Source organism: Flavobacterium panici (assembly GCF_903819335.1).
In the GTDB taxonomy this organism is placed as follows: Bacteria; Bacteroidota; Bacteroidia; order Flavobacteriales; family Flavobacteriaceae; genus Flavobacterium; species Flavobacterium panici.
The window spans coordinates 1-57,671 of record NZ_CAIJDE010000027.1 but is presented as its reverse complement, the minus strand read 5'-3'; the positions used below and the strand labels follow the sequence as shown (position 1 = coordinate 57,671).

At 34.0% G+C, this 57,671-nt stretch carries 44 protein-coding genes and 2 riboswitches (1 of these 46 running past the window's edge); of the genes, 40 read left to right on the top strand and 4 right to left on the bottom strand.

Annotated elements, in window-relative coordinates:
- The 6 genes from FLAPXU55_RS02545 to FLAPXU55_RS02520 form a co-directional block, all read left to right on the top strand.
- Positions 1–262 carry the end of a pyruvate dehydrogenase complex E1 component subunit beta gene (locus FLAPXU55_RS02545; protein WP_053470073.1) on the top strand. The gene continues 716 nt to the left of window position 1, outside the view, so only the last 262 of its 978 coding nucleotides appear in the window; the start codon falls outside the window, past its left edge; its stop codon occupies positions 260–262.
- Between the two features lie 69 nt (positions 263–331).
- Positions 332–2,833: a DUF5686 and carboxypeptidase-like regulatory domain-containing protein gene (locus FLAPXU55_RS02540; protein WP_180856435.1), complete on the top strand. Its 2,502-nt coding sequence runs from the start codon at positions 332–334 to the stop codon at positions 2,831–2,833.
- Positions 2,834–2,884: 51 nt separating this feature from the next.
- Positions 2,885–3,937, top strand: coding sequence for an acyltransferase (locus tag FLAPXU55_RS02535; RefSeq protein WP_180856434.1), 1,053 nt, complete (start codon positions 2,885–2,887; stop codon positions 3,935–3,937).
- A gap of 12 nt (positions 3,938–3,949) precedes the next feature.
- Positions 3,950–4,549, top strand: coding sequence for a DNA-3-methyladenine glycosylase family protein (locus tag FLAPXU55_RS02530; RefSeq protein ID WP_180856433.1), 600 nt, complete (start codon positions 3,950–3,952; stop codon positions 4,547–4,549).
- 132 nt (positions 4,550–4,681) lie between these two features.
- Positions 4,682–5,212: an inorganic diphosphatase gene (locus FLAPXU55_RS02525; RefSeq protein WP_053470077.1), complete on the top strand. Its 531-nt coding sequence runs from the start codon at positions 4,682–4,684 to the stop codon at positions 5,210–5,212.
- A gap of 113 nt (positions 5,213–5,325) precedes the next feature.
- On the top strand, positions 5,326–7,878 hold the full coding sequence (locus tag FLAPXU55_RS02520) for a sodium-translocating pyrophosphatase (protein WP_180856432.1): 2,553 nt from the start codon (positions 5,326–5,328) through the stop codon (positions 7,876–7,878).
- 484 nt (positions 7,879–8,362) lie between these two features.
- On the opposite strand, the gene FLAPXU55_RS02515 is transcribed toward FLAPXU55_RS02520, so the two are convergent.
- Entirely contained in the window at positions 8,363–8,977 is a 615-nt protein-coding gene (locus FLAPXU55_RS02515) for a deoxynucleoside kinase (protein ID WP_053470079.1), read from the bottom strand.
- Positions 8,977–9,780, bottom strand: coding sequence for a hypothetical protein (locus tag FLAPXU55_RS02510; protein WP_180856431.1), 804 nt, complete (start codon positions 9,778–9,780; stop codon positions 8,977–8,979). Before FLAPXU55_RS02510 ends, FLAPXU55_RS02515 begins: the two co-directional genes overlap by 1 nt.
- A gap of 234 nt (positions 9,781–10,014) precedes the next feature.
- Here FLAPXU55_RS02510 and FLAPXU55_RS02505 point away from each other — a divergent pair, with 234 nt between their 5' ends.
- The 3 genes from FLAPXU55_RS02505 (at position 10,015) to FLAPXU55_RS02495 (ending at position 16,024) form a co-directional block, all read left to right on the top strand.
- Complete coding sequence (locus FLAPXU55_RS02505; RefSeq protein WP_180856430.1) at positions 10,015–10,899, top strand: GLPGLI family protein; 885 nt, start codon at positions 10,015–10,017, stop codon at positions 10,897–10,899.
- Between the two features lie 97 nt (positions 10,900–10,996).
- Positions 10,997–13,684, top strand: a complete 2,688-nt coding sequence (locus FLAPXU55_RS02500; RefSeq protein ID WP_180856429.1) for a carboxypeptidase-like regulatory domain-containing protein — start codon at positions 10,997–10,999, stop codon at positions 13,682–13,684.
- An 87-nt stretch (positions 13,685–13,771) separates the two neighbouring features.
- Positions 13,772–16,024 carry a hypothetical protein gene (locus FLAPXU55_RS02495; RefSeq protein ID WP_180856428.1) on the top strand — a complete coding sequence of 751 codons (2,253 nt, stop codon included), beginning with the start codon at positions 13,772–13,774 and terminating at the stop codon, positions 16,022–16,024.
- Positions 16,025–16,103: 79 nt separating this feature from the next.
- Here the strand turns inward: FLAPXU55_RS02495 and metK are convergent, their stop codons facing one another.
- Positions 16,104–17,354, bottom strand: a complete 1,251-nt coding sequence (metK, locus tag FLAPXU55_RS02490) for a methionine adenosyltransferase (protein WP_180856427.1) — start codon at positions 17,352–17,354, stop codon at positions 16,104–16,106.
- Between the two features lie 532 nt (positions 17,355–17,886).
- Between metK and FLAPXU55_RS02485 the strand changes: the two genes are divergently transcribed.
- From FLAPXU55_RS02485 to FLAPXU55_RS02435, 11 genes are all read left to right on the top strand, one after another.
- A complete protein-coding gene (locus tag FLAPXU55_RS02485) occupies positions 17,887–20,733 on the top strand; it encodes a TonB-dependent receptor plug domain-containing protein (protein WP_180856426.1) in 2,847 nt (948 codons plus the stop codon).
- A 598-nt stretch (positions 20,734–21,331) separates the two neighbouring features.
- Positions 21,332–21,520, top strand: a complete 189-nt coding sequence (locus FLAPXU55_RS02480; protein WP_180856425.1) for a hypothetical protein — start codon at positions 21,332–21,334, stop codon at positions 21,518–21,520.
- A gap of 91 nt (positions 21,521–21,611) precedes the next feature.
- Positions 21,612–22,916: an O-acetylhomoserine aminocarboxypropyltransferase/cysteine synthase family protein gene (locus FLAPXU55_RS02475; protein WP_180856424.1), complete on the top strand. Its 1,305-nt coding sequence runs from the start codon at positions 21,612–21,614 to the stop codon at positions 22,914–22,916.
- Between the two features lie 234 nt (positions 22,917–23,150).
- A complete protein-coding gene (locus tag FLAPXU55_RS02470) occupies positions 23,151–24,239 on the top strand; it encodes a homoserine dehydrogenase family protein (protein ID WP_180856423.1) in 1,089 nt (362 codons plus the stop codon).
- Positions 24,240–24,783: 544 nt separating this feature from the next.
- On the top strand, positions 24,784–24,984 hold the full coding sequence (locus FLAPXU55_RS02465; RefSeq protein WP_053470090.1) for a hypothetical protein: 201 nt from the start codon (positions 24,784–24,786) through the stop codon (positions 24,982–24,984).
- Between the two features lie 189 nt (positions 24,985–25,173).
- Positions 25,174–25,282, top strand: a riboswitch (SAM riboswitch).
- 78 nt (positions 25,283–25,360) lie between these two features.
- Positions 25,361–26,344, top strand: coding sequence for an alpha/beta fold hydrolase (locus FLAPXU55_RS02460; protein WP_235991982.1), 984 nt, complete (start codon positions 25,361–25,363; stop codon positions 26,342–26,344).
- 1 nt (position 26,345) lies between these two features.
- Complete coding sequence (thrA, locus tag FLAPXU55_RS02455) at positions 26,346–28,760, top strand: bifunctional aspartate kinase/homoserine dehydrogenase I (RefSeq protein WP_180856421.1); 2,415 nt, start codon at positions 26,346–26,348, stop codon at positions 28,758–28,760.
- A 74-nt stretch (positions 28,761–28,834) separates the two neighbouring features.
- Positions 28,835–29,263: an OsmC family protein gene (locus FLAPXU55_RS02450; protein ID WP_053470093.1), complete on the top strand. Its 429-nt coding sequence runs from the start codon at positions 28,835–28,837 to the stop codon at positions 29,261–29,263.
- Between the two features lie 132 nt (positions 29,264–29,395).
- Positions 29,396–30,568 carry a trans-sulfuration enzyme family protein gene (locus FLAPXU55_RS02445; protein WP_180856420.1) on the top strand — a complete coding sequence of 391 codons (1,173 nt, stop codon included), beginning with the start codon at positions 29,396–29,398 and terminating at the stop codon, positions 30,566–30,568.
- A gap of 173 nt (positions 30,569–30,741) precedes the next feature.
- The gene (locus tag FLAPXU55_RS02440) at positions 30,742–31,242 is read left to right on the top strand and encodes an RDD family protein (protein ID WP_180856419.1); all 501 of its coding nucleotides are present in this window, start codon (positions 30,742–30,744) and stop codon (positions 31,240–31,242) included.
- 134 nt (positions 31,243–31,376) lie between these two features.
- Positions 31,377–31,787 carry an RrF2 family transcriptional regulator gene (locus FLAPXU55_RS02435; RefSeq protein ID WP_012023576.1) on the top strand — a complete coding sequence of 137 codons (411 nt, stop codon included), beginning with the start codon at positions 31,377–31,379 and terminating at the stop codon, positions 31,785–31,787.
- 118 nt (positions 31,788–31,905) lie between these two features.
- On the opposite strand, the gene FLAPXU55_RS02430 is transcribed toward FLAPXU55_RS02435, so the two are convergent.
- Positions 31,906–32,688, bottom strand: coding sequence for a sulfite exporter TauE/SafE family protein (locus tag FLAPXU55_RS02430; protein ID WP_053470096.1), 783 nt, complete (start codon positions 32,686–32,688; stop codon positions 31,906–31,908).
- 299 nt (positions 32,689–32,987) lie between these two features.
- On the opposite strand from FLAPXU55_RS02430, the gene FLAPXU55_RS02425 reads away from it, so the two are divergent.
- The 20 genes from FLAPXU55_RS02425 to FLAPXU55_RS02330 all read left to right on the top strand — a co-directional run bounded on the left by FLAPXU55_RS02425 (position 32,988) and on the right by FLAPXU55_RS02330 (position 57,394).
- Positions 32,988–33,875, top strand: coding sequence for a sulfite exporter TauE/SafE family protein (locus FLAPXU55_RS02425; protein WP_180856418.1), 888 nt, complete (start codon positions 32,988–32,990; stop codon positions 33,873–33,875).
- Between the two features lie 25 nt (positions 33,876–33,900).
- The gene (locus FLAPXU55_RS02420; protein WP_180856417.1) at positions 33,901–34,611 is read left to right on the top strand and encodes a phosphoadenylyl-sulfate reductase; all 711 of its coding nucleotides are present in this window, start codon (positions 33,901–33,903) and stop codon (positions 34,609–34,611) included.
- A gap of 201 nt (positions 34,612–34,812) precedes the next feature.
- Entirely contained in the window at positions 34,813–35,712 is a 900-nt protein-coding gene (cysD, locus tag FLAPXU55_RS02415; protein WP_035645595.1) for a sulfate adenylyltransferase subunit CysD, read from the top strand.
- 153 nt (positions 35,713–35,865) lie between these two features.
- Positions 35,866–37,110: a sulfate adenylyltransferase subunit 1 gene (locus FLAPXU55_RS02410; RefSeq protein WP_180856416.1), complete on the top strand. Its 1,245-nt coding sequence runs from the start codon at positions 35,866–35,868 to the stop codon at positions 37,108–37,110.
- A gap of 166 nt (positions 37,111–37,276) precedes the next feature.
- On the top strand, positions 37,277–39,367 hold the full coding sequence (locus FLAPXU55_RS02405; protein ID WP_180856415.1) for a HEPN domain-containing protein: 2,091 nt from the start codon (positions 37,277–37,279) through the stop codon (positions 39,365–39,367).
- On the top strand, positions 39,360–40,133 hold the full coding sequence (cobA, locus tag FLAPXU55_RS02400) for a uroporphyrinogen-III C-methyltransferase (RefSeq protein WP_180856414.1): 774 nt from the start codon (positions 39,360–39,362) through the stop codon (positions 40,131–40,133). The genes FLAPXU55_RS02405 and cobA overlap by 8 nt, the downstream gene beginning before the upstream one ends.
- 290 nt (positions 40,134–40,423) lie before the next feature.
- Complete coding sequence (locus tag FLAPXU55_RS02395) at positions 40,424–41,005, top strand: precorrin-2 dehydrogenase/sirohydrochlorin ferrochelatase family protein (RefSeq protein ID WP_180856413.1); 582 nt, start codon at positions 40,424–40,426, stop codon at positions 41,003–41,005.
- A 166-nt stretch (positions 41,006–41,171) separates the two neighbouring features.
- Positions 41,172–42,224, top strand: a complete 1,053-nt coding sequence (locus tag FLAPXU55_RS02390) for an NAD(P)/FAD-dependent oxidoreductase (RefSeq protein WP_180856412.1) — start codon at positions 41,172–41,174, stop codon at positions 42,222–42,224.
- Between the two features lie 146 nt (positions 42,225–42,370).
- Positions 42,371–42,598 (top strand): hypothetical protein, encoded by a 228-nt coding sequence (locus FLAPXU55_RS02385; RefSeq protein ID WP_053470103.1) that lies wholly within the window; start codon positions 42,371–42,373, stop codon positions 42,596–42,598.
- Positions 42,589–42,882, top strand: coding sequence for a type II toxin-antitoxin system RelE/ParE family toxin (locus tag FLAPXU55_RS02380; RefSeq protein ID WP_180856411.1), 294 nt, complete (start codon positions 42,589–42,591; stop codon positions 42,880–42,882). Before FLAPXU55_RS02385 ends, FLAPXU55_RS02380 begins: the two co-directional genes overlap by 10 nt.
- A gap of 327 nt (positions 42,883–43,209) precedes the next feature.
- Positions 43,210–43,326: riboswitch (SAM riboswitch) on the top strand.
- A gap of 329 nt (positions 43,327–43,655) precedes the next feature.
- Positions 43,656–44,660 carry a homocysteine S-methyltransferase family protein gene (locus FLAPXU55_RS02375; protein WP_180856410.1) on the top strand — a complete coding sequence of 335 codons (1,005 nt, stop codon included), beginning with the start codon at positions 43,656–43,658 and terminating at the stop codon, positions 44,658–44,660.
- A gap of 142 nt (positions 44,661–44,802) precedes the next feature.
- Positions 44,803–45,225: a hypothetical protein gene (locus tag FLAPXU55_RS02370; RefSeq protein WP_180856409.1), complete on the top strand. Its 423-nt coding sequence runs from the start codon at positions 44,803–44,805 to the stop codon at positions 45,223–45,225.
- A 38-nt stretch (positions 45,226–45,263) separates the two neighbouring features.
- Complete coding sequence (locus FLAPXU55_RS02365; RefSeq protein WP_180856408.1) at positions 45,264–45,584, top strand: YbbC/YhhH family protein; 321 nt, start codon at positions 45,264–45,266, stop codon at positions 45,582–45,584.
- Between the two features lie 254 nt (positions 45,585–45,838).
- Entirely contained in the window at positions 45,839–48,514 is a 2,676-nt protein-coding gene (gene metH, locus FLAPXU55_RS02360; protein ID WP_180856407.1) for a methionine synthase, read from the top strand.
- Positions 48,515–48,684: 170 nt separating this feature from the next.
- On the top strand, positions 48,685–49,641 hold the full coding sequence (gene metF, locus FLAPXU55_RS02355; RefSeq protein WP_180856406.1) for a methylenetetrahydrofolate reductase [NAD(P)H]: 957 nt from the start codon (positions 48,685–48,687) through the stop codon (positions 49,639–49,641).
- A 218-nt stretch (positions 49,642–49,859) separates the two neighbouring features.
- Positions 49,860–50,513 carry a class I SAM-dependent methyltransferase gene (locus FLAPXU55_RS02350; RefSeq protein WP_180856405.1) on the top strand — a complete coding sequence of 218 codons (654 nt, stop codon included), beginning with the start codon at positions 49,860–49,862 and terminating at the stop codon, positions 50,511–50,513.
- Between the two features lie 163 nt (positions 50,514–50,676).
- The gene (locus FLAPXU55_RS02345; RefSeq protein WP_180856404.1) at positions 50,677–51,900 is read left to right on the top strand and encodes a dicarboxylate/amino acid:cation symporter; all 1,224 of its coding nucleotides are present in this window, start codon (positions 50,677–50,679) and stop codon (positions 51,898–51,900) included.
- 116 nt (positions 51,901–52,016) lie between these two features.
- Entirely contained in the window at positions 52,017–53,411 is a 1,395-nt protein-coding gene (locus tag FLAPXU55_RS02340) for a pyridoxal phosphate-dependent decarboxylase family protein (protein WP_180856403.1), read from the top strand.
- 298 nt (positions 53,412–53,709) lie between these two features.
- Positions 53,710–56,076, top strand: a complete 2,367-nt coding sequence (locus tag FLAPXU55_RS02335) for a TonB-dependent receptor (RefSeq protein WP_180856402.1) — start codon at positions 53,710–53,712, stop codon at positions 56,074–56,076.
- A 76-nt stretch (positions 56,077–56,152) separates the two neighbouring features.
- Positions 56,153–57,394: a DUF4374 domain-containing protein gene (locus FLAPXU55_RS02330; RefSeq protein WP_180856401.1), complete on the top strand. Its 1,242-nt coding sequence runs from the start codon at positions 56,153–56,155 to the stop codon at positions 57,392–57,394.
- The last annotated feature ends 277 nt before the right edge of the window (positions 57,395–57,671 follow it).

Genomic DNA, 57,671 nt, shown 5'->3' with positions numbered 1-57,671 from the left:
TCCTATGGATAAAGATGCTATTCTTAAATCTGTTAAAAAAACAAACCGTTTAGTAATTCTTGAAGAAGCCTGGCCATTTGCAAGTATTTCTTCTGAGATCACTTATATCGTTCAGGAGCAAGCTTTTGATTTCCTTGATGCGCCAATTCAACGTATTACAACTGCAGATACTCCTGCGCCTTACTCTCCAGTATTATTAAAAGACTGGTTGCCAAATGCAGGTGATGTAGTAAAAGCAGTTAAAAAAGTGTTATACAAATAGTACACATTTAGAATACTCATAAAACTTCATCATTCATGTTAATTGATGAAGTTTTTTTTTGCCCAGACAATGAAAAGAATAATTTTACTCAGCCTATTTTTTGTATTCGCATTTGCGGCTATTGCTACTGCACAAACGAAAGTGAGTGGAATTGTTTTGGACAAGTCTAATCAGCCGATACCTTTTGCAAATGTTGTTTTTAAAGGTTCAAACACCGGAATCGTTTCTAACGAAGATGGCCGTTTTTATCTCGAATCTCCAAATACTTATACCGCTTTATTGGTTAGTTCTGCCGGATTTTCAGATAGGGAAGTTCCTTTAGAAAAAGCAGTCAATTACGATTTTAAAATTGTTTTGAGCGAACCTCAGGCATTAAATGAAGTGGTAATTTATACCGGAAAAACATCAAAAAAGAACAATCCGGCACTTGATATTTTGAGAAAAATATGGGAAAGAAAACGTAAAAACGGACTTTACCAATTCAATCAATATCAAATGCAGAAGTACGAAAAAGTCGAGTTCGATATGAACACGATTGATAGTGCTTTCATGAAAAACAAACTCTTTAAAGGAATGGAGTTTGTGTTTAATCACGTTGATACTTCAGATGTTACCGGAAAAACGTATCTACCTATTTTTATCAACGAATCTGTTTATGACGTTTACGGAGATAATAAATTAAAGAAAGTAAAAGAGAATATTACAGGAAATAAAATGTCTGGTTTCAACGGAAACCAGCAGATTTTAGCTTTCGTAAAAGACCTTTATTCAGATTATAATATTTACGATAATCACCTTAAATTTTTTGACAAAAGTTTTACAAGTCCGCTTTCAAGAACCGGAATTGATGTTTACAATTATGTATTGAAAGACAGTGCTTTTATTGATAAAAAATGGTGTTTTAATATTGTTTTTTATCCGAGGCGTAAAAACGAATTGACTTTTAAAGGAGATTTTTGGGTAAACGATACCACTTTTGCGATCAAGAAAATTAATATGGGCGTTACTAAAAGTGCCAATATTAACTGGGTAAAAGATATTTATATCGAACAGGAATTCGAAGTAGATAACGATTCTGTTTTTCTATTGACCCGCGATTATATGATGTCTGATTTTGCTTTGAATAAAAAAGAAAAATCAAAGGGAGTTTATGGAAAACGAACAACTTTATTTCGAAACCATAAATTCAATATTCAAAAACCGGAAAAATTCTATAAAGAAGAAGTCAATTTCATTGACAATGCGGTCTACGACCGACCGCCGGAATTTTGGGAAGAAAATCGTTTTGAGAAATTAAATAAAGACGAAGCAGGGATTTATAAAATGCTTGATACTTTGCAAACGGTCAAGCGATTTAAGCAATTGTATAATCTCGTCTCCATTTTGGGAAGTGGTTACGTCGAATTTAAAAACTTCGATTACGGGCCTATTTTCTCTACATTTGGATATAATGAAGTCGAAGGTTTGAGGCTAAGAGTAGGAGGTAGAACTTATTTCGGACCGAACGATCCTTGGCGTATACAAGCTTATACAGCTTACGGATTTGATGACAGTAAATTCAAATACGGAGTTTCTGGAAAATGGATGGTCGACAAGAAAAAACGTGTTATTATTTCTGGAGGAAACAGGCGTGATATCGAACAAATTGGAGCCAGTTTAACCACAACAAATGATATTCTAGGTCGAAGTTTTGCCTCTTCTGCTTTGTTTACAACCGGAAGCAACGGAAAATTGACCAACATTAATTTGAGTAACATTTCGGTAGAAATGGAACCGAAAAAGAATTTTGTTGTTCAGGCAGGGTTTTCTTATCGAACATTAGAATCGGCATCAAAAACATTTAGTTTAGATTATTATACGACATTACCAACCGCAGCAGACCCTATGGGAGTTGTAAAAAGTGATGTAAAACAATCAGAAGCCAATATTCAGTTTGAATATATGCCAAACCGTAAAACTATTGGTTACGGAGTAGAAAGAGATTTAGTAGACAGTCCGTTTAGTCATTTCTTTGTTAACTTTAGTTATGGTTTAAAAGGAGTTTTTGACAGTGATTTTGCCTACGAAAAAATACAGGTATTCTATAAACAGCCAATTATTATTGGACCTTTAGGAAGATCTAACATTATTATAGAAACAGGAAAAACATTCGGAACAATTCCTTTAGGATTAATGAGCGTAATTCCGGGTAACCAGACTTATTTTACCATTGAAAATACGTTTAGTAACTTGAATTTCTATGAATTCGTTACCGATCAGTATACAACATTACAATGGAATCATGATTTTGGAGGAAGATTATTCGCTAGAGTTCCATTTATGCGAAAACTGAACTGGAGAGAATTTATAGGAGTAAGAGCAGTTCATGGAACAATTTCTAAAGCAAATCGTGAAATAAATGCTTCTGGACTTCCTTATAATGCACCAGAAAATGTATATTGGGAATATAATGCAGGAATAGGAAATATCTTCAAAGTTTTCCGTCTTGATTTTTCATGGAGAGGAAATTATTTAGATATGCCTGATGCCCATAAATTTGCTATAAAAGGATCTTTCGGATTTTATTTCTAACCATCATTTAGATTCTTCGCTTTCATAATTATAATTAACAAATAATATTTTATGAGTGAAAACCAAGTGGGTAATAAAATGAGCTGGGCAACTAATCTAAGAGTTGCCGCAACGATTAGTGTAATTCTAGTACATGTAACAGCGGAGATTTTATATCAATATGGTTATATCTCAAATTTTGTTTGGTGGACAGGGAATGTTTATGATAGTTTTGTGCGGTTTTGTGTGCCTGTATTTGTGATGTTAACAGGAGTATTAATGTTAAGCAGAACATACGAATTAAGCGAATTCCTTAAAAAAAGATTTTCACGAATAGTTTTACCTTTCTTATTTTGGAGTTTTGTTTATGCAATGTTTGCATTAAACGATAATATTTCTGGAGGTCATGAAATGTCTATTGGGGAAATTATTGAATGGGTATTCCATCTGTTACTAAATGGCAGTTCCTATCATCTCTGGTATATTTATATGATTATTGGAATATATTTATTTGTGCCAATCATAAGTAAATGGATTCAAAATGCTACAGAAAAAGAGATTTTATATTTTATATTGATATGGATATTCACTCTGTTTATTAATCAGCCAGCTTTATGTATATTCCGAATTAATGTTGATTTAACCTATTTTTCGGGGTTTATAGGGTATTTGGTTTTAGGATATTATTTGTCAATTAAATCTTTCTCGTTTCCTAAAAGAACAATTATTGGGACTGCAGTATTTTTGGTGTTAATTGGAGTAAGTATTACAATATTTGGGACTTATTTTTTATCCCGCGACAGCAATAGTTTTGAAGAGTATTTTTATAATTATAATTCTTTAAATATTTTGATGGTTTCAGTTGGTCTTTTTCTTTTTTTTAAGAATCTGGAAATCACTAATTCTGTAGTAATACAAATTACTAATTTTATCAGTAAATATAGTTATGGAATTTATTTGGTCCATGTTTTGATTTTACGATTGATGTGGGCAGTTAAAATAGATTATGATTTTATAAATCCTGTATTTGCAATTCCCTTAGTAACTTTAATTTGTCTGTTGATTTCTACTGTGATTATATATACTATTAATAAATTACCTTATGGTAAATATATATCAGGATAAAAAGTTTCCATCATGCAAGAAGCTATCGATTTTCTAACCAATAAAAACCCAGTATTTCGGGAAATAATCGAAAAATATGGGCTTCCGCCAATACCAAAGCGTCCGCAGGGTTTTGAAACTTTGGTGTTATTAATTCTTGAGCAGCAGGTTTCTGTAGATTCGGCGAAAGCCACATTCTTAAAAATAAAATCCTATACAACCTGTAATCCTGAAACAATGGCGATTTTGCCAGATGAAGAATATAGAAGTCTTGGCGTAAGCCGTCAAAAAACAAAATACATCAAGATCTTGTCCGAAGCCATTTTAAACAAAGAACTCGATGTAGAAAGTCTGGCCTCAAAATCGGCAAAACAAGTTCGCGAAGAATTGATCAAATTAAAAGGTATCGGAAACTGGACAATTGACATCTATTTAATGTTCTGTCTTCAGGAACCGGATTTAATTCCGCTGGGCGATATTGCAGTCATAAATACAATCAAAGAATTGCTTGATATTCACGACAAACAAGAGATGGAAATCCATGCAGAACAATGGAGTCCGTACCGATCATATGCCACATATTTGCTATGGCATTATTACCTAAGTAAGCGAAATAGGAAAATTATATATTAACTGTCTGTTATATAAAAAGAAAAGTATATTAATTAATGTATAAATACAGAGATTAATATACTTTTTTCATTGTAAAAAAGGATTGTTTAGTTACTTTTGCAGTCGAAATTATAGATATAATAAAAAACGAAAATGACCGCAGACAAACTAACAACTTTCGATGTATTAATCGAAATACCAAGAGGAAGCAGAAATAAATATGAGTACGATTTTGAAATCAAAAGAATGCGTTTCGACAGAATGTTATTCTCTTCAATGATGTACCCTGCAGATTACGGATTTATTCCTGAAACTTTAGCACTTGACGGTGACCCTCTTGATGTATTGGTTTTAGTAAACGAACCAACTTTTCCCGGATGTGTTATGGAAGTAAAACCAATTGGTGTTTTCCACATGGCAGATGATAAAGGACCAGACGAAAAAATTATTTGTGTACCAGTTTCAGATCCAATCTGGAATTCATTAAATGACCTTTCAGATATTAATGGACACTTATTAAAAGAAATCGAGCATTTCTTCCAGGTTTACAAAGATCTTGAAAACAAACAAGTAGATGTAGAAGGATGGGGAGACGTAAACGAAGCATTTGCAATTATTGCTGAATGTACAAAGCGTTTTAACGATATTGAAAACAAACCAGAGGGATTATTTAGTATTAAATAATTTATACCCTATTTTATTATAAAAAAAGCAATACTGCCGTCAGGAGTATTGCTTTTTTGTTTAAATTCGTTTCAGTTAGATTGTTGACTATTAACCAAAACCATTAATATATTATGAATGCATTTATGATTTACCTGCCAATTGTCATGGCAGTTTTAGGATTACTTTTCATGGGAATAAAAAGGACTTGGGTTTTAAAACAAGACGCGGGAGACGGTAAAATGAAAGAGATTTCAGATTACATCTACGAAGGGGCCTTAGCCTTCTTAAAAGCCGAATATAAACTATTAACCATCTTTGTTATTATTGCAAGTTTAGCTTTGGCAGGAATTACTTTTATTCCGGGTGTAAAAACACATTTATTGATCGTAATTGCATTTATTTTTGGCGCATTATTTTCAGCTTATGCAGGTAATATAGGTATGAAAATCGCAACCAAAACAAACGTTAGAACAACACAGGCGGCACGTACAAGTTTACCACAGGCACTAAAAGTATCTTTTGGAGGCGGAACCGTAATGGGATTGGGTGTTGCAGGTCTTGCAGTTCTGGGTTTAACAGCTTTTTTTATAATTTTCTTTAATTTATTTTCTGACGGAGTTTGGAAAGACACCGAAACAATGACAGTTGTTTTAGAAACTTTAGCAGGATTTTCTCTTGGTGCAGAATCTATCGCATTATTTGCCAGAGTGGGTGGCGGAATCTACACAAAAGCGGCCGACGTTGGTGCCGATTTAGTAGGTAAAGTAGAAGCCGGAATTCCGGAAGATGATCCAAGAAACCCTGCAACAATTGCAGATAACGTTGGAGATAATGTGGGTGACGTTGCCGGTATGGGAGCCGATTTATTCGGATCTTATGTAGCAACAGTTCTTGCAGCAATGGTACTAGGAAACTATGTTATAAAAGATATGGGCGGAAGTATCAATGACGCTTTTGGCGGAATTGGTCCAATTTTACTTCCAATGGCAATTGCCGGTTTCGGAATTTTATTCTCCATTATCGGAACAACATTAGTAAAAATTTCAGATGACAATGCGAAAGAAGCACAAGTTCAAAAAGCATTAAATATAGGAAACTGGGTTTCTATTGCTTTAACGGCCGTAGCTTGTTTCTTTTTAGTACAATATATGCTTCCTGAAACTATGCAGATGACTTTCTTTGGAGAAGGATCAAAAGACATTTCATCATTGCGTGTTTTCTATGCAACATTAGTTGGATTAGTTGTTGGCGGAGCTATTTCATCAGTAACAGAATATTATACAGGATTAGGAACAAAACCAGTTTTGGCAATTGTTCAAAAATCATCTACAGGAGCGGGAACAAACGTAATTGCTGGTTTAGCAACGGGAATGATTTCGACTTTCCCAACCGTATTATTGTTTGCCGGTGCGATCTGGATTTCATATGCTTTGGCAGGATTTTACGGAGTTGCTTTAGCAGCTTCAGCCATGATGGCAACAACTGCGATGCAATTAGCAATTGATGCTTTCGGGCCAATTTCTGATAACGCTGGAGGAATTGCCGAAATGAGCGAATTACCAAAAGAAGTTCGTACAAGAACTGACATTTTAGATTCTGTTGGAAACACAACTGCAGCAACCGGAAAAGGTTTTGCAATTGCTTCTGCAGCTTTAACTTCATTAGCTTTATTTGCAGCATACGTAACGTTTACAGGAATTGACGGAATCAATATCTTCAAAGCGCCAGTTTTAGCAATGTTATTTGTCGGCGGAATGATTCCGGTGGTTTTCTCTGCTTTAGCGATGAATTCTGTTGGAAAAGCAGCGATGGATATGGTTTATGAAGTACGCCGTCAGTTTAAGGAAATTCCTGGAATTATGGAAGGAACCGGAAAACCGGAATATGGAAAATGTGTTGAAATTTCTACAAAAGCCGCTTTACGCGAAATGATGCTTCCGGGAATTTTAACGATTGGTTTCCCAATTGCAATTGTACTTTTAGGAAAATTAGTTTACTCAGATAACAATCAGTTAATTGCTGAAATGTTAGGAGGATATATGGCGGGAGTTACGGTTTCTGGAGTGCTTTGGGCAGTTTTCCAAAACAATGCCGGAGGTGCTTGGGACAATGCTAAAAAATCTTTTGAAGCCGGAGTTATGATCAACGGTGAAATGACTTATAAAGGTTCTGATGCACACAAAGCAGCCGTAACCGGAGATACAGTTGGAGATCCGTTTAAAGATACATCCGGACCATCAATGAACATCTTAATTAAATTAACTTGTTTAATTGGATTAGTTGTTGCACCAATTTTAGGTGATGGACATTCTGAATCAAACATTGCAGGAAAAGCTTCTTGTTGTGCAAAAATCGAAATGCATGCCGGAGGAGTTTCTAAATGCGGAGATTTATCAGGAATGACAAAAGAAGAATGTATTAAAATGTGCAAAGAAAAAGGCTGTACTGAAGAAGAAACAGCAAAATGTTTAGCACATTTTGATAAAACCGGAAAATATCAAAAAACAGATTGTTTCGATACAAGTAAATATGAGAAAAAATCTGTTCGCGTTGATCTAAGAAATGACAATGGTAAAACTACCGGAACTGTAACCAAAACTGAAAACGGTAAAACAACCACAGAAGTTTACGAAGGAACAGAAGAAGAAGTTGAAGCAAAAATTAGCGCAGCAACTGCAAAATAAAAAATAGCTTTGTCAAAGTTTCATAAAACGAAAATGCCTCTAAATAATTTTAGAGGCATTTTTTTTATTTAATGAATTTTTGAATCGAGTAAGAAACTTGATCCTTTGGTATAGTCCCTACGGGACAAATGTTAGGTGGTGCGATAATATTCTACCGATATGTAATCTCTACGAGATATATCATTAGGAATAAAATATTTGATAAATGGATAAAGAATAGACAATCATATTCCTTATAAGAATTAAATATTTGGTAAAAGAATAAAGAACGAAAAATCATACTCCTTTAGGAGTTAAATATCGGTAGAAAAAATAAAAAGCAGTTGGAATAATGTCCCGTAGGGACTATACATTACGATTCAATCTAAAAAATATTAAATAATAATCCTGGCTTTAAATTTTTGAAAAGTCTCATAAAACAAAAATGCCTCTAAAATATTTAGAGGCATTTTTTTATTTCGTGCAAATCGGTGAAATTCGTGTTCTAGAACAATCCATTCAATTCAGCATCAATTCTATTAATGATGTTTCCTAAATCTTCCGGATTATCAACAAAATTAATATTATCAACATCAATAATCAATAATTTTCCTTTCGTGTAAGTCTGAATCCATGCCTCATATCTTTCGTTCAAACGGCTTAAATAATCGATAGAAATAGAGTTTTCGTATTCGCGTCCGCGTTTGTGAATTTGGCCCACAAGATTAGGAATAGAACTTCTTAAATAAATCAATAAATCCGGCGCTTTTACCAACGATTCCATTAATTCAAATAAAGACGTGTAATTTTCAAAATCACGGCTTGTCATCAATCCCATTGCATATAAATTGGGAGCAAAAATATGAGCATCTTCATAAATCGTTCTGTCCTGAATGATTTTTTTACCGCTTTCGCGAATTTGCAAAACCTGACGAAAACGACTATTCAGGAAATAGATTTGTAAGTTAAACGACCAGCGTTCCATTTGATGGTAAAAATCGTCTAAGTACGGATTATCAACCACATCTTCATAATGAGGCTCCCATTTAAAATGTTTGGCTAATAATTTAGTTAATGTAGTTTTTCCTGCGCCTATATTTCCTGCTATTGCTATGTGCATTACGGTGTTACGATTTTATAATTTACAATTTCTTTAGTTGTAAAAATAGATAAAATTTGGTCTTTGTAATAGAATTTGTCAAACGTTTTTTCTAAAACTTCAATTTCAGAAATTGTGTTAGTATTTTCTCTCAAATACAACAAGTTAGCTTTGCTGAAAATGAGTTTTTGAGAAGAAATTATTTCCATTTTATCAAAATCAGAAACATTGCCCAAACTTGAAATTTTTCCAAATATATCACATGAAAACCAATTGTTTTTTCTATCAATCCAATAAAAAGTATTAAAGTCGGTTTGGTAATATTTTATGCCTTCGGTTAACGGAATTGATACTGTTTTGTATTCATTTTTTAAATAATCAAAAAGACAAATCTGTTGATTCAACGTATTAAAAATCCAAAGCTGATTTTGCGTTGACATTCCAATTGCGCTGACAACAATAGGATTTGTATTTTGCGAAAAATTAATTTCGGTCATTTTATTCAGCTGATTATCCAATAAAACAACGACGTTGAAATCTTCATAAAACAAAACAATTTTAAGCGGATTCTGAATATCAACTTTCGTAATATTTCCTAACGAAACATTCTTGTATTCAAAGATTTCACTTCCTTTTATTTTGCTAAAAACATTATTTTTTATTTGATAAGAATATCCAAAAGAATCATAACCAATAAATTCATCAGCATCAATTTTGAATTTTGAAATTAGAGAAGCATTTACTTTTTGGCTTTGCCCAAAAAAAGTCGAAAACGAACACGCAATAAACAGCACTAATAAAATTTGGCGTATTGTTTTACTCATAATAGTATAATTTCAAAAGCCAAAGTACAAAAACTACGTTAAAGAATATCTTAAAATTAGAGTTTTGGCTGTTTTTTGAATTTAAACCTTTGTAAATTAGAGTAGTCTTACAAAGATTAGATTTTGTCGATACCATTCTGGCATTGATATATTTAATTTTCAGTATTTTAAAATTAGTAATAAATTTGAATTGTAAGTTTTACAAGACTTCACAACCTTATTAAATAAAACCACATGAAAAAACTATCTTATTTACTCTTAATATTTGCTTTTACACAAGTACATGCACAAAAAGATTTTCAGGGAATGGCCGTTTACGAGTCTAAAACCCAGGCTCCTAAATTTGAAGGAATGCGTGCCGGAAATAGAGACATTACGCCAGAAATGCAAAAAAGTATGGAAGAGCGTATGAAACAAATGCTGGAGAAAACTTTCATATTGAATTTTGATAAAACAGCTTCTATCTATAAAGAAGAAGAAAAACTGGAAGCTCCGGGACAACAAGGCGGTTTTCGAGTTATGATGAGCTCGATGATGGGCGGCGGCGGAACTTTTTACAAAGATGTAAAAGCTAAATCGTATACCGTTGATAAAGAATTTATGGGAAAAGAATTCCTCGTTGTTGACTCTCTGCCAAAATTAAACTGGAAACTGGAACAGGAAACCAAACAAATTGGCGGTTATAATTGTTTTAAAGCAACGGCTGTAAAAGAAGCCAGCAAAACCGATTTTAGAAACTTCAGACCTAAAAATAATGATAAAAAGGATGAAGCCAAAAAAACATCGGGAGAGACAAAAACCAATTTTGAAGACAATTTTGAAATCCCAAAAGAAATTACAGTTACCGCTTGGTATACACCGGAAATTCCGGTTAATCAGGGACCAGAAAATTATTGGGGATTACCGGGTTTGATTTTAGAAGTAAATGATGGAAAAACAGTTATTTTATGTTCTAAAATTGTTTTGAATGCCAAAGAAAAAGTCGAAATAAAACCAGCTAAAAAAGGTAAAGTAGTTTCTCAAAAAGAGTACGACGAAACGGTGATTAAAAAAATGGAAGAATTTAGAGAAATGAGCCGTGGACGTACGTCCGGGGCTGCAATGCCAATGGGAAGATAAAATTTGTAAAACTCCAAATTTCAAATCCCAAATCCCAAATTCCAAAATTGCTTCGCCCGTTCGCTTTCGCTCGGGTTCAACTTCCAATATTCTGATAATGAATAAGACACTTTTTTTATTTGCCTTACTTTTTACTTCTATATGCTTTTCTCAAAGTGTTCGTTTCGATGGATTTATTCAGGATGAACAAAAAAATCCGTTGGAGATGGCCAATATTATGGCGGTTAATAATGCTACAAAAGCAATGGATTCGTACGGAATTACCAATGATAAAGGTAAATTTCAACTTACTTTAAAACCAAACGCTTCATACACGGTTAAAGTAAGTTATCTGGGAATGAAATCGAAAGAAATAGCCATTTCTACCAAAACGGAAAATATCGTTCAAAATATTATTATGGACGGCGCGGGAATAGAACTCGAAGGAGTTGAAATCGTTCGTGAAATGCCGGTTTCTATAAAAGGCGACACTATTGTTTACAATGCCGATTCGTTTAAATCTGGAACAGAAAAAAAGCTTGAAGATGTCCTGAAAAAACTTCCGGGCGTTGAGGTAAATGCCGATGGTGAGATTGAGGTTGAAGGAAAAAAAGTAAGTAAATTAATGGTGGAAGGAAAAGACTTTTTTGACGGAGATACCAAACTGGGCGTTAAAAATATTCCTGCAGATGCGATTGATAAAGTTCAGGTTTTACGAAATTACAACGAAGTAAGCGCTTTAAAAGGTCTTGAAAACGATCAGGAAAATGTGGCGATGAATATTAAACTGAAAGAAGGGAAAAAGAACTTTTGGTTTGGAGATATGACTGCCGGAATTGGTGTTGCAGAACTCGACAGCCGTTATATTATAAATCCAAAACTGTTTTATTACAGTCCGAAATACAGTATAAATTTAATTACCAATTTTAATAATATTGGAGAACTGCCTCTTACGGCGCAGGATTATTTTAAGTTTACGGGTGGATTTAAAAACATGATGAAAAAAGGCGGAAGTTCTTTTAATGTTTCATCAAATGATTTAGGAATTTCGGTTTTAAGAAACAATCGGGCAAAAGAAATTGAAACCAAATTTGGCGCAACAAATTTCTCGTATTCTCCAACAAAAACATGGAATATAAGCGGTTTCGGAATTCTTTCGACTTCAAAAACCGATTTAGAAACCAAATCACAGACTACGATTTTAGATTCTGGAGATCAGCAGAAAAGAGACGAATTAACGGATCAAAAAAACAATTTAGGATTGTTTAAACTGAGTTCAACTTATAAGCCAAACGATAAATTTCAGTTTGATTATGATATCCTGACCAAATTATCAAAACAGGAAGAAGATACCGATTTAATTCGTGAACAAATTGTAAATAAGATTCCTGACTCAGAAACTATTTTTACAAATAAGAAACAAGATCCAACTTCGGTTAATCAAAATTTGAGTTTGTATTATACACAAAGTGAAAAGAATATTTTTGCTTTTGAAATGCAGCATTTGTATCAGGACGAAAATCCATTTTATAATGCCAATCTGCGAACACTTCCTTTCAATTTGTCAGGATATATTCCGGGTCAGGATCGGAACGATTTAAATCAGGATCGTTTTGTGAAAACCAATAAATTAGACGCAAAACTAGATTACTATTATATGGTAACACCAAAAAGTAATTTCAATGTTACAGTGGGAAACACCTATTCATATCAAAATTTCAACTCTCATATTTTTCAAATGCTGGATAACGGAGACAGAAATGATTTGAATAATTCAGAAAATAATAATGATGTAGATTACCGTTTTAATGATGCTTTTTTAGGATTCCATTATAAAATTCTAACAGGAAAATTTACTTTGACACCTGGAGTTAGTCTGCATTCTTACCAAATGACAAACGGACAATTGGGTTCAAATTATTCTCAAAGTTTCACTAAAATACTGCCGGACTTTTTTGCCTTATACCAAATTAAAAAATCAGAAACGTTGACATATAATTTCTCTTTGACAAATGATTTTACTGATATTAATCAATTAGCGGCAGGTTATGTTTTATCAGATTACAGTAGTTTATTTCGTGGAGATCGTACTTTAGAAAACGCGACTTCACAAGTTCATACACTTCGTTATTTCAAATACAACATGTTCAATTTCGAGAATATTTTTGCGAATGCAACGTATACAAGAAAAGTGGATGCGATTAAAACAGAAGCTAATTTTGATGGAATTAATCAATCTTCGGTTCCCTATAATTCAAACTTAGCCGATGAAACTTTCTCAGGAATGGGAGCTTACGGACGTTCGTTTTTAAAGAATTACAAAGCCTCAGTAAATGCAAGTTTGAACTGGTCAAAATTCAATAATATTCAAAATGATGATTTGAGAACCACAGAAAGTTTTGTGCAGAGTTATACGATTAGAGCTTCAACTAATTATAAAAACCTGCCGAATATCGAATTTGGGTACAATCTTTTGGTGAATAAATACAGCGGTTCTACATTTTATACTGATAAACCATTTGCAAAATTAGATTACTATTTCCTGGATAGTTTTTCTTTTGTTTCCGAGTATGAATTTTACCATTATTATAATGGAGATAAAACGGTCGACAACGAATATGATTTTTTAAGTGCCAGTTTAATTTATCAAAAGAAAAACAGCAAATGGGAGTATAAAGTTTCGGCAACCAATTTACTAAACACCAGATATCTTAATGATGATAACTTTACGCAGTTCTCTACAAGAGTTTCTCAATACACGGTTCAACCGCGCTACATTATCTTTTCAATGAAATATAATTTATAATAGATTGACTTAATTTAAAATTTAGGAGTTTATTTTAGTAAGAATAGAATATCTTTACATGAATATTAACAGCCAAATTTTTATATTATGCGCAATTCTATTTGGAGTTTATTGCTATTTACTTCGGGAATTTTTATGTCTTTTTCTCAAACAAAAGGTATCGAAAAAGGGACTTATTTATCTGCCGCCAAAGGTCAGAAAATCAAACTGAATTTATTAGACGATAATAAATACGAATTAGTTTTTTATACGGGAGGTTATGAAATTAAAGGCGACTCGTTAGTTTTTAGTAGAAATCCAACTGCAGAAAACAGATTTGATCTGTCGTTTGTAACTGATAAAAAAGCAAAAAACATCAAGATTAAATTTTTAGATCCATCGTATTATTCTTTTTATATAGGAACTCAAAACGGTACAGAGGAAATTCAATACCAAAGAATTTCAGATATAAAAACGAAACTGGATCCTGAATGGGCAAAAACAGATTTAGAATTTGAAATCGAAAAATCAGATTTTTTATATTTAGTTTATGAAGAATATGACGGAAATAGCCATTTAGAAAAATATGCTGTACCAAAAGATGCTGCTGAAATAACGATTAATTACGAACTGGAAGTTTTAGGCGATTTAAAACTTGCCGGATTTTATGACAAGAAAACAAATGAATTAAAAATCTCTGAAAAAGGAGGAAAAAATCCATTGGTATTTTTAAATGAAAAAGAGCCACAGCCTGTAAAAAAATCAAAAGTTACACCTCTTGAAAATCAAACCGTTTCAAAATGGACTTATCCGGGTAAAGTTGATTATTTAAATGAAGATTTTGGAACCGGAGTTGCTGTTGATACGGCTGCTGCAGCTGTGGTTGATTATGCAGTTGATCCTAATGTTGTAAAATTTGATTTCAAACTAAAAATCGAAAACAACCTTAAAAAAGCAATTGAATCTACTAAAGGAGCAAGTACCAATAAGTATTTGGTTGTTTTAGCAAATGACAAAAATAAATTGGCAAAACAAAGTTTCGATGCTTTTGTAAAAGATCAGGAAACACAAACGGGATATAATATGTATGAAGCATATAATCCGCAATATGATGTTTTTAATTATTATCTGGCTGGAGCCGATGATAAAAAGTGGCTGAAAAACAATAAAATTACAAACGATCCGAGTGTAGTTGTTTTAAACGGAAATGGAGATGTATTAGCCGTTGCAAAATCTGATTTATCAGACAAATCATATCACTTTAATTACTATGGGGATCTTTACAGAAAACTTTTGCGTGCAGATGTTTTTGTAACGATTGATAAAATCTTTAAAAACAAAAAGGCAGCCGACGCAGATTTGATCAGAGCTTTTAATAGAGCTTCAGTTTTAGAATCTTCGTATGATTATGATTCAGATTATGTTGTCACAGAAGATAACCCAACTGAATTTGCGATAACAAAAACAGCTGTAGATAAAAAAGAGATTGCTCAAACCTGGAAAAAACTGATTGAAGCACATCAAAAAGATGCAAAACCAAACTTGTATTTAGTTGAAACAATTGTAAAAGAAATCAAAAACCAAGGGTTTACAAAACAGCTTTTTAATGAAGACAGGATCTTAAACGATACAGATTATTTAGCGATAGATTATCTTTTAAAACATTCTGACGCAATTGAAGCTGAACGTACAGCATTCAATAGTAAAGAAGGAGAAATACATACTTTAGGAAATGTAGTTTCTGAAATTTCTTCTGCATTACAGCAAAATACTTATATTTCTCAGGAAGGAACTTCGGGAGAAGTAAATAAAGAGAAAAATATTTCGATTTATAAAAAGATCATTGCTTTAGGAAAAGGAAATTTTGAATCGTACCGAAATTATTTTGATTATTTAAGCCAAATTGAAGATAAAGACGGTTCAAATACGAATTTCCTAAAAGACTTTAGCAGTTATTTTGACTCTAACTTAGCTTCAGAAAAAGGAAGTCCGATTGAAAAATTAGATGTCATATATTCTTCGTTAGATGCAACTTCAAGTTATTCTTATGACGGATGGAATGCTTTTAAAGATTATCATTCAAATCTTTGTAATTCTACGGCATGGACTGTGGTTTTAAAACCTCAGAATGCTTCATTTATAAAAAGTGCTATTGTTTGGTCAGAATACAGTTTAGTTGTAACAAAAAACAATCCGTATTATTTAGATACTTTGGCGCAGTTATATTATAAAGACGGTCAAAAAGAAAAAGCAATTGCAACACAGACTTTGGCAGTAAAATATTTAACTCCGGAAGTTGAAGAAGTAACCGCAAGCGATATAAAAGAAACGCTTTCAAAAATGCAAAACGGAACGTATTAAAGTTCTGTTTTCATATCAAATAAAAAAAGGCTGTCTAAATTTAGACAGCCTTTTTTAGTATGTAAATGTTTCAGATTGATTACAATCCAAAAGCAGCTTTTACTTTGTCAACAAAATCAAGTTTCTCCCATGTAAACAATTCAACAGTAACCGTTTTTTCGTTTCCGCCTGGAGCAGAGAAAGTTTTAGTAACCGTTTCTGGTTTACGTCCCATGTGTCCGTAAGCAGCAGTTTCACTATAAATTGGATTTCTTAATTTCAAACGCTGTTCGATAAAGTAAGGACGCATATCAAAAATAGCTTCTACTTTTTTAGCGATTTCACCGTTAGTTAAGTTTACTTTAGAAGTTCCGTAAGTTTCAATGAAAATTCCCATTGGTTCAGCAACTCCAATAGCGTAAGAAACCTGAACTAAGATTTCGTCAGCAACACCCGCAGCAACTAAGTTTTTAGCAATATGACGAGTTGCATAAGCAGCACTTCTGTCAACTTTACTCGGATCTTTTCCAGAGAATGCACCACCACCGTGAGCACCTTTTCCACCGTAAGTATCAACAATGATTTTTCTTCCTGTTAAACCAGTATCTCCGTGAGGTCCTCCAATAACGAATTTTCCTGTTGGGTTAATATGGTAGTTGATTTTATCGTTGAATAAATGCGCGTGAGTTGGGTTTTTAGCGATAATTCTAGGAATAAGAATTTCGATAATATCTTTTTTGATTTTAGCAAGCATTACAGCTTCTTCATCAAAATCATCATGCTGCGTTGAAATAACAATCGCGTCGATACGAGTTGGTTTGTTATCGTCGCTGTATTCTAAAGTTACCTGAGATTTAGCATCTGGACGTAAATACGTGATTTCTTTATTTTCACGTCTTAAAATCGCTAACTCTTGTAATAATTTATGAGATAAATCAAGAGCTAGAGGCATATAGTTTTCAGTTTCATTTGTAGCGTACCCAAACATCATTCCCTGATCACCTGCACCTTGCTCTTCTGGCTTAGCTCTGTCAACACCTTGATTAATGTCTGCAGACTGCTCGTGAATTGCTGAAAGAATTCCACAAGAATTTGCTTCAAACATATATTCACTTTTAGTATATCCAATTTTACGGATTACCTCACGTGCAATTTGTTGTACATCAAGATAAGTATTTGATTTTACTTCACCTGCTAAAATAACCTGACCTGTAGTAACTAATGTCTCGCAAGCTACTTTTGAGTCAGCATCAAATGCCAGAAAGTTATCAATTAAAGCATCCGAAATTTGATCTGCAACTTTGTCTGGATGCCCTTCACTAACAGATTCTGACGTAAATAAATAAGCCATAATAATTTATTAAATTAACATTAAGCGAGGAAAAGTAATTGCTGAAAGTGCTAAAGGAGAATTCCTGCTTTAGCATTTTTTACTACCAAAAACTTAGTTTCGGCATCCATAACGAATCATTTCATTATGAAGAGGTTGCAATCAGTTCAAATTTTTCCTCTGTATTCGCGTGCAAAGGTATAAAACCATTTTGATTTGCAAATTAAAGTTCAACTTTTTTTATTTTTTATAGCAGAAATTTAACAGTAACATACTAATTTGATAGGGTAATAGAAAATATTTTTGTTTTTGTTTGGTCAGTTAAAAAATAGTTTGCACATTTGCCTCGTTAAAATAACAGAACAAAATGAAATTTACAATTTGCAATATGATGTCTTGTAAGATGCCGGAGCTTTCCGCAGAGAATCTATTGTAGTTTATTTTCAACAACATATATAGAACCTCTGCCAGCCGCAGAGGTTTTTTTTGTTCCAAAATTAAACTTGTAAGAATTTTTTTTAAGCCAAAAACACAAATTAATCAGTAAAAAGAAATGAAAAAAAATGTACTAATCGTTTTAGGTCTTTTGACATTTTCAGGCCTGTATGCTCAGGATAATAAGACTGAGCAGGATACTTTAAAGAATAATGAACTGTCAGAAGTTACCGTAATTGGAACTCGTAATAAAAATAGAGTAAAAACAGATGTACCGGTTCCGGTTGATGTTTTTAATATTTCTGAAATAACAAAAGGAGCGCCGCAAACCAGCGTAACGCAGATTTTAAATTATGTTGCACCGTCATTTACAAGTAACGCAACATCAACTGCCGATGCAACAGACCACGTTGATCCGGCACAATTAAGAGGTTTAGGCCCAGATCAGGTTTTAATTTTAGTAAACGGAAAACGAAGACACACCAGTGCCTTAGTAAACATAAATGGATCACCGGGAAGAGGATCTGTAGGGACAGATTTAAATGCGATTCCATCTTTTGCCATTGAAAGAATCGAAGTTTTAAGAGATGGAGCCGCGGCACAATACGGTTCTGATGCTATTGCCGGAGTAATCAATATTGTATTGAAAAAGAACGCTAAATATCTTTCGGGAGGCATTCAATATGGAACTAATTTATCATCTGGATCTAACAATTTTAAAGGCGGAGCCGATGGTCAAACCGTTCAAGTCGATTTAAACTACGGAACATCATTAGGTAAACCGGGAAGTTTCTTGAATGTTACCGGAACAGCCGTAACAAGACAAGCTACAAGCCGTGCAGGAATTAGAAACAATGGAATTTTTAATGCCTATAATGCTGTAGAAAACAGAGCGGCTCAAAACGGAGTTCAGATTAATTCGCTTTTCAGTAATATCAATAGTACTCCAAATTCGGCACAAATTATAAGTTCGATACAACAATACGCACCGCAGGTAAGTTATTTTACGCCGGCACAGCAAACTGCAATTTCATCTGCAACAACAATTACGCAATTACAGACCGCACTTAATTTTGATGTTACCAATAATGAGTTAGCCTACAGAGGACAAGAAAGAGCAGACTATAATATGAGTGTTGGTCAGTCAGAACTGGCTTCTGGACAAGCGTATTATAATGCAAAATATCCGTTAACAGAAACAACTTCATTATATTCTTTTGGTGGAGTATCGTATAGAGATGGTAAATCGTATGCTTTTAACAGACTTCCAAACGGTTCTGGAACTTTCACGCAAGTGTATGAAAACGGATTTTTACCGGAAATTGAATCAGGAATTTTAGATGCTTCTGCAGCACTTGGAGTAAATACACAATTATTTGGATTTGATACTGATTTGAGTTCAAACCTTGGAACTAACTCTTTTAAATATGATGTAAACAATACCATCAATGCAACTTTGGGTGTAAATTCTCCTTCTAGTTTTGATGCCGGAAAAGTTTCCTTTTTGCAAAGTACAACCAATTTAGATTTCAGCAGAAAATTTGATTTTCTTGCAGGTTTAAACATTGCATTTGGTGGAGAATTCCGATATGAAAACTATCAAATCAAACAAGGAGAACAAGCTTCATACGGATTATATGATGTAAACGGAGCTTTAGTTTCGGGAGTTTTACCAACTACTTCACCTTTAATCGTAACTGATTTCTTTGGAAACAAACGTGGAGCCGGAGCGCAGGGATTTTCAGGATTTCAGCCTTCAGATGCTAAAGAAAGAGACAGACGAAGCGGTGCAGCTTATATTGATTTAGAATTAAATGCAACCGAAAATTGGCTTTTAAACGGGGCGGCGCGTTATGAAAACTATTCAGATTTTGGGAGTACAGTTACTTTTAAACTGGCTTCTCTTTTAAAACTAAACGATAATATCAACTGGAGAATTTCTGGACAAACAGGTTTTAGAGCGCCATCCTTACAACAAAAATACTTTGAAGCAAGTTCAACTCAGTTCATTAATGGATCTCCATATCAGGTTGGTTATTTTACAAATGATTCGCAGGCAGCAAAAAGTATTGGTGTAGAAAATTTAAAACCAGAGAAATCAAAAAGCATCAGCACAGGATTTACTTTTAAAATTCCGGAAGCCAATATCACAATCGCAACCGATGCTTATTTTACAAGAATCAACGACAGAATTGTCTTGTCTGGACAATACGCAAGACCAACAGATGCGCAGATAAATGCCGCTACATCGCAAACACAAAAAGATGCCTTGACATTGTTTCAACAAGCATTTGATTTGAAAGGTGTAGAAAGAGCTTCGTTCTGGACAAACGGAATCGACTCTGAAACGAAAGGAATTGATGTCGTAATTTCTCAAAAATATGATGTAATTCAGGATTTTGTAATCAGAAATGATTTTGCTTTAAGTTATAATGAAACTAAAAGAGTAGGAGATTTACACATTCCACAGTCTATTGTTAATGCAGGAGGAGATCCTTATATATATTCCTTTTTTCCGGAGTCAAGCCGAGTGTATTTAGAAGAAGCAATTCCGAAATTAAAAGCGAACTTAACTACAACTTTCAGTATTAAAAAACTAGATATTTATTTAAGAAACAGTTATTTCGGAAAAGTAACAGATCCGGGAGCAACAGATGTTAATTTAGATGGATTTGCTTCTGTATACGAACATCCGGAATACAGCGCAAAACTGGTTACCGATTTATCTTTCGGATATCAAATCAACGAACATTTTAGAGCAACTGTTGGTTTTAATAATATAGGAGACGTTTATCCGGACAGAAATAATCCGTCAACTCCGGCTTTCACCAATACAACTCCAACTTTATCTCCTGCGCCAAGTACTGACTTGACAAATGCAAATCAGTTTGCGTATTCAAGAGCTGTATCGCAATTTGGATTAAACGGAAGATTTGGATTTGCTCGTTTGAGCTTTAAGTTTTAAAAAGAATAGGCCACAGATTTTACGGATTAAACGGATTGGCACTGATTTTTTTTGAATCAATGTGATTTTTTGTCCTGATGGTTATCGGGATTGAACTTAAATTATAAAAAGATAGGCCACAGATTTTGGGATTAAACGAATTAGCACTGATTTTTAAAATCAATGTAATCTTTTTAATCTGTGGCTAACCTTTTTCAACCCATGTAAATGGTTTTTATATTACATTAAATAAAAATGAAACCCGTGTCAATCCGTTTAATCCGTATAATCTGTGGTCAATTTTTAAAAAGAAAGCCAGCATTTAAGGGACTTACAAAAATTTAACGTTAAATATCAAAATTTTATTTGGCAGTTAAATAAATAAATATTACATTTACTCTATCTAATTAGTCGAGTTTAAAAAAGAATTAAATTTTAAATTAAAATGAAAACAATAGCAAGAAATAATATGATGTGTTGTAGTATGATGCAAATGTGCATCCAACCTTGCTGTTGCCAAAAGTAAAAAGATAAAATCTTTGTTATAGTTAAACTATAAGCCCTTTTGGTCGCCATCCGAAAGGGCTTTTTTCATTTCTACACTTTAAATTTTAAAATCATGAAAACATTAAATTCAATCGCCATAGAGTATTTATTGAGAAACGATTCTCAAATAAACAATAATAGATCAGAAGAGATCACAAAAGAAGTTATCAGAATAAAAACGGAGCAAGATAGAAAAAGTCAAAAATCATTGTTGTTTCAAATGTATGATCTTGAAATAGAAGGAGAACTTCCTTTTGCATAAATCAATTGACAATTTCAATTTCAAAAATCAATTTCAAAGTCAAATACCACTTTATATATAGTATTAACAATATTTAAAAAACTAAGAAATCATGAGTACACAAAAATTTGCAACAAACGCATTACACGCAGGACATGATGTAACTAAAAATTCAGGAACAAGAGCAGTGCCAATTTACCAAACATCATCATACGTATTTAATAACGCAGATCATGCTGCCAATTTATTTGGTCTTGCCGAAGCAGGATTTATCTACACCAGATTAAATAATCCAACAAATGATGTTTTAGAACAGCGTTTAGCAGCTCTTGAAGGCGGAATTGGAGCTGTAGTTACGGCCTCTGGAGCATCGGCAATTTCTACAACATTTTTGACTTTGCTTAGAACGGGCGATCATATCGTAGCATCAAATAGTTTATACGGCGGGACTTATAACTTATTAAGTGTAACATTACCGCGTTTAGGAATTACAACCACTTTTGTAGATCCTTCAAACCCTGAAAACTTCACAAAAGCAGCAAAAGAAAATACCAGAGCATTCTTTGTAGAATCACTGGGAAATCCAAAACTGGATGTATTAGATTTAAAAGGAATTTCGGCGGAAGCCAAAGCATTCAAAGTGCCATTTATAGTAGATAATACAGTTGCGACACCTTATTTATTAAACCCAATTAAATATGGTGCCGATATTGTAATTCACTCCTTAACAAAATATATTGCCGGAAACGGAACTTCATTAGGTGGCGCAATTATCGACGCCGGAACTTTTGACTGGTCTAACGGAAAATTCCCTGAATTTACAGAACCTTCTGCAGGATATCACGGATTAGTATATCACGAAGCTTTAGGAAATGCAGCCTTTATTGCAAAAGCAAGAATCGAAGGACTGCGTGATTTTGGAGCAGCTTTAAGTCCATTTAATGCTTTCCAGATTATTCAGGGATTAGAAACCTTACCAATCCGAATTAAAAAACACAGCGAAAATGCTTTGGTTCTGGCCGAATGGTTAGAGAAACAAGATGAGGTAGTTTGGGTAAATTACCCAGGTTTAAAATCAAGTAAATATTATGATTTAGCGAAACAATATCTTCCTGAAGGACAAAGCGGTGTGATCACTTTTGGACTAAAAGGAGGTTTTGATGCCGCTAAAAAAGTGGTAGACGAAACAAGATTGTTCTCACTTCTGGCTAATATTGGTGATACAAAATCGCTGATTATCCACCCGGCGAGTACTACGCATCAGCAATTGTCAGAAGAAGAGCAATTGGCTACTGGAGTTTCAAAAGATTTAGTCCGACTTTCTGTTGGAATAGAAGATGTAGAAGATTTAATCGCCGACTTACAATCGGTTTTTGAAAGCGTAATTCAGTCGCAGTATAGTATCAATAAAAATTAGGTTTTTTTGTTTTTTGTTTGAAAAATTGCCTTTAGCAGCGTGAGTTCTGCTAGAGGTGATTTTTTATGAAAAAAGATTTCAAGATAAAAGTTTCACCATATAAGGTATATAAGTTCATTGTAGAGACGCACCAATTTATTGAAACGTCTAAAATTATAAACGTTGATAAATTAAATGAACTTATATAACTTATATGGTTTACTAATTACAGATATGTTTTAAAAAATTAAAATTATGTCAAAGCTTAAAATAAATATTATCCTTTTTGGAATAGGAAATATTGGAAGTACATTAATCAATCAGATTATCGAAAGTCAGGAGTTTTTTCTGCAAAGTAAAAACGTCGATTTTCATTTTCCCATAATTACCAATTCTACCGTTGCCTTTTTCGAGAAAGAAGGCGTAGGATATGCGTGGGAAACCAATTTTAGAGAATTGGCCGTTCCTTTTAGAGTGCAGGATATTGTCGAATTTGCAAAAGAAAACGAGTTCGAAAATCTAATCGCCGTCGATGCAACCGCAAGTGATGAGCTTATTGGTCATTATAATACGTTGATCGAAAACGGATTTAATATTGTTGCTGTCAATAAAAAAGCAAATACACTGCCCATTGATCTTTACAAACAATTAAGAGAAAACCTTAAAAAATACGACAAAGAGTTTTTGTATGAAACCTCAGTCGATACCGGTTTTCCTGTTTTGCAGACTTTAAGGGATTTATATTTCTCCGGAGAAAAAATCACAAAGATAAGAGGCGTATTTTCAGATAATCTGAGTTATGTCTTTAATCGTTTTTCTGCCGAAGAAAATACTTTTTCCTCTGTTTTAAAAGATGCAAGCCTTCTCGGATTAATGCGATCTACTTTTAAAGAAGATTTATCCGGAAATGACACCGCCAGAAAATTGTTGATTTTAACTCGTGAAATTGGTAAAGAATTCGAACTCTCTGATATTAAAATCAATCCGCTTATTGGAGAAGAACATTTGGAGAAAAACGGAATCCTTAATAAAGATGCCATTGACCGATCGTTTAAAATTGCCAAAATAACCCAGAAAGACAATCATGTTTTAAGATATATAGGAGAATTTGATGTCGAGAAAAATACATTAGAAGTCAAATTAGTATCAGAACCTGTAACTTCAGCAATAGGACAATTAAAAGGTTCCGATTCTATTTTTGAAATTTATACCCAATCTTATGCCAGTACACCCATTGTACTTCAAAGTGCGTCACCATGCAAACAGGCTATTTCAAGAGGTTTAATTACAGATATTTTAAAAGTAGCTGAAAAGATTAAAAATAAGGAAGCAGTCTGGCTATAAGTGGTTGTAATATTAGTAGTTCTTTGACAGATTGAAACTAAAAGTAAGTTATTTTTTGTAAGATTATACTTCGTTTGGTTCAAATTGTAATTTTGTAGGATGTTTTTTAACGATAAAAAGCTGTTTTTTAACGTTTTTTAAGAAAAAATAGGGTTTTATAACTTGGAATATTGAAAAAATATTCGCACATTTGTAAGACAAGTAAGAACTGTTAAAAACAGTTCATTAATTGTTAAAATAAATATAGCTTTTGAGATCCTAATCACATCTTAAAAAAAGCTTTTTAAAGAAAAGTAAATGCAAGATTTTATTAAAATAACTGTCAAATCGCAAATGAATAAGTCCCTACAGATGAACATGATGTTTAATGTCGCACGTATTTGTGTACGCGTCTGTTGATACTAAAAGTATATATAAGTTCTATAAAAACTTAAACCCTTTTGGTATTAAAATCCAAAAGGGTTTTTTTATTCCATTTGGCAAACATAACAAAGAATTAAAGGAAATATAAAGATTAAAAAATAACTAACTTAAACTTAATAATATGAGCGCAATAACTTACTTAAGAAAAAAACTTACAGGGTACAGAAGTGCAAAAGCTGAAAGAAACAATCCGCCGCCTGTAAATGAATTAATCCACCCAAGTTTCGGTGTAACTGAAACAGATAAAAAAGCGGAGAAAAAAGTACCAAATTCATTATTGTTTTTGATGTACTCAAAAGAAAATGAAACCCTTTTCATCTAACTTGAAAAGCAGCCATAAAATAGGTTAAAACCTGCATGACTTTACTGGGCATAACGTTCGGTATTTTTGTGCGTACAAAAGTTTCTGATTGAATTATGTTTAAGAAATTGAGTAATCAGTTTCATTAAAATTTGTTAGTTTAAGAAATTAGTAGTTAATTTGCACCGTTAAGTTCAAAAACGTATTGAAATGTTATAAAGAAAGGAGGAGGGATTAGACCCGATGAATCCTTAGCAACCCTTCGTTAATTCGAAGAAGGTGCTGCATTCTACCACGCCCAAACGTGGAAAGATAACAACAAGAATTTTTCTAGTTTCAACTCTAGACTTTCTTTCTAATATTTCCACATACAAATCAATAATAAATAGATTTGAAATTGGAAAATATACCAAGTCCCATTATAATTCAAGATTTCATCACCGAAAGTGGTGCGCTGTATCCGTCGTTACCGTTAAGTTTTACACTTTCCGGGAAACCGCTGTATACTGCCCCAATTGTTTTGGTAAATCACGCCTTAACCGGAAACGCTCAGGTTACCGGCGAAAACGGCTGGTGGAATGATTTAATAGGCGAAGCAAAAACCATCGATACCAATCAATATACTGTTTTGGCGTTTAATGTTCCCGGAAACGGAAACGATTCATTTATAATCGAAAATTATCAGGATTTTACAACCAGAGATATCGCCAGAATCTTTATCAAAGGATTAAAAGCTTTAAATATTGAGCAGGTATTTGCCATAATTGGCGGTTCTGTTGGCGGTGGAATTGCCTGGGAAATCCTGGCTTTGGAACCCAACATTACAGAACATTTAATCCCAATTGCAACTGACTGGAAATCGACCGACTGGATGATTGCAAACTGCTTTCTGCAAGAACAAATTCTGAACAATTCTTCAAAACCAATTGAAGATGCCAGAATTCATGCCATGTTGTGTTACCGATCTCCTGAATCATTCAAAGAAAAATTCCAACGAACCATCAATCAGGATCTTTTGATTTTTAATATCGAGAGCTGGCTGGCGCATCACGGAAAAAAACTACAGCAGCGCTATCAATTAGCATCATATAAATTGATGAACCAGCTGCTTAAAACCATAGATATTACCCGAAATAGCGAGGATTTCGAAACGCTAATATCCAAATCAAACGCTGCGATTCATATCGTGGCAATTAATTCAGATTTGTTTTTTACACCAAAAGAAAATCTGGAAACTTACAATGAATTAAAGAAATTTAAAAACAATGTTTTTTACAGCGAAATTGATTCGGCTCACGGACATGACGCTTTTTTAATCGAGTACAAACAATTAGATCATTTACTTGCCGATATTTTTAAGGCAGAAACAATAGCAAAATAAAATGAAAATATTAAAATTTGGTGGTAAATCATTATCAAACGGAGAAGGACTTAACAAAGTAGTTTCAATCATTACAGATAAAGTAAATCAAGGTGAAAAAATTGCCGTGGTCGTTTCTGCGCGCGGAAACGCAACAGATGAATTAGAAGATATTTTAAGGATTGCTGCCAAAAACGGAAACTACAAACCACTTTTAGAAAGCTTTAAAGCATACCAAACTTCAGATTATCCGAAAGTTGATTTATCTGAAGAATTTAATATTTTAGATAAATTATTCGAAGGAGTAAGCTTAATTGGCGATTACAGCAACAAAATCAAAGATCAGATTTTGTCTAAAGGCGAATTACTTTCGGCTAAATTATTGACTTCAATTCTAGTAGAAAAAGGGATTCCTGCCAATTTCGTTGACACAAGAGAATTATTAAAAACCGATTCTAAATTTGGTGACGCTCAGCCTTTGGAACAACTTTCAAAGAAAAACGTTATCAACTATTTCAAACTTCATAACGGTGAAACAGTAAATATTGTTACGGGTTTCATTGGTTCAAACAACAACAACGACACGACAACTTTAGGGAGAAATGGAAGTAATTATACCGCTTCGTTAATCGCAAATTATCTGGATGCCGAAGAACTTCAAAATTTTACGCACGTTGACGGAATTTACACAGCAAATCCGGATTTAGTTGCCGATGCTAAAAAAATCGAATATTTATCGTTTAATGAAGCGAATGAATTAGCCAATTTTGGCGCAACAATTCTGCATGCTAAAACGATAATTCCTTTATTGGAAAAAAATATTCCACTTCGTATTTTAAACACATTCAATCACGAAAATCACGGAACTTTAATCACTTCAAATTCTCAAAAAGAAGGAATTAAAACGCTTTCTGTTTTAGAAAACGTTTCACTTGTAAACCTTGAAGGACGCGGATTACTTGGGAAATCTGGAGTTGATGCCCGTATTTTTAAAGTAATGGGTGATCACAACATCAGCGTAAGCATTATTTCGCAAGGTTCTTCTGAAAGAGGAATCGGATTGGTTGTGGCTAAAGAAAAAGCAACATTGGCAATGGTGGAATTAGAAAAAGAGTTCGAAAACGACTTTTATTCTAAAGATGTAAACCAGATTACAGTAACAGATAATGTTTCGGTAATTTCGATTATCGGGCAGGATTTAAGTACGTTCCACAAACCATATACTGCTTTAATCAAAAATAAAATAGTTCCCATTTTATTCAACAACACCGTTACAGGTAAAAACGTGAGTTTAGTTGTAAAGAAAGAAGAACTAAACAAAGCTTTAAACGTAATTCACGGAGAGATTTTTGGAGTTTCTAAAAAAATCAATATTGCTATTTTCGGTCACGGATTAGTGGGTGGAACTTTGATTAATCAAATTTTAGAATCGGCTTCTTCAATTGAAAAACGTAAAGATATTAAGCTGAATGTTTTTGCAATTGCGAATTCTAAAAAGCTTCTTTTAAATAAAAATGGCGTAACTTCAAGCTGGAAAAACGACATTGAAGCTAAAGGCGAACCGTATACAATTAAAGATATTATCTCTTATGCAAATGAGTATCATTTAGAGAACTTAATTGCGATTGATAATACAGCAAGTGCATCATTTGTAGAAAATTATGTTCCGCTTGTAGAAAGCAGTTTCGATTTGATTTCTTCAAATAAAGTGGCGAATACTTTGACGTATGGTTTTTATAAAGAATTGAGAAAAGCTTTGGCAGAAAACCAAAAGAATTATTTGTACGAAACCAATGTTGGTGCAGGTTTACCATTAATTGACACCATTAAATTACTGCATCTTTCTGGGGAAAACATTACAAAGATTAAAGGTGTTTTCTCAGGAACGTTGAGTTATTTATTCAACAATTTCTCTGCAAAAGATGTTCCGTTTAGCGAAATTCTGAAAGAAGCAATTGATAACGGATATACAGAACCAGACCCGCGTGAGGATTTATGCGGAAATGATGTGGGAAGAAAATTATTGATTTTGGCGAGAGAATTAGATTTACAAAATGAGTTTGAAGAAATCTCCATTCAAAACCTGATTCCTGAACATTTACGCGAAGGAAATGTTGCTGATTTCTTGACTAAATTAAAAGAATTCGATCCAATTTACGAGAAAATAAAAGCCGACCAAAAACCAAATCATGTATTAAGATATATTGGTGAATTGTCTGGTGATTTACAAAATGATAAAGGAAATCTAGAAGTAAAATTAGTTTCTGTTCCTTCAGACACTGCTCTTGGCGGTTTAAAAGGTTCTGATTCTTTCTTCGAAATTTATACAGAATCTTACGGAGATCGTCCAATTGTTATTCAGGGAGCTGGTGCAGGCTCTGCGGTAACGGCAAGAGGAGTTTTTGGAGATATTTTGAGATTATCTGATAAAGGGTAATTGATTTTAGATTGCAGATTTTAGAGTTTAGATTTTTGATTTGAACTCAAATAAAACAAAAAAAGAAAAATAACATGAAAGTAACTTTGAACAGAGTAAATGACGCTTTTCATTTTAAACTTAAAAATGAACGCGGACATGTAGTTGATGTTGACAGCAGAGCTGAATTTGGAGGAAGCGATTTAGGAGCAAGTCCGATGGAGTTGGTATTAATGGGCGTTGCCGGATGCAGTGCAATTGATATGATTTCGATTTTGAAAAAGCAGCGCCAGGAAATCACTTCTTTTAACGCTGAGGTTGATGGAACACGCGTACAGATTGATGAAGCTAAACCTTTTAAAGAAATCGATGTGGTTTTTTATTTAGAAGGCGATATCAATCCAGAAAAAGCACAGCGTGCCGCACAACTTTCTTTTGAGAAATACTGCTCAGTTGCCAAAACTGTAGAACCAACAGCAACAATCAATTACAAAGTTGTTTTAAACAACGAAGAATTAAAATAATTAGAAAATTAGTCAATTTTGAGAATTAGATAATTCTTTGGGCTAACTATTAAATAATGAAAGATTATTTCGCGAAACTCTGTGATCACTTTGTGAAACTCTGCGAAATAACTCTTTTAAACACACAACATAATGAACGAACAAGAATTTGGTTTTGAAACTAAAGCCATACGTACACATTTAGAAAAAACACAATTTCAGGAACATTCAACTCCTTTGTATTTATCATCAAGTTTTATATTTGAAGATGCAGAGGATATGAGAGCTTCTTTCACGGAAGAAAAAGTCCGCAATATTTACTCCCGTTTCAGCAATCCAAATACAACAGAATTTGTAGACAAAGTTTGTGCAATGGAAGGTGCCGAATCTGGTTATGCTTTTGCAACCGGAATGGCTGCAATATATTCTACGTTTGCCGCATTGTTAGAATCTGGAGATCACATTGTTTCTGCAGGAAGCGTTTTTGGATCAACTCATGCGCTGTTTATGACGTATTTTCCAAAATGGAAAATCGAAACTTCTTATTTTGATATCAATAAACCGGAAACTATTGAAAGTTTCATCAAACCAAATACTAAAATTCTATACGCTGAAACACCAACAAATCCTGGTGTAGATGTAATTGATTTAGAATTGTTAGGTCAAATTGCGAAAAAGCATAATTTGATTTTAATAATTGACAACTGTTTTGCAACGCCATATATTCAACAGCCTATTAAATATGGTGCGCATTTGGTAGTTCATTCGGCAACAAAATTAATAGACGGACAAGGTCGTGTTTTAGGAGGAGTTGTAGTTGGAGAAGCGGAATTAATTCGTAAAATATACTTGTTTTCAAGAAATACTGGACCGGCAATGTCGCCGTTTAATGCCTGGGTTTTGTCAAAAAGTTTAGAGACTTTGGCAGTTCGTGTAGACAAGCATTGTGAAAATGCTTTAAAAGTGGCTGAATTTTTAGAAAGTCATCCAAACGTAAACAGCGTGAAATATCCATTTTTGAAATCACATCCAAAATATGAAATTGCCAAAAAACAAATGCTTTTAGGCGGTAACATTATTGCGATTGAAATTAAAGGCGGTCTTGAAGCAGGAAGAAAATTTTTGGACAAGATTAAATTATGTTCTCTTTCGGCAAATATTGGAGATGTAAAAACGATTGTAACGCATCCTGCATCAACAACACACAGCAAATTATCTGAAGAAGATCAATTAGCAGTTGGAATCACACAAGGTCTGGTTCGTGTTTCTGTAGGTTTAGAAACAGTAGCAGATGTAATCGCTGATTTAAAGCAAGCGCTGGATTAAAAAGTTTAGATTTTAGACTTCAGATTTTAGATTATATAATGACGATTTTTGACTGTAAATTTATTACTGTTAAAAATCGTCATTCTTTTTTGATGGTTATTTGGGTAAAAAATATATTTTTGTTTTCGTTATAATTTAAATCTATAATAATCAATTTAATAAACGACCAAACCATGAGTAACTCTACTTACATTCTTGATGAAAAATTATTGGCATCCGGCGGAAGCCGATTTGTAAACTATATTTTAGATATAGTTGTAATCCTTGCTTTAATTTTTATTATTTCTTTAATGATTGCTTTTTTAGGAAATTTTTTGGGCTGGAATGATCTTTTGTACTGGCTTGGTAATTTGAGTGATTTTGAAGGACAGTTAGTTTTTATTGTTATTTCTGTTTTTTATTATTCATTGTCAGAAGGTCTTTTTGGAAGATCACTTGGAAAATTTGTTACGGGAACTGTTGTAGTAGATGAAAATGGCGAAAAACCTTCTTTCGGAACTATCTTTAAGAGATCATTATGCCGACTAATTCCTTTTGAAGTTTTTTCTTTTTTAGGAAGCAGAGGCTGGCATGATTCAATTACTGATACTTATGTTGTCAATAAAAAAGATTTGGAGAAAGAAGTAAAACTATTCCACGAATTCAATTTAATAGGGAACACCGAACTAAATTGATAGAATAAGTAGAATATAAATCTCAATCTGTTATTTTTCTCATTTAAAAAGCCTATTTTTGTTGCAGAATAATATGAAGCTTGTAAATTTTAAAAATAATCTAAAATTTACAGTCTGAAATCTAAAATTTAAAGATGCTTTCAAAGAAAACAAAATACGGAATTAAAGCTTTAACCTATTTAGCCAGACGAGAAAATAACGAACCTGTACAAATAGCTGAAATTGCAAAAAGTGAACATATTTCGATAAAATTTCTGGAAAGTATTTTATTATTATTGAGGAATTCAGGATTTCTTGGTGCAAAAAAAGGAAAAGGCGGCGGTTATTATTTGATAAAAGATCCAAAAGATATCAGTATGGCCAAAGTATACCGAATTCTTGAAGGGCCAATTGCATTGTTGCCATGTGCAAGTCATAATTTCTACGAAAAATGCGATGACTGCGATGATGAATCTACCTGTGCAGCACGACGTTTAATGACAGAAGTAAGAGATAATACACTTAAAATATTAGAAAGCAATTCTCTGGCAGATATCGCTTTTTAAGTTTAAACCATATAAGTTATATAAGTTAATTTTAGTAGAGACGCACAGCAGTGCGTCTACATTTAAACGATGATAAATTAAATGAACTTATATAACTTATATGGTTGAAAAAAATATTTTAAAAGATTAGTTTATATCCTGCCAGAAAAAGCATTACGGCGATGGCATTTCTAAGGAATAAATCCGGTACTTTTCCGCTTAAACTACTTCCTATGTAAATTCCGGGAAGAGATCCCAATAATAATTGTCCTAATAGTGCTAAATCTAAATTTCCCATAGAGGCATGGCCAATTCCTGCAACTAAAGTCAACGGAACAGCGTGGGCAATTTCAGTTCCTACCAAACGAGGCGTTGGCAAAAGCGGATAAAGGAAAAACAAAGTTACCGTTCCTAAAGCGCCGGCTCCAATTGAAGTTAAGGTTACAGTAGCTCCAAGTAAAACTCCAATTCCTACAGTAAGCATATTCTGAGTATGGCTTTCGCTGTGAAATTTATCACCGGCATGTTTTTGAGAAAACTTTAAAATTCTGTTTTTAAATATAATAGCAATTGAAGTGAATAATAGAGCCCAGCCCAAACTATATTTAATTACACGATTAATAGTTTCAATATCTGTTTTAATACTATTTAATATCCATAAAGTCACTAAAGCAGCAGGAACACTTCCTAATGTGAGCCAGCCGGTAATTTTCCAGTTTATATTTCCCTTTTTATTGTGTACAAATACACCACCGGCTTTAGTAAAAGCGGCATAAAGCAAATCTGTTCCCACTGCGGTTGTTGGCGGAATATTAAAAAATAATAAAATTGGAGTCATTAAAGAACCGCCTCCAACGCCGGTCAATCCTACAATAAAACCTACTACTAAACCTGCAATTACAAGACCTATTTGAAAATCCATACAAAAAATTTGTCGCTAAAATAACGACATTTTTATAATTATCCTATGGAAATTGTAGAGATTAAGATATATTTATATAACCAAACATTTGAAAGGAATATATTGTTTAAATATGATGTTATAGCGCATTATTTGTGAAATTAATTCAATTATTTGTTTCAACGTGATGCAGAGGAAGTTAAAGGTTTAAAAAAACGAGAATATTTGTTTTGATTTTTAGAAATAAATAGTATTTTTGCAAAGTAATCTATTAACCCGATAGGGTAATAGGTTTTGAAAACAAATCGAATCATTTTAATATGGAAAGAGAACTGAAAATAAATACCGCCGATTCTTTTAAAGAAAAGCTATGGATTGGAATTCCTGTTGTTTTACTAGTAAGTTTATTAACTGTATTAATATACAATCATTACACTGAATTTTCGTGGAATGGATTTGTAGAAGGATTTAATGAAGAATTTTTGGTGTTTTTTGCCATTGGAGTTTTCGCTCAATTAGTTGACGGAACTTTAGGAATGGGTTACGGAGCAACTTCAACGTCATTTTTATTGGCTTATGGAGTTCCGCCGGTTGTAAGCAGTACGGCAGTTCACGTTTCAGAAATGTTTACAACAGGAGCGTCGGCACTTTCACATCACCGATTTGGGAACATCAATAAAAAATTGACAAAACATTTATTAATTCCAGGTGTTTTAGGTTCAATTACAGGAGCTTATTTATTGTCTGATGTAATTAATGGAGATGTTATTAAGCCCTTTATTGCAGTTTACATGATTATTTTAGCAGTTGTTATTATTAGAAAAGCATTGAAAAAAACAATTGTAAAGAAGAAGACGAAAAGATTAGGCGCTTTAGCTGTTTTTGGAGGTTTTATGGATTCGGTTGGCGGCGGAGGCTGGGGGCCAATTGTAACTTCAACATTATTAGGAAGAGGAAGAAATCCGAGATACACTATTGGTTCTGTAAATGCAGCTGAGTTTGCGATTTCATTTGCGAGCGGAATTACGTTCATGCTTTTTGGTGGAATTCACGGCTGGCAGGTAATCATAGGATTAATTTTAGGAGGCGTTATTTCAGCACCATTAGCGGCATATTTGGTAAACAAAATCAAAAGAAAACCAATGATGGTTGCCGTTGGGATTCTAATTATATTATTGAGTTTAAAAACATTATCTAAATTATTATAATTCTTTAGATTAGGAGAAAGAGATTATGAGTGCGATTATTGTACAAGAATTATTAGAGAAAACAAAAGATTTTTCGCTGGATCAAACCTTAGTTTATTTAGCAGAAAAATTTCCAGGAAAAGTAATTTTTTCCACTTCTTTTGGACAGGAAGATCAGGTAATTACAGATTTTATTGCAAAAAGCAATACTGATATTACTGTTTTTACCTTAGACACCGGAAGATTGTTTCAGGAAACTTACGACGTTTTTCACAAAACATTAAAAAAGTATAAAAGACCTATTGAAGTTTATTTCCCAGAAGCTGCGGCGGTAGAAAATCTTCTAAAAGAAAAAGGCCCAAACAGTTTTTACGATTCGGTAGAAAATAGAAAAGAATGCTGTTTTATTCGAAAAGTTGTTCCGTTAAGAAAAGCTTTGGCAGGAAACTCAGTTTGGATTACAGGTTTAAGAGCCGAACAATCAGAAAACAGACAGGATTTACATTTGTTTGAATACGATGGAAATTTCGAAATTATAAAGTTCAATCCGTTGCTAAAATGGACTTTAGAAGAAGTTGAAACGTATCTGCAAGAAAACAATGTACCTCAAAATGCTTTACACAAACAAGGTTTCGTAAGTATTGGCTGCGCACCGTGTACAAGAGCTATTTTCCCTGGCGAAGATATCAGAGCAGGAAGATGGTGGTGGGAATCAAGCCATAAAGAGTGTGGTTTGCATAGCGCTAAGAAAGAGTAGTTAGAGGCAAGAAGCAAGAGACAAGAAAATAGAGAATAGAATAAAGAATATAGATTTAAAGTTCCGAAGGAACGATCCATATTGTAGCGCCGGATTTTAATCCGGGGAAGAATAGAAAACAGAATAAATAGCGGAAAGTTTTAGACTAACTCACAACTTAAAACCTGAAACTTGAAACTAAAAAATATCAAACAAAAAACAATGAGTTCAGTATTAAAAACAAACGCTTTAGAGAGTGAAGCGATATACATTTTCAGAGAAGTAATTTCACAGTTTGACAAACCGGTTTTACTTTTCTCAGGAGGAAAAGATTCTATTACATTAGTGCGTTTGGCGCAAAAAGCATTTTTCCCTGCTAAGATTCCGTTTCCTCTATTGCACGTTGATACGGGACACAATTTCCCTGAAACAATCGCTTTCAGAGATAAATTGGTAGAAGAATTAGGTTTGGAATTAATCGTTCGTAATGTTCAGGATGCTATTGATGAAGGAAAAGTGGTTGAAGAAACTGGTAAATATTCAAGCCGTAACAGCTTGCAGACAACAACACTTTTAGATGCAATTGAAGAATTTAAGTTTGATGCTTGTATTGGCGGTGCACGTCGTGATGAAGAAAAAGCAAGAGCTAAAGAACGTATTTTCTCAGTTCGTGATGATTTCGGACAATGGGACGAAAAAAATCAAAGACCTGAATTGTTTGATATTTTAAATGGAAAAATTGAAAATGGACAAAACGTTCGTGTTTTCCCAATTTCAAACTGGACAGAATTAGATGTTTGGAGTTATATCGAAAAAGAACACATTGAGATTCCATCAATCTATTTTTCACATAAAAGAAAAGTTTTTTTGAGAGACGGTTTAATCTGGTCGCATTCTCCTTTTGTGTATCAGGAAGAAGACGAACAAATCGAAGAACGAATTGTTCGTTTCAGAACCGTTGGAGATATGAGTTGTACAGCAGCAGTTGAATCTTACGCAGCAACAATCGAAGAAGTTGTTGGCGAAATCAGAGAATCAACTATTTCTGAAAGAGGAGCCAGAATCGATGACAAACGTTCTGAAGCTGCAATGGAAAAGAGAAAACAACAAGGATACTTTTAATAATTGTTAATTGTTAATGCAATTCGGAACGAAATTTTAAAAGTAAAAATCAAGAAAACAAAAACATACAGATTTAATTTTTAGATAAAGTTTTTCAACAACTTGAAACCTGAAACTTGAAACAAAAAATTAAACCTGAAACAATATACAAGAATGGAAGTTTTAAAAATAGCAACAGCAGGAAGTGTAGATGACGGAAAAAGTACTTTGATCGGAAGATTATTGTATGATACAAAATCATTGACGACTGACAAAATAGAAGCAATCGAAAAAAGCAGTAAACAAAAAGGATACGATTATCTTGATTTTTCTTTGGCAACAGATGGATTAGTTGCAGAAAGAGAACAAGGAATCACGATTGACGTTGCGCATATTTATTTTTCGACTGCAAAGAAAAGTTACATTATTGCCGATACTCCGGGTCACGTAGAATATACCAGAAACATGGTTACAGGAGCTTCGACTTCTCAGGTTTCTATCATTTTGATCGACGCCAGAAAAGGCGTAATTGAGCAGACTTACCGTCACTTCTTCATCAATAATTTATTGAGAGTAAAAGAAGTTATTGTTGCGATTAACAAAATGGATTTAGTTGATTATTCGGAAGAAGTTTTCAATAAAATTAAAGCCGATTTTCAGGCATTAAATGCAAAAAGTACTTTCAAGGAACAAAATGTAAGTTACATTCCGTTAAGTGCAATCAACGGCGGAAACGTAGTTGATAAATCTGAGAATATGCCTTGGTACGACGGACAAACTGTATTGGAACATTTAGAAGGATTACATTCTCATGATGTTTTTGAAACAGGAAAAGCACGTTTCCCGGTTCAGACCGTTATTCGTCCAAAAACTGAAGAATACCACGACTTTAGAGGTTACGCAGGAAAATTATACGGAAACTCTATTAAAGTTGGAGATGCTGTAACGGTTCTTCCTTCTTTAACAGAATCAAAAGTATCTAAAATTCACTTTTTCGATAAACAATTTGACGAGGCCGTTGCAGGTTCTTCAATCACAATCGAATTAGAAAATGATATCAATGTAACGAGAGGTGATATGATTGTAAAATCAGACGATCTTCCAAAAATTGAAAAAGATATTACCACAACAGTTTGCTGGATGGACAGTAAAAAACTGGTTCCCGGAACTAAATATTTGGTACAACACAATACAAACAGAGTTTTAGCAAAAGTAGAAAGCATTAAAAATACAATTGCTACAGATTACTCAGGAACGACAGAAGCTTCTCAATTAGCAATTAACGAAATTGGAGAAGTAAGCATCAAATTAAGCAAGCCGTTATATTTTGATTCATACAACGAAAACAAATCAAACGGAGCTTTTATCTTAATTGATACAGCAACAAACACAACAGCAGGAGTAGGATTCATTCGCTAGTTTCACTGCTGTAAGCAATAAGCTTTAGGCTGTAAGCTTTTAGCAAAAAACGTATAAAAAGGCATGCAATAAAGCTTACGGCTTATTGTCTAAAGCCTAAAGCAAGAAAACACAAAGTTTAAGAAGCTTATAGCCTAAAGCTTAAAGCCTAAAGCATCAAAAAGAAATGGAAAGTTTTAGAACAGAAATAGAAAATCCGGTAGTTCAAAGAGAGATTATCGAATTAGAAAAAAAGATTCATTTATTCCGTGGAGGAAAAATTGATGATGAGCGTTTTCGTAGTCTTCGTTTAGCGCGCGGAATCTACGGTCAGCGTCAGGAAGGCGTTCAAATGATTCGTATCAAATTGCCTTATGGTAAAGTAACCAGCGAGCAATTAGTGCGTATCACACAAGTTTCTGATGAATATTCTACAGGACGTTTGCATATTACAACACGTCAGGATATCCAGATTCACTATGTGAGTTTAGACCGAACACCAGAACTTTGGGCAGATTTGGCCAAAGATGATATTACGCTTCGTGAAGCTTGTGGAAACACCGTTAGAAATATTACAGGAAGCGAATTGGCTGGAGTTGACGTAAACGAACCATTTGATGTTTCGCCTTATGCACACGGACTTTTTCAATATTTGTTAAGAAACCCAATTTGTCAGGAAATGGGACGTAAATTCAAAATTTCGTTCTCATCTTCAGACGAAGATACTGCTTTGAGTTACTTGCATGATTTAGGATTTATTCCGAAAATTAAAGACGGACAAAAAGGTTTTAAAATCATGTTTGGAGGAGGTTTAGGATCTCAGCCAGCGCATGCCGAATTGCTTTCAGAATTTGTTCCGGTGAACGAAATCATTCCAACAGCAGAAGGAATCATCCGTATTTTTGACAGATATGGAGAACGTGCCAAAAGAATGAAAGCGCGTATGAAATTCTTAATCAAAGAAATGGGAAGAGATGTTTTCCTTGATTTGGTTGAACAAGAGAAAAAAGCTATCGCTTTTGAAACATACGAAATAGATACAACAGCTTTTGACGGTCCAATTGCAGAACCAGTATTAGAAGTTCCGCAAGTTACAATCGAAGATACAGAAGCATATGAAGCGTGGAAAAATTCGAATGTAATCAAGCAGAAACAAGACGGTTATTATGCAATTGGAATCAAAATTTTATTAGGAGATTTTTATACCGATAAAGCAAGATTATTAGCCGCTTTAATTAAAAATTACGCAGCAAACGAATTACGTTTTTCATTGCGTCAAAATATTGTAATACGTCACATAAAAGAAGAGAATCTTCCTTTCTTTTATCAAGAATTAGCGAAGTTGGATTTTGTTCAGCTAGGATATAATTCAGTTGGAGATATTACGGCATGTCCGGGTACTGATACTTGTAATTTGGGGATTGCAAGTAGTACCGGTATTGCAGAAGAATTAGAAAGAGTTTTAACGGCAGAATATCCTCAGTATTTAAACAACCGCGAAATCGAAATTAAAATTTCAGGTTGTATGAATGCCTGCGGACAACATAATATGTCTGCAATTGGATTCCAGGGAATGTCTATCAACTCAGGAAAACTGGTAGCTCCGGCTTTACAAGTTTTATTGGGTGGAGGAAGATTAGGAAATGGCGCTGGACGTTTTGCTGATAAAGTAATTAAAGTACCTAGTCGTAGAGGTCCTGATGCATTGCGTACCATTTTAAATGATTTTGATGCTAACGGAAGCGGACAAAAATTCCTTGATTATTATGATACAAAAGGAGAAAAATATTTCTACGAAATCTTAAAACCTTTTGCAGATGTAACCAATTTAACAGAAGCTGATTTTGTGGATTGGGGTAACGCAGACAATTACGTAAAAGCAGTTGGAGTTGGAGAATGTGCTGGAGTTGTGATCGATTTAGTTGCGACATTATTATTTGAAGCGAAAGAAAAATTGATCCTGGCTCAGGAATCTTTCGACGAGAAAAAATGGTCAGATGCCATTTATCATGCTTACGCAGGATTTGTTAATGGAGCAAAAGCATTGTTATTGTCAGAAAACCAAAAAACAAACCATCACGCAGGAATTGTAGACTTGTTTGATACTGTTTTTATCGAAAACAATAAAATCGAATTAAACACAACTTTTAAAGATTTGGTTTACCAAATCAATAAAAATGAACCATCTGAAACTTTCGCTAAAGATTATATTGCTCAGGCAGTAGTTTTCTTTGATAAAATCGAAACTTTCAGAGCACAGGAATTAGCAAATGCATAATATAAAACCCAAAATAACTTTAGTCGGTGCAGGTCCGGGCGATCCTGATTTACTTACGCTGAAAGCTGTAAAAGCATTGGCTGAAGCGAATGTGGTTTTATACGACGCTTTGGCCAACGAAGAAATTCTGGATTACGCACCTAAAAATGCCATTCGAATTTTTGTTGGAAAAAGAATCGGAAATCATGCTTACACGCAGGATCAAATCAATCAATTGATTGTGGATAATGCGCTGACTTACGGACATGTAGTTCGATTAAAAGGCGGAGATCCATTTATTTTTGGAAGAGGAAGCGAAGAAGTGGAATTTGCAGAAAGTTTCGGAATTGAAACCATCGTAGTTCCCGGAATTTCTTCAGTAGTTGCCGTTCCTGCAAGTCAGGGAATTTCGATTACAAAACGTGGCGTTTCAGAAAGCTTTTGGGCGATTACAGGAACAACATCCGATAGAAAATTATCTTCAGATGTAGCTTTGGCAGCGCAATCTTCTGCAACCGTTGTGATTTTGATGGGAATGCACAAATTGCCTCAAATTGTAGATTTGTTTCAAAAAGAAGATAAAGGAAATTTACCCGTTGCGATCATCCAAAACGGAACAACAACAGAAGAAAAATTGGGAGTTGGAACAGTAGATTCGATTTTAGAAGTTGTAAAACAAAAAGAACTAGGTTCACCGGCGATTATTGTTCTTGGAGAAGTTGTGAGAGAAAGCAACAAACTAAAAGGATTTTACGAAGAATTTCTATCAAAAGAAATTACAAGATAAAGTTCCAAAGGAACGATTCATATTGTAGCGTCGGGTTTCAACCCGATGTTGCCAAAGAGGATCCGTTTTGATGTTAGCGTTCCGAAGGAACAATTCATATTGTAGCGTCGGGTTTCAACCCGATGGACGTATGGCAATAACGTTGAATTTTAACCCAATTTTGCCAAAGAGAATGTTCCGTTAGGAACATTTGGTCGGTAGAAAAAAATAAATGTTCCCAATAAAAATGTTCCGTTAGGAACAATTCGTTGGTAAATCATCTAATTTTGATTAGATGAAAATAAATTAAAATGGAACAAAACGAATTATATCCAATATTTCTAAAGCTTCACAATTTAAATGTACTGATTGTAGGTGGAGGAAATGTAGGTCTGGAAAAGCTTTCTTTCTTGCTAAAGTCAAGTCCGAATGCAAATGTTGAGGTAGTAGCAAAAGAATTTCATTTAGAAATTAAAGTTTTAGCAGAAAACCATCCTTCGATAAAATTGACAAAATCGAAGTTTAAAAAGAAAATGCTTAAAAAGCGACACATGGTAATTGCCTGCACAGACGATTTGAAAGTGAATAAAAAGATTTACGAATTATCGAGAAAACGTTATTTGATTTGCAATATAGCCGATACGCCAGATTTATGTGATTATTATTTAGGCGGAATCGTAACAAAAGGAAATGTAAAAATTGCTATTTCGACAAATGGTAAATCGCCAACAACAGCAAAAAGGCTTCGGGAATTTTTTGAAGAAGTAATCCCGGACGATATCAATCAAATGGTTGAGAACCTAAATGAATATCGTAAAACCTTAAAAGGTAATTTTGAAGAGAAAGTAAAAAGGATGAACGAGATAACCGATTCATTAAAGAATAAAGAATAGTAAAAAAAATCCGAAGAAACAATTTATATTGAAGCGTCGTCCCGATAGCAATCGGAACAATCTGATGGATGAACGACGAGAAATGAATAATGATAAAAATCATTGTCAGGAGAATAAATTATTCGTTTCTTTGTATTATTAAGAATGATTATAAACAACAACCATAATGATTAAAACAGATATACTTATAATTGGAGCAGGACCAACAGGTTTATTTGCCGTTTTCGAGGCAGGATTGTTAAAATTAAAATGCCACATTTTAGATGCTTTGCCTCAGCCAGGAGGACAGCTTTCAGAATTATATCCTAAAAAACCTATCTATGATATTCCAGGTTTCCCAGAAGTTTTAGCGGGAGATTTAGTTGATGGTTTAATGGAGCAAATTAAACAATTCGAGCCAGGTTTTACTTTAGGAGAGCGTGCAGAAACAATCGAAAAACAAGAAGACGGATCTTTCATTGTAACTTCAAACAAAGGAACTAAATTTCACGCGCCTGTTATTGCAATCGCTGGAGGTTTAGGAAGTTTTGAGCCTCGTAAACCACTTATTGAAGATATCGAGTTTTATGAAGATAAAGGAGTAAAATATTTCATCAAGAATCCTGAGAAGTTTAGAGATAAAAGAGTTGTAATTGCAGGAGGAGGAGATTCAGCGTTAGACTGGTCAATTTTCTTAGCAAATGTAGCTTCAGAAGTAACTTTAATTCACAGAAGAAACGAATTTAGAGGCGCTTTAGATTCTGTAGAAAAAGTACAGGAATTAAAAACAGCTGGAAAAATCAAATTAATAACTCCAGCAGAAGTTATCGGAATCAATGGTGCTGAGCACGTTGAATCATTAGATATCGAAGAAAACGGAGCACACCGTAAAATCGAAACGGATTATTTTATCCCGCTTTTCGGATTAACACCAAAATTAGGTCCAATTGGAGACTGGGGATTAGAAATCGAGAAAAATGCAATCAAAGTAAACAATGCATTAGATTACCAAACCAACATTCCGGGAATCTTTGCCATTGGAGACGTAAACACATATCCAGGAAAATTAAAGTTAATCCTTTGCGGTTTCCACGAAGCAACTTTAATGTGCCAGGCTGCATACGGAATCATCAATCCAGGTAAAAAATATGTATTGAAATATACAACAGTATCTGGTGTAGACGGTTTCGACGGAACTCGTAAAGAAGCACCAAAAGCGGTTGTGAAAGCGATTGTCTAGTTTCTGAGATTCTAAGTCCTAAGACACTAAGATTTCTATATAAAGCTCAAACTTTTAGTTTGGGCTTTTTTTAGCTTAATCCCTTAGAAACTTAGGATCTCAGAACCTAAAAAAACGTATCTTTGTAATTATAAATTTTGATAATCATGAATTTAGAAGCTAGAAAATATCAATTTATTCAAGAGTTGGCTAAGGTTGAAGATGAGCGCATTTTAGAGAAACTGGAATTGGTTTTGAAAGCAAATCAGAATGATTGGTTTGATGAATTATCAGAATCGGAGAAAAACGAAATTCAAATTGGAATAGATCAAGCCGAAAAAGGGGAAGTTGTAAGCCACGAAGATGTTATGAAAAGATTTTCAAAATGGCATTAAAATTTATTTGGACTTCACAAGCCGTAAAAGGTTTTAATAAAATTGTTGATTATCTGGAAGAAAAATGGACTAAAAAAGAGATTTTAAACTTAGAAGATAAAATCCGGCAAGTAATAAATCAAATCAATTTAAATCCCGATCAATTCCCAAAATCTGTAAAAAACGAATCTTTACATAAAGCAATTGTAGACAAAAATAATTATTTAGTTTACAGACTAAATAAGGAATCCAACACTATTGAAATTATCAATTTTAGAGGAACAAAACAAAAGCCTAAATACTAAGTGAAATATCAAGTTTCTAAGATTTTTATAGAAAGTTCAAACAAAAGTTTGAGCTTTTTTATTTTAACAAATAATAGTCTCCTTTTATTTAAAATATAGCCAGTGGTTGAACCACTGGAACGCAATCCATACACAATAAATGATTACAATACGAAAAGAATTATCACAATACGTTTCCCGTGGTTGAAACCACGGGCTATATTTGAAAAACAGGAGCCAAACTTTAAACTTAGCACCTCAGTCCCTTAGCACCTCAGAACCTTAGAAAAAAACATTTGCAAATCGTATGGCTATTTCATACCTTTGCACTGTTCTTAAAATTATTGTCAGTTATCACGAAAGGCGGAGGGATAGACCCGATGAAACCTTAGCAACCCTTTATCATAAAGAAGGTGCTAAATTCTACTTTATACAACATTTTCCAGTATTAAAGATAGATAACACAAATACATTACTCGTATTTCTCAAAACTTTTCCAGACAACTACAATATTTACTGAAACAGATTCTGTATCAGGAGCGAATCATTGGCGCATTTTTGCAGTCAATAGTTCCCGCTTTCGCCTATATCTCTCCATTTCATTGCGAGGATACCGGCTCAAACAAAGTTCACTGAACTCCTATGAAAATAGAAATTAAGTGAAGTAATCGGGGCTAATGAGCCAGCAATAATGCATTTTTGGTATTAATGTGAAAAATATCGAAGGTAAATAGAGCCTTCAAATTAAAAATAAAAAAAGCTTTGTGCCTTAGCGCCTTAGCGGCAAATACAAGATGGCAATAACAATTCAAGAAGCAATTAAAAAAAATATCCTAATCCTTGATGGAGCAATGGGAACAATGCTGCAGCGCTATAACTTCTCAGAAGAAGATTTCAGAGGAGAGCGTTTCAAAGATTTTCCGCATCCTTTAAAAGGAAACAACGATTTACTATCCTTAACACAACCGCAAGCGATCCGCGATGTTCATGCTGCTTATTACGAAGCTGGTGCAGATATCGTAGAAACCAATACATTCTCAGGAACAACAATCGGTATGGCCGATTATCACATGGAAGATTTGGTTTACGAGTTAAACTACGAATCGGCAAAAATCGCAAGACAAGTAGCCGATGAGTTTACCGCTAAAAATCCGGATAAACCACGTTTCGTAGCTGGTTCAATTGGGCCGACAAACCGTACAGCAAGTATGTCACCAGATGTAAACGATCCAGGTTACAGAGCCGTAACGTTTGACGATTTACGAATTGCATACAAAGAACAAGTAGAAGCCTTAATGGATGGTGGCTGCGATTTGCTTTTGGTAGAAACAATCTTCGATACACTAAATGCAAAAGCAGCACTTTTTGCGATCGAAGAAGTAAAAGAAGAACGTAATCTTGATATTCCAATCATGGTTTCAGGAACGATTACAGATGCATCGGGAAGAACACTTTCTGGACAGACAGTTGAAGCGTTTTTGATTTCAGTTTCACATATTCCGTTATTAAGTGTAGGATTCAATTGCGCTCTTGGAGCCGATTTATTGAAACCATATTTAAAAACATTAGCGCATAATACAAGTTTTAATGTTTCGGCGCACCCAAATGCAGGATTGCCAAATGCATTCGGACAATACGATGAAACACCAGAACAAACTCAGGCTTTCATTAAAGAATATTTAGACGATAATTTAATTAACATAATTGGTGGCTGTTGCGGAACAACTCCAGATCATATTCGATTGATTGCAGAAGTGGCGAAGGATTATAAACCCAGAGTTGCTCCGCTAATTGCCTAAGCGTTTTCGTTTCCTGCAAGGTTTTCAAAACCTTGTAGGTATAAATTTGTTGATGAATAAAAAGTAGAAATCTACAAGGTTTTGAAAATTTTGAATGTAATGAAGATTTTGAAAAGTAAAAATGATTAAAGAAGACATATGAATGGCTAAAGAAATAAATTGGAAAGCAATTGTCTTTTTTATATTAATAGGTCTTTTAGGGTTATCGATATATTATCATAAGGATGATTATTCTAATCGTAGAAAGTCATTCAAAGGAGAAGCTATAGGACTTTCGACTAGATTTAAATATGGACGGAAGGTTACTTATTTACAATATTATTTTTATTTGGATAAAAAAATAATTTCAAAGATTTCAGTAGAAAAGTATGATCCAACACTTTTAAACAAGTTTTACAAAGTGAAATATCATTTGAATAAACCAGAAGAAAATGATCTCATTTTAGAAGAGGAATTGCAACCTGACTCGATTACACTAGTCAAAGCGGGTTTTACCAAAACAAAATATTATTTCTATGATGCTGGAGTAACATGCAAATACATAGAAAAGTCAAAATGGAAGTAAAATTTCATAGGGATTAAACATTATAATAGTTCAGCAATATGAAAAAAAAATGGCTTCTGTTTAGCTTAACATTTATTAGCTGTAATTATACAACTAATACAGTTTTTCAAAAAAGCATCAAATGTGAAGATTGTTTAGTTACAAAAGAAGAAACAGCAGTTGGAATAGCGGAGCCTATTTTGTTTGAAACATATGGAAAAGATCAAATAGAAGATCAAAGACCTTATACAGTAACAATAGAAAATGATTCTATTTGGCATATTGAAGGGACTTTTAATAGTATTGGTTTTGGAGGTGTGTTTGATATTAAAATCTCAGCAAAAAACGGGAAGGTTCTTTATATGATGCATGGAAAGTAGAAAGATAATTGAAAAGTAAAAGAAATATAAAGGTTATTATGAAACCGAGTTTGCGTGAGGGATAGAAGCGGTTAGCCCACAGCCTGACGAAGGAAGAGCGAGGACTAAAAGCGGATAGCCCGACCCGGAGGGACATGCCCAAATTAAATAAACATAAATACCTACGAGGTTTTAAAAACCTTGCAGGAACACAAATAGAGAATAAAAAAACTTAGAATCTAAGCATCTTAGAATCTTAGTAACTGAAAAAGAAAATGACAGAAAAAAGAAGAGACCTTGTATTATCAGGATTAGAACCATTAATTATTACGCCGGAAAGTGTTTTCGTGAATGTTGGTGAGCGTACGAATGTAACGGGTTCAAGAAAATTCCTAAGATTAATCAAGGAAGAGAAATATGACGAGGCACTTGATATTGCAAGACAACAGGTAGAAGGAGGAGCGCAGATCATCGATATTAATATGGATGAAGGAATGCTTGATGGTGTTAATGCGATGACTAAATTTTTGAATTTAATCGCTGCAGAACCAGACATTTCGAGAGTGCCGATTATGATCGACAGTTCGAAATGGGAAATCATCGAAGCAGGTTTAAAGGTTGTACAAGGAAAAAGCGTTGTAAACTCGATTTCGTTAAAAGAAGGAGAAGAAGCTTTTATTCATCACGCCAAATTAATCAAGCGTTACGGAGCGGCGGCAATTATCATGGCATTTGACGAAGTTGGTCAGGCGGATAATTATGATCGTCGAGTGGAAATTTGTCAGCGTTCGTATGATATTTTGGTGAACAAAGTAGGGTTTCCTCCACAGGATATTATTTTCGATTTAAATATTTTCCCGGTTGCAACGGGAATGGAAGAGCATAGATTGAACGCTTTGGACTTTTTTAGAGGTACAAAATGGGTTCGTGAAAACCTTCCGCATGCACATATTAGCGGTGGAGTGAGTAACGTTTCGTTCTCTTTTAGAGGAAATGATCACGTTCGTGAAGCCATGCACTCCGTGTTTTTATACCACGCGATTAAAAACGGAATGACGATGGGAATCGTAAATCCGGAGATGCTTACGATTTACGATGATATTCCGAAAGACTTATTAGAACACGTTGAAGACGTAATTTTAGATAGACGCGACGATGCGACAGAACGACTTTTAGATTTTGCAGAAAATGTAAAAGGTGAAGCAAAAAGCGATGAAAAAGTAGTTCAGGAATGGCGTTTTGGAACGGTTCAGGAGCGTATTACACATTCATTGGTAAAAGGAATTGATGCTTTTATTGAAGAAGATGTAGAAGAAGCACGTTTAGCAGCGACAAAACCAATCGAAGTTATCGAGATCAATTTGATGACGGGAATGAATGTGGTTGGAGATTTATTCGGAAGCGGAAAAATGTTCCTGCCTCAGGTTGTAAAATCGGCTCGTGTAATGAAAAAAGCGGTTGCTTATTTATTGCCATTTATTGAAGCAAGTAAACAAGCGGGAGACAAACAAGGAAACGGAAAAATCCTGATGGCAACCGTAAAAGGCGACGTTCACGATATTGGTAAAAACATTGTTTCGGTGGTATTGGCTTGTAACAATTACGAGATTGTAGATCTTGGTGTTATGGTGCCTCCGGAAAAAATTATTGCGGCTGCGATTGAACATAATGTTGACATTATTGGATTAAGTGGACTGATCACGCCTTCGCTTGACGAAATGGTGTATTTAGCCAAAGAATTAGACAAACAAGATATTAAAATCCCAATTATGATTGGCGGGGCAACAACTTCACGTGCGCATACAGCCGTGAAAATTGCGCCTCAATACAGAGAAACGGTAATTCACGTAAACGATGCTTCGAGAGCTGTTACCGTTGCAGGAAATCTGTTGGATCATAACCGAAAAATATATGCGGCAGACATTCGCGCAGAATACGATTCGTTTAGAGAAACATTCTTAAATCGTTCAAGAGATAAAAATTTCCTAACGATTGAAGATGCCCGTAAAAACAAATTGCCATTAGATTGGTCTGAATATACACCAACTAAACCAAAAGTAATTGGCGCACAAACCGTTGAAATAGAATTAGATGTTTTGGTTCCGTATATTGACTGGACGCCATTTTTTCAGACTTGGGAATTGTACGGGAAATATCCGGCAATTTTAACGGATGAGGTTGTGGGAGAACAAGCGACTTCTGTTTTTAATGATGCTCAGGCGATGTTAAAAGTGATTTTAGAAGAGAAAAAACTAAAAGCAAAAGGTATTTACGGAATTTTCCCTGCGAATCAGGTTGACGATGACGATATCGAATTGCGTGATGAAAATGGAAAAGTTTTGGAGAAATTCTTAACGCTTCGTCAGCAGTCACAAAAAACAAAAGGTGCTCCAAACATCGCTTTAGCCGATTTTATTCTGCCAAAAGAAAGCGGAATAACCGATTATATGGGAGCTTTTTGTGTAACCACAGGTTTTGGTGTTGACGAATGGGCAGCGGAATATGAAAAGAATTTAGACGACTACAATTCGATTATGGTAAAAGCGCTTGCCGATCGTTTTGCTGAGGCTTTCGCCGAATATCTTCACGAAAAAGTTCGTAAAGATTTCTGGGGTTATGATTCAGAAGAATCTCTGACCAACGAAGAATTGATTAAAGAAAATTATAAAGGAATTCGTCCAGCGCCAGGTTATCCGGCTTGTCCTGATCACTTGGAAAAACCAACGATTTGGAAGCTTTTAAATGTGGCTGAAGAAATTGGAGTAACGCTGACAGAAAGTATGGCGATGTGGCCGGCTTCATCGGTTTCAGGATATTATTTCGGAAACCCAAAAAGCCGATATTTCGGACTCGGAAAAATAAAAGAAGATCAGGTTGTAGATTACGCCAAACGACGCAATGTTCCAACTGATTACGCCATGAAATGGTTAAATCCTAATATAGCAGATTAACGAAAGGTTATTTTAGTTTCAAGTTTCAGGTTTCAAGTTCTCTACAGCAACTTGAAACTTGAAACCTGAAACTTGAAACAAATAAAAAGATTGATTTACGTTTTTTGATTTCAGATTTTTTACACAGACTAAAACTCAAAATTCATAACTCATAACCCATAACTTAAGAAATGAAAGTAACAGAGCATATAGAAAACGCCAAAGGAAAAACATTATTCTCATTTGAAATTATTCCGCCTCAAAAGGGGAAAAGTATTCAGGAATTATACGATAATATTGATCCGTTAATGGAGTTTAAACCGCCGTTTATTGACGTAACAACGTCTCGTGAAGAATATATTTATATTGATAAAGGCAATGGACTTCTGGATAAAAAATTAACTCGTATGCGTCCGGGAACGCTTGGAATCTGCGCTTCTATAAAACACAAATACAATGTAGATACGGTTCCGCATTTGCTTTGCGGAGGATTTACACAAGAAGAAACCGAATATATGCTGGTTGATTGTCAGTATCTAGGAATCAACAATGTAATGGCGCTTCGTGGCGACGCTATGAAAGACGAACAATCTTTTGTGCCAAAAGCTGGGGGAAATCATTATGCGATTGATTTAGTACGACAAATCAACGATCTAAACTGCGGAAAATATCTTCATGAAGTGATGGATATCGACAACAAAGCTGATTTTTGTATTGGTGTTGCGGGTTATCCTGAAAAACATTTAGAATCACCATCTTTACAATCAGATTTAAAAAGATTAAAAGAAAAAGTTGACGCGGGAGCAGATTATGTGGTAACGCAGATGTTTTTTGACAACTCGAAATATTTTAATTTTGTTGCAAAAGCAAGAGAAATGGGAATCACAATTCCTATTATTCCCGGAATTAAACCAATTGCTGTTCAAAGACATTTACAAGTTTTACCGCAGATTTTCAGAATCGATTTACCAGAAGATTTAATTGATGCGGTTGATAAATGCAAAAATAACGCTGAAATCAAACAAGTCGGAATCGAGTGGGCGATTCAGCAGTCATTAGAATTAAAAGCTGCCGGAGTGCCGTTTTTACATTATTATTCAATGGGGAAATCTGAGAATATTCGCCAGATTGCTAGTCAGGTTTTTTAAGGTCCTTGCGAGGAACTTTGTCAAAGTTTTAAACTTTGACAAAGTTGATTGAGTACAGTTTGTCATTTCGACGAAGGAGAAATCTTCGCTAGAAACTCGACAAAGATTAGATTCTCGTTGCGGAGCTGCGTACGAAGATTTCTCCTTCGTCGAAATGACAAGAATGTGGAAGATGATGATTGGAATTTGGAATTTTTTTAATTGAAATTTAAAAAATTATGAAACAAGAAGAATTACAAGCCATAGCCTCTCAATTAAAACATCCATCTGGAGAAAAAGGAATCGAAATGGCAAATATGATGAACGAAACGAACATCAATATGACCCGTCATTCGATTCAAAATCTTAATATATCCAAAGAGAATAAAATTCTGGAATTAGGCCACGGAAACGCTGGCCACGTTGAGTTTTTGTTTGAACAAGCAGAAAATCTTAAATATTACGGACTGGAAATGTCGGAACTGATGTATCAGGAAGCACGCCAAATAAACAGGAATTTTGTTTCTCAAAAACAAGCTTTCTTTTCGCTTTATGACGGAGATAAAATTCCGTTTGAAGACGAATCTTTTGATAAAATATTTACAGTAAATACCATTTATTTTTGGCAGAAACCAGAAGAATTACTTCTGGAAATTTACAGAGTTTTGCAACCAAATGGAAATTTCTGTATAACCTTTGCCCAGGAAGATTTCATGAAGCAATTGCCTTTTACACAATTTGAATTCGAATTATACAGCACTGAAAAGGCTCAGCAATTAATTGAAAAAACGCCTTTTAAAATTGTTTACACAGAAACGCAGACAGAAAAAGTAAAGAGCAAAACAGGCGAATTGGCAGACAGAGACTATACAACTATTGTTTTGGAAAAATAATTTTTCTGCCACTCCCGATAACTATCGGGATAAAAGATTTAAAAGGATTTTTAATTTGTGTTAATCCTTATAATCTGTGGCAAAAAATAATTAACTCTAGCAGTTTTTTAAGTACTTTCATTGTTTATTATTAATCTTTCTGAATTATAATCCTTATTAAATTATGGAAGTTAAAAAAATCAATTTTCTACAAAATTACAGCAGCATACTTTTGCTTCTTGGCGGTATTATTATCGGGAGTATTTTTGGATTAGTGTTTGGAGAAAAAGTTTTGATAATAAAACCAATTGGTGATATATTCCTAAACTTGCTTTTTACTGCCATTATTCCACTTATATTTTTCACGATTGGTTCTTCCATTGCTAATTTGGAGCGAACAGAAAAATTAGGAAAGCTGTTTGTTATCATGATTCTGGTTTTTTTGGCGACAATTCTTATTTCAGGAATTGTAATGATTTGTGCCGTTTATCTTTTCCCAATTCATCAGGATATTGCTATTACCAAAATTCCGTTTGAAAAGATTGAATCAGGATCTGCGGGAGATCAAATAGCGAAACTGCTTACGGCAAATGATTTCTTCGAATTACTGTCGCGAAAAAGTATGCTGGCGTTGATTATCTTCTCTTTTTTAATTGGTTTTGCCACATTGCAGTCTGGAGAAAAAGGAAAGGCTTTCAAGAGTTTTCTGGATTCCGGAAACGAGGTTATGAAACAACTTTTGAACATTATAATGAAATTTGCACCACTTGGTTTAGGAGCTTATTTTGCCTATCAGGTTGGTATTTTCGGACCGCAGTTGTTTGGAGTTTATGCAAAACCTATGGCAGTTTATTATGCAGCCTGTATTTTTTATTTCTTTGTGTTCTTTAGTTTATACGCACTTGTCTCTGGCGGAAAAAGAGCATTTAAAGTTTTTTGGAGCAATAATATTACGCCTTCATTAACAGCAGTTGGAACCTGCAGCAGTATTGCAACGATTCCGGCAAATTTGGATGCTGCACAAAAAATGGGAATTCCGTCGCATGTTCGTAATTTGGTAATTCCGCTTGGAGCACCTTTGCACAAAGATGGTTCGAGTATGTCATCCATTTTAAAAATAACCTTTTTGTTTGCCATGTTTGGGAAAGATTTTACAGATCCCATGACCATTCTTCTGGCTTTAGGAATTACTGTAGTTGTCTCAATTGTAGAGGGCGGAATTCCAAACGGAGGTTATATTGGCGAAATCTTAGCCATTACTGTTTACGGTTTCCCGATGGAACAAGCGCTGCCAGTCGCCATGATTTTAGGAACCCTGGTTGATCCAATTGCCACTTTACTAAACGCAAATGGCGATGTAATCTGCTCAATGATGGTTTCGCGATTCTCTGAAAAAACCAAGTGGTAGCTTCGGTATAAAAATTTTCCTTTCAAAAATAATTCTTAAAAATAACTTTATCTCGCATGTAAAGGCTTCGAATTCGCTCAGCCTGACAATTGGGGTGAGACAAATACTATATAAATATGAACACAATACTGCAACACGATCTAAACGATTTAGAAAATATCTTAGAAAAAGCAAAACAACAAGGGATTGATTTTCTTAATAATCTTGAAAACATTCCAACATCCAATACCAATAGAATTGATCCCAAGCGAAATTTAAACGAGTTAGGTTTAGGTTCAGAAAAAGCTTTAAAAGAATTTAATGAAAGATTAGCACCTTTATTAGTTTCGTCTCCGGGACCGCGTTATTGGGGATTTGTAACGGGAGGATCAACTCCGGCTTCTATTGTTGGTGACTGGCTGGCAACGGTTTATGATCAAAATGCACAATCAATTAATTCGCAAGGAGGAAATTCGGCACTAATAGAATTTGAAACTATTAATTTACTGCTTCAATTATTAGAACTTCCAGATTCCTTTTTAGGCGGATTCGTAACGGGAGCAACAATGTCAAACTTTACCAATTTAGCAGTTGCGAGACAATGGTTTGGAAAACAACTTGGAAAAGATTTTGCTAAAAACGGAATTTCTGAAACCATAAATATCTTAACCGCAACGCCGCATTCTTCTTCCATAAAATCATTATCAATGTTAGGAATTGGAAGTCAGAATTACACTGTAGTAAAAACTATAGAAGGCAATCGTGAAGCAATTGATATTGCTGATTTAGAATTGAAAATTAAAGAATTAAACGGAAAACCTTTTATATTGATTTCAAGTGCCGGAACTGTAAATACTGCAGATTTTGATGATTTTGAAGCCATTTCAAATCTAAAAGAAAAATACAATTTCTGGTGGCATATTGATGCTGCTTTTGGTGGATTTGCTGCAGTTTCGGAGAAATACAAACATTTTGTAAAAGGCTGGGAAAATGCAGACAGTATTACAATTGATTGTCATAAATGGCTTAATGTGCCTTATGAAAGTGCCTTTTATCTAATTAAAAAAGATCACGTGAACCTGCAGATTGAAACGTTTCAGAATTCGAATGCGCCATATTTAGGAAATCCGCTGGAGAATTTTAATTATTTAAATGTTCTTCCTGAAAATTCACGTCGTTTAAGAGCGCTTCCAGTTTGGTTTTCTTTAGTAGCTTACGGGAAAGAGGGTTTTTGCGATATTATTGAAAAAAGTATTTCATTGGCACTTCATTTTGGAAATGCTCTTATTGAAGAGGGCAGCTTTGAACTTCTTGCTCCAATTAGATTAAATAATGTTTGCTTTACTTTAAAAGGGGATGAAAATCAAGATAAAGTAGGGGAGTTTTTAGCCAAACTAAATGATACGGGAACCGTTTTTATGACGCCGACTTTTTATCAAAATAGAAAAGGAATCAGGGCTTCGTTTGTAAATTGGCGAACTACAGAAGAAGATATTAAAATAGTTTTAGAAGAAATGAAACAGCTTATCTAAAAAACAAACAAAAACTTTTTTAAAAGTCCTGCTAACTACGGTTACCAGGACTTTTTTTTAGGAATTTGTAAGGTTTTTAATGGATTTAAGTTTTGTGATTTTAACTTATTTTCAATTTTATTTAATAAAAACTTAATTTAATATTAATCAAATCTTAAGAATTGATGGATTTTTTTATTGATATTTTATTTTAAAGGTTAATTTAATTCTTATTTAGAATAAATAAAAATTAATTTGTTTTTATTTATATTTGTATGTTAATTTTGTGCAAAAATTTAATTTAAACCAAATTAATATAATGCAAATTAACAGACTATTAATCCTGATTTTATTGTTCTTCACTTCGATTCAGGGTTTTTCACAAAGTAGTAAAGTAAACTTAAGTGGTGTCATTTTAGGAAATAATGGAAAACCTGCTGAAGGTGTTTCGGTTGCATTAAAAGGGACATCTTATTCAACTTTAACAAACGAAAAAGGAGAATTTGAAATTAGTGCCGCTCCGGGTAATTATGCTTTATCAATTTCTTATGTTGGTTACAAATCAAAACAAATCAAAATAAATCTGGATCAGTCTAAAACAATCCCAACGATCACTATTGAAGAGGATATGGCGGCTTTAGATGAAGTTCAGGTTAAAGGGAAATCAAAAGTACAGCGCGTTCGCGAAGAAGCCTTTAATATTACCGCAGTTGATTTAAAACAGCTTTATAATACTTCTGCAGATTTAAATCAGGTTTTAAATAGAACTACCGGAGTTCGTGTGAGAGAAACAGGAGGAATGGGTTCTGCTTTTAATTTTTCGTTGAACGGTTTTTCCGGAGATCAGGTTAAATTTTTTATGGACGGAATTCCATTAGATAATTACGGGCCATCTTTTACATTGAATAATATTCCAACAAATATGGCCGAAAGAATTGATGTTTATAAAGGAGTTGTGCCAATTGAATTAGGAGGTGATGCCTTAGGAGGTGCAGTAAATATTGTAACGAATAAAAATGTAAACAGATATATTGATGCATCATACAGTTATGGCTCTTTTAATACGCATAAAGCTGCACTAAATACACGTTTTACAAGTAAAAATGGTTTTGTAACTAATCTTAATGCTTTTCTTAATTATTCTGATAATAGTTATAAAGTCGAAGCTCAGGTTCCAGATCCTGTAACAGGACTTTTTGGGCCGCCGGAAGAACTTAAGCACTTTCATGATGGTTACAAACAAGCTACTGTTATAGCAGAAGTAGGAGTAAAAGACAAAAAACATGCAGATTACTTATTAGTTGGTGTTACTGGCAGTGCAAACAAAAAGGAAGTGCAACAGGGGCCTACTATGTTTAGAGTTGTTGGTGATGCTTTTGAAGACAGCCAAAATTTTGTTGCGTCATTAAAGTATAAGAAATCAAACTTGTTTACTAAAGGATTAACGGCAACTTGGGCGGCATCTTACAACATAGCAGAAGAACGTAAGGTTGATACGTCATCCAGAAGATTTACATGGAGAGGAGTACGAACAGATGTGCCGGCTTATAATAGTTCGGGAGAAATTAATACCGTTAAAACTTTAATGGTTTATGATGTAAAATCTCTTCAAAGTAATGCTAATTTAAAATATGAGTTAGATGAGAACAACACATTTGCTCTAAATTATACTTATGTAGGATATAAGCGTACAGAGGATAATGAATATATAACTACAGATAAACCAACAAAACCGTTTTTGAATAAAAATATAGTAGGTTTTTCATATAGTTTATCAGCACTTGAAAAAAGATTGTCTTTTACAGCTTTTGGAAAAATGTTGGATTTAAAAGGAGAAGTAACAACAGATCCGGGTACAACTTCAGAAAAAGTAGTTAACCCTTCCTTTAACAATTTTGGTTATGGAAGTGCCGCAGCTTATTTTTTAATTCCTGAAACTTTACAGGTTAAAACATCTTTTGAGCATGCTTACAGAATGCCATCAGCACTTCAATTATTAGGAGATGGTCTTAGAGTAAGTCCTAGTCCAAATCTTCAGCCGGAATCTAGTGATAATTTTAATTTTGGATTTTCTTATAAAAATGCTGCTGCGGTACACTCTTATGGAGCAGAAGCAAATTTTATTTATAGAAGAGCTGATGACTTTATACAAGACAGACAAGATCAAAGCAATCCATCAAAAAGTAAAGCGATTAATTTTAAAAATATTCAAGTAACCGGAGTTGATGGAGTTTTACATTATGGATACAAAGACTGGCTGGTTTTAGATTTAAATGCTACGTATCAAAAAACGGTTAATAAAGACGCAACGGTTTCTCCGGGTACAAATCAGGTTAATTATTTGTATAATAAACAATTAGCAAACGTGCCAATTTTATATGGAAATGCTAATCTGGGATTTAACTTCAGGAAAATTAAATTTGATGACGACTTCCTTACCGTTAACTTATTAACGAATTACTCAAGCAGTTACTATTTAAGAAATCCAAATCTTGGAGAAACAGGAAAAAAAGAAATTCCTGAGCAGCTTTATTATTCAGCATCTGTAGCTTATTCACTTAAAAATGGACGTTATAATGTTGCCGTAGAGTGTTTTGATATCACAGACGTTAAACTTTACGACTATTTTAATGTGCAAAAACCAGGAAGATCGTTTACCCTAAAACTTCGTTATTTTTTCATGTAACCTTTCTAATACTATATAAAATTAATTCCAGAAACAGTTGAAGCTGCTGGTACTACTAAACTAAATTTAAATAATTATGAAAACACTTAAAATTAAAAATCTATTAGCCGTTATGCTAATGTCAGTTACTATATTTTCATGCAGTAGTGACGATTCTAATACAGAGGAGCCAATAACGTTAAGCAAATATGTTATTGGTTACCAAACTGATACCTGGAATGAAAACTACATGTGGAGCTTTACTTCAATAGATCAGTTAATGACCGGAACAATAGACATGAACGGAAAAGGAATTGAGCAAGGCGGTTCATACATTCCAATTGCTAATACTATGTTTGCAATGGATAGTGAGGCAGAAGGTTCTGCACCATTTTCATTAAATGGTGCCGGAGCATTAGTTGCCGGAAGTCGTGTTTTTATCGAATCTCCGTATGCTTATGGTGTTACTGAAGATAATAAATTATTAATTGTTGGTGCTTCATGGGAAGGTGCGAGTTCAAACAATGAATTAATTGTTTACGATCCTGTAAAACAATTTATTACAAGTCGTAAATTTAACGATTTTGCAACTACTACAGGTCGTTTTGATTTCCCAACAGGTGTAACAGTAGTTGGAGATAAAGTGTTTGTATCTGTTTTTAACAGAGACGCAAGTGATGACTGGCAGATAGATCAAAAACAAGCTTATATTAGAGTTTATGACTATCCATCTTTAACGTTTGTAAAAAGAATTGCCGATCCTCGTACAACTGCAGTTGGTATGTATTACACTAATACAGGTATTATACGCACAGATTCAGGAAATATTTATACTTTCTCTTCAAATGCTAAAGCTGGAGGTTATACTGTAAAAGAAGATTCTCACTCTGGAATCCTTCGTATTAATAAAGGACAGACAGATTTTGATGCTTCATATTTCTTCGATCTTCAGGAAAGCACTCTTAACGGAAAAGTACTTGCAGCTTACCCAATTGGAGGAGAAAAAGCATACATCGTTTATCTTCCTGCTGCAGATGATACGGTAGAATGGGGTTTCTTACGTCATTATACCTTTAAATTTAAATCTGCAATTATCGATTTACCAACTAAAAAAATAACTGCAGTAACAGGATTACCTGGACACGCTGGAGATAATTATTTTGGTATAGGAAGTTTATTTGTTGAAAATGGAAATGCTTATAAAGCTTTTGTAACAAATGATGAAGTTCGTATTTACAAAATTAATTTAGAAACTGGAGTTGCAACTGCTGGTGCAAAAGTAACAGGTGGTGGAACTGATATTTCGGCTATTACTAAATTAACGTATACAGCTCAATAAAAATAGGTTAAAACTTTCTGTTTTAATTTCACATAACCATATAATCAATGTCTTTTACGGATTTGATTATATGGTTTTTTTATAATAACAATTTCATTTTAGAATTACAAAATATCTATTATTATCTCAAAACACCAAATTCAAATATCATTTCAGTAAAATAAAAAGAGCCTGTCTAAAATGAACTGCCCCCAAAAAGTTAGACACTATTTGGGGGCATTTTTATGGAAAGAAAAGTCAAGTACAATTGTGAATTTAAACTTCGTTGTGTAGAAGA

What these genes read in the sequence shown, in the direction of transcription:
- FLAPXU55_RS02410 (WP_180856416.1), top strand. Translation starts at nt 35,866, where the DNA reads ATGGAAGTTTTAAAAATAGCAACAGCAGGAAGTGTAGATGACGGAAAA.
- FLAPXU55_RS02390 (WP_180856412.1), top strand. Translation starts at nt 41,172, where the DNA reads ATGATTAAAACAGATATACTTATAATTGGAGCAGGACCAACAGGTTTA.
- FLAPXU55_RS02370 (WP_180856409.1), top strand. Translation starts at nt 44,803, where the DNA reads ATGGCTAAAGAAATAAATTGGAAAGCAATTGTCTTTTTTATATTAATA.
- FLAPXU55_RS02435 (WP_012023576.1), top strand. Translation starts at nt 31,377, where the DNA reads ATGCTTTCAAAGAAAACAAAATACGGAATTAAAGCTTTAACCTATTTA.
- FLAPXU55_RS02485 (WP_180856426.1), top strand. Translation starts at nt 17,887, where the DNA reads ATGAAAAAAAATGTACTAATCGTTTTAGGTCTTTTGACATTTTCAGGC.
- FLAPXU55_RS02335 (WP_180856402.1), top strand. Translation starts at nt 53,710, where the DNA reads ATGCAAATTAACAGACTATTAATCCTGATTTTATTGTTCTTCACTTCG.
- FLAPXU55_RS02480 (WP_180856425.1), top strand. Translation starts at nt 21,332, where the DNA reads ATGAAAACATTAAATTCAATCGCCATAGAGTATTTATTGAGAAACGAT.
- FLAPXU55_RS02525 (WP_053470077.1), top strand. Translation starts at nt 4,682, where the DNA reads ATGACCGCAGACAAACTAACAACTTTCGATGTATTAATCGAAATACCA.
- FLAPXU55_RS02395 (WP_180856413.1), top strand. Translation starts at nt 40,424, where the DNA reads ATGGAACAAAACGAATTATATCCAATATTTCTAAAGCTTCACAATTTA.
- cysD (WP_035645595.1), top strand. Translation starts at nt 34,813, where the DNA reads ATGAGTTCAGTATTAAAAACAAACGCTTTAGAGAGTGAAGCGATATAC.
- FLAPXU55_RS02520 (WP_180856432.1), top strand. Translation starts at nt 5,326, where the DNA reads ATGAATGCATTTATGATTTACCTGCCAATTGTCATGGCAGTTTTAGGA.
- cobA (WP_180856414.1), top strand. Translation starts at nt 39,360, where the DNA reads ATGCATAATATAAAACCCAAAATAACTTTAGTCGGTGCAGGTCCGGGC.
- FLAPXU55_RS02420 (WP_180856417.1), top strand. Translation starts at nt 33,901, where the DNA reads ATGAGTGCGATTATTGTACAAGAATTATTAGAGAAAACAAAAGATTTT.
- metH (WP_180856407.1), top strand. Translation starts at nt 45,839, where the DNA reads ATGACAGAAAAAAGAAGAGACCTTGTATTATCAGGATTAGAACCATTA.
- FLAPXU55_RS02500 (WP_180856429.1), top strand. Translation starts at nt 10,997, where the DNA reads ATGAATAAGACACTTTTTTTATTTGCCTTACTTTTTACTTCTATATGC.
- FLAPXU55_RS02540 (WP_180856435.1), top strand. Translation starts at nt 332, where the DNA reads ATGAAAAGAATAATTTTACTCAGCCTATTTTTTGTATTCGCATTTGCG.
- FLAPXU55_RS02445 (WP_180856420.1), top strand. Translation starts at nt 29,396, where the DNA reads ATGAACGAACAAGAATTTGGTTTTGAAACTAAAGCCATACGTACACAT.
- FLAPXU55_RS02330 (WP_180856401.1), top strand. Translation starts at nt 56,153, where the DNA reads ATGAAAACACTTAAAATTAAAAATCTATTAGCCGTTATGCTAATGTCA.
- FLAPXU55_RS02340 (WP_180856403.1), top strand. Translation starts at nt 52,017, where the DNA reads ATGAACACAATACTGCAACACGATCTAAACGATTTAGAAAATATCTTA.
- metK (WP_180856427.1), bottom strand. Translation starts at nt 17,354, where the DNA reads ATGGCTTATTTATTTACGTCAGAATCTGTTAGTGAAGGGCATCCAGAC.
- FLAPXU55_RS02375 (WP_180856410.1), top strand. Translation starts at nt 43,656, where the DNA reads ATGGCAATAACAATTCAAGAAGCAATTAAAAAAAATATCCTAATCCTT.
- FLAPXU55_RS02385 (WP_053470103.1), top strand. Translation starts at nt 42,371, where the DNA reads ATGAATTTAGAAGCTAGAAAATATCAATTTATTCAAGAGTTGGCTAAG.
- FLAPXU55_RS02380 (WP_180856411.1), top strand. Translation starts at nt 42,589, where the DNA reads ATGGCATTAAAATTTATTTGGACTTCACAAGCCGTAAAAGGTTTTAAT.
- FLAPXU55_RS02470 (WP_180856423.1), top strand. Translation starts at nt 23,151, where the DNA reads ATGTCAAAGCTTAAAATAAATATTATCCTTTTTGGAATAGGAAATATT.
- FLAPXU55_RS02475 (WP_180856424.1), top strand. Translation starts at nt 21,612, where the DNA reads ATGAGTACACAAAAATTTGCAACAAACGCATTACACGCAGGACATGAT.
- thrA (WP_180856421.1), top strand. Translation starts at nt 26,346, where the DNA reads ATGAAAATATTAAAATTTGGTGGTAAATCATTATCAAACGGAGAAGGA.
- FLAPXU55_RS02345 (WP_180856404.1), top strand. Translation starts at nt 50,677, where the DNA reads ATGGAAGTTAAAAAAATCAATTTTCTACAAAATTACAGCAGCATACTT.
- FLAPXU55_RS02530 (WP_180856433.1), top strand. Translation starts at nt 3,950, where the DNA reads ATGCAAGAAGCTATCGATTTTCTAACCAATAAAAACCCAGTATTTCGG.
- FLAPXU55_RS02450 (WP_053470093.1), top strand. Translation starts at nt 28,835, where the DNA reads ATGAAAGTAACTTTGAACAGAGTAAATGACGCTTTTCATTTTAAACTT.
- FLAPXU55_RS02495 (WP_180856428.1), top strand. Translation starts at nt 13,772, where the DNA reads ATGCGCAATTCTATTTGGAGTTTATTGCTATTTACTTCGGGAATTTTT.
- FLAPXU55_RS02440 (WP_180856419.1), top strand. Translation starts at nt 30,742, where the DNA reads ATGAGTAACTCTACTTACATTCTTGATGAAAAATTATTGGCATCCGGC.
- FLAPXU55_RS02515 (WP_053470079.1), bottom strand. Translation starts at nt 8,977, where the DNA reads ATGCACATAGCAATAGCAGGAAATATAGGCGCAGGAAAAACTACATTA.
- metF (WP_180856406.1), top strand. Translation starts at nt 48,685, where the DNA reads ATGAAAGTAACAGAGCATATAGAAAACGCCAAAGGAAAAACATTATTC.
- FLAPXU55_RS02405 (WP_180856415.1), top strand. Translation starts at nt 37,277, where the DNA reads ATGGAAAGTTTTAGAACAGAAATAGAAAATCCGGTAGTTCAAAGAGAG.
- FLAPXU55_RS02535 (WP_180856434.1), top strand. Translation starts at nt 2,885, where the DNA reads ATGAGTGAAAACCAAGTGGGTAATAAAATGAGCTGGGCAACTAATCTA.
- FLAPXU55_RS02365 (WP_180856408.1), top strand. Translation starts at nt 45,264, where the DNA reads ATGAAAAAAAAATGGCTTCTGTTTAGCTTAACATTTATTAGCTGTAAT.
- FLAPXU55_RS02425 (WP_180856418.1), top strand. Translation starts at nt 32,988, where the DNA reads ATGGAAAGAGAACTGAAAATAAATACCGCCGATTCTTTTAAAGAAAAG.
- FLAPXU55_RS02510 (WP_180856431.1), bottom strand. Translation starts at nt 9,780, where the DNA reads ATGAGTAAAACAATACGCCAAATTTTATTAGTGCTGTTTATTGCGTGT.
- FLAPXU55_RS02350 (WP_180856405.1), top strand. Translation starts at nt 49,860, where the DNA reads ATGAAACAAGAAGAATTACAAGCCATAGCCTCTCAATTAAAACATCCA.
- FLAPXU55_RS02430 (WP_053470096.1), bottom strand. Translation starts at nt 32,688, where the DNA reads ATGGATTTTCAAATAGGTCTTGTAATTGCAGGTTTAGTAGTAGGTTTT.
- FLAPXU55_RS02465 (WP_053470090.1), top strand. Translation starts at nt 24,784, where the DNA reads ATGAGCGCAATAACTTACTTAAGAAAAAAACTTACAGGGTACAGAAGT.
- FLAPXU55_RS02505 (WP_180856430.1), top strand. Translation starts at nt 10,015, where the DNA reads ATGAAAAAACTATCTTATTTACTCTTAATATTTGCTTTTACACAAGTA.